This is a genomic window from Dyadobacter sp. HNCC25DJ184 (assembly GCF_056895215.1).
Window position 1 is genome coordinate 576,714 of sequence record NZ_JBXHAQ010000001.1, and the last position, 57,671, is coordinate 634,384.

Annotated in this window: 47 protein-coding genes (2 of these 47 cut by a window edge); 14 read left to right on the top strand and 33 right to left on the bottom strand. The window is 42.9% G+C overall.

All coding sequences use genetic code 11. The features are described from left to right. Positions 1-536: the 3' portion of a hypothetical protein gene (locus tag AC1XUD_RS02225; protein ID WP_483359310.1), read on the top strand. It extends 25 nt beyond the left edge of the window; the window shows 536 of its 561 coding nt (coding positions 26-561); the start codon falls outside the window, past its left edge; it ends in the stop codon at positions 534-536. A gap of 89 nt (positions 537-625) precedes the next feature. On the opposite strand, the gene AC1XUD_RS02230 is transcribed toward AC1XUD_RS02225, so the two are convergent. Both AC1XUD_RS02230 and AC1XUD_RS02235 read right to left on the bottom strand, forming a co-directional pair. Then, the gene (locus AC1XUD_RS02230; protein WP_483359311.1) at positions 626-2,761 is read right to left on the bottom strand and encodes a hypothetical protein; all 2,136 of its coding nucleotides are present in this window, start codon (positions 2,759-2,761) and stop codon (positions 626-628) included. A 490-nt stretch (positions 2,762-3,251) separates the two neighbouring features. Continuing rightward, positions 3,252-3,866, bottom strand: a complete 615-nt coding sequence (locus AC1XUD_RS02235) for an NAD(P)H-dependent oxidoreductase (RefSeq protein WP_483359312.1) — start codon at positions 3,864-3,866, stop codon at positions 3,252-3,254. A gap of 104 nt (positions 3,867-3,970) precedes the next feature. On the opposite strand from AC1XUD_RS02235, the gene AC1XUD_RS02240 reads away from it, so the two are divergent. Further along, positions 3,971-4,867 carry a LysR family transcriptional regulator gene (locus tag AC1XUD_RS02240; protein WP_483359313.1) on the top strand — a complete coding sequence of 299 codons (897 nt, stop codon included), beginning with the start codon at positions 3,971-3,973 and terminating at the stop codon, positions 4,865-4,867. A 111-nt stretch (positions 4,868-4,978) separates the two neighbouring features. Next, entirely contained in the window at positions 4,979-5,635 is a 657-nt protein-coding gene (locus tag AC1XUD_RS02245; RefSeq protein ID WP_483359314.1) for an START domain-containing protein, read from the top strand. 18 nt (positions 5,636-5,653) lie between these two features. On the opposite strand, the gene AC1XUD_RS02250 is transcribed toward AC1XUD_RS02245, so the two are convergent. The 3 genes from AC1XUD_RS02250 to AC1XUD_RS02260 all read right to left on the bottom strand — a co-directional run bounded on the left by AC1XUD_RS02250 (position 5,654) and on the right by AC1XUD_RS02260 (position 8,827). Next, entirely contained in the window at positions 5,654-6,667 is a 1,014-nt protein-coding gene (locus AC1XUD_RS02250) for an SMP-30/gluconolactonase/LRE family protein (protein ID WP_483359315.1), read from the bottom strand. A gap of 78 nt (positions 6,668-6,745) precedes the next feature. Beyond that, positions 6,746-8,236, bottom strand: coding sequence for an alpha-amylase family glycosyl hydrolase (locus AC1XUD_RS02255; protein ID WP_483359316.1), 1,491 nt, complete (start codon positions 8,234-8,236; stop codon positions 6,746-6,748). Positions 8,237-8,251: 15 nt separating this feature from the next. Beyond that, a complete protein-coding gene (locus AC1XUD_RS02260) occupies positions 8,252-8,827 on the bottom strand; it encodes a Maf family protein (protein ID WP_483359317.1) in 576 nt (191 codons plus the stop codon). Positions 8,828-8,993: 166 nt separating this feature from the next. On the opposite strand from AC1XUD_RS02260, the gene AC1XUD_RS02265 reads away from it, so the two are divergent. Together AC1XUD_RS02265 and AC1XUD_RS02270 are read left to right on the top strand one after the other, a co-directional pair. Then, complete coding sequence (locus AC1XUD_RS02265; protein WP_483359318.1) at positions 8,994-9,449, top strand: MarR family winged helix-turn-helix transcriptional regulator; 456 nt, start codon at positions 8,994-8,996, stop codon at positions 9,447-9,449. Between the two features lie 45 nt (positions 9,450-9,494). After that, positions 9,495-10,106: a YceI family protein gene (locus tag AC1XUD_RS02270; RefSeq protein WP_483359319.1), complete on the top strand. Its 612-nt coding sequence runs from the start codon at positions 9,495-9,497 to the stop codon at positions 10,104-10,106. Positions 10,107-10,175: 69 nt separating this feature from the next. Here the strand turns inward: AC1XUD_RS02270 and AC1XUD_RS02275 are convergent, their stop codons facing one another. Then, positions 10,176-10,631 carry a type I restriction enzyme HsdR N-terminal domain-containing protein gene (locus AC1XUD_RS02275; protein WP_483359320.1) on the bottom strand — a complete coding sequence of 152 codons (456 nt, stop codon included), beginning with the start codon at positions 10,629-10,631 and terminating at the stop codon, positions 10,176-10,178. Between the two features lie 47 nt (positions 10,632-10,678). Here AC1XUD_RS02275 and AC1XUD_RS02280 point away from each other — a divergent pair, with 47 nt between their 5' ends. Then, positions 10,679-11,452 (top strand): AMP nucleosidase, encoded by a 774-nt coding sequence (locus AC1XUD_RS02280; RefSeq protein ID WP_483359321.1) that lies wholly within the window; start codon positions 10,679-10,681, stop codon positions 11,450-11,452. A gap of 6 nt (positions 11,453-11,458) precedes the next feature. On the opposite strand, the gene AC1XUD_RS02285 is transcribed toward AC1XUD_RS02280, so the two are convergent. Beyond that, positions 11,459-12,835 (bottom strand): glycoside hydrolase family 140 protein, encoded by a 1,377-nt coding sequence (locus AC1XUD_RS02285; RefSeq protein WP_483359322.1) that lies wholly within the window; start codon positions 12,833-12,835, stop codon positions 11,459-11,461. 166 nt (positions 12,836-13,001) lie between these two features. Between AC1XUD_RS02285 and AC1XUD_RS02290 the strand changes: the two genes are divergently transcribed. Together AC1XUD_RS02290 and AC1XUD_RS02295 are read left to right on the top strand one after the other, a co-directional pair. Then, positions 13,002-13,379, top strand: coding sequence for a globin domain-containing protein (locus AC1XUD_RS02290; RefSeq protein WP_483359323.1), 378 nt, complete (start codon positions 13,002-13,004; stop codon positions 13,377-13,379). Positions 13,380-13,838: 459 nt separating this feature from the next. Beyond that, positions 13,839-15,254, top strand: coding sequence for a CCA tRNA nucleotidyltransferase (locus tag AC1XUD_RS02295; protein WP_483359324.1), 1,416 nt, complete (start codon positions 13,839-13,841; stop codon positions 15,252-15,254). A 367-nt stretch (positions 15,255-15,621) separates the two neighbouring features. On the opposite strand, the gene AC1XUD_RS02300 is transcribed toward AC1XUD_RS02295, so the two are convergent. Further along, positions 15,622-16,905, bottom strand: a complete 1,284-nt coding sequence (locus AC1XUD_RS02300) for a DUF2851 family protein (RefSeq protein ID WP_483359325.1) — start codon at positions 16,903-16,905, stop codon at positions 15,622-15,624. A 131-nt stretch (positions 16,906-17,036) separates the two neighbouring features. Between AC1XUD_RS02300 and mtgA the strand changes: the two genes are divergently transcribed. Then, complete coding sequence (gene mtgA, locus AC1XUD_RS02305) at positions 17,037-17,723, top strand: monofunctional biosynthetic peptidoglycan transglycosylase (protein ID WP_483359326.1); 687 nt, start codon at positions 17,037-17,039, stop codon at positions 17,721-17,723. Between the two features lie 233 nt (positions 17,724-17,956). Here the strand turns inward: mtgA and AC1XUD_RS02310 are convergent, their stop codons facing one another. From AC1XUD_RS02310 to AC1XUD_RS02360, 11 genes are all read right to left on the bottom strand, one after another. Continuing rightward, on the bottom strand, positions 17,957-18,805 hold the full coding sequence (locus AC1XUD_RS02310; RefSeq protein ID WP_483359327.1) for an endonuclease/exonuclease/phosphatase family protein: 849 nt from the start codon (positions 18,803-18,805) through the stop codon (positions 17,957-17,959). Between the two features lie 109 nt (positions 18,806-18,914). Continuing rightward, a complete protein-coding gene (locus tag AC1XUD_RS02315) occupies positions 18,915-20,690 on the bottom strand; it encodes a RagB/SusD family nutrient uptake outer membrane protein (RefSeq protein ID WP_483359328.1) in 1,776 nt (591 codons plus the stop codon). A 134-nt stretch (positions 20,691-20,824) separates the two neighbouring features. Further along, entirely contained in the window at positions 20,825-24,175 is a 3,351-nt protein-coding gene (locus AC1XUD_RS02320) for a SusC/RagA family TonB-linked outer membrane protein (protein ID WP_483359329.1), read from the bottom strand. 305 nt (positions 24,176-24,480) lie between these two features. Then, complete coding sequence (locus AC1XUD_RS02325) at positions 24,481-25,683, bottom strand: metallophosphoesterase family protein (RefSeq protein WP_483359330.1); 1,203 nt, start codon at positions 25,681-25,683, stop codon at positions 24,481-24,483. A 141-nt stretch (positions 25,684-25,824) separates the two neighbouring features. After that, positions 25,825-27,570: a RagB/SusD family nutrient uptake outer membrane protein gene (locus AC1XUD_RS02330; protein WP_483359331.1), complete on the bottom strand. Its 1,746-nt coding sequence runs from the start codon at positions 27,568-27,570 to the stop codon at positions 25,825-25,827. A gap of 2 nt (positions 27,571-27,572) precedes the next feature. Then, positions 27,573-31,169 (bottom strand): SusC/RagA family TonB-linked outer membrane protein, encoded by a 3,597-nt coding sequence (locus AC1XUD_RS02335; protein WP_483359332.1) that lies wholly within the window; start codon positions 31,167-31,169, stop codon positions 27,573-27,575. A gap of 168 nt (positions 31,170-31,337) precedes the next feature. After that, on the bottom strand, positions 31,338-32,357 hold the full coding sequence (locus AC1XUD_RS02340; protein ID WP_483359333.1) for a FecR family protein: 1,020 nt from the start codon (positions 32,355-32,357) through the stop codon (positions 31,338-31,340). Between the two features lie 71 nt (positions 32,358-32,428). Next, positions 32,429-33,013, bottom strand: coding sequence for an RNA polymerase sigma-70 factor (locus AC1XUD_RS02345; protein WP_483359334.1), 585 nt, complete (start codon positions 33,011-33,013; stop codon positions 32,429-32,431). 577 nt (positions 33,014-33,590) lie between these two features. Further along, on the bottom strand, positions 33,591-36,209 hold the full coding sequence (locus AC1XUD_RS02350; RefSeq protein WP_483359335.1) for an ABC transporter permease: 2,619 nt from the start codon (positions 36,207-36,209) through the stop codon (positions 33,591-33,593). Further along, positions 36,206-36,541, bottom strand: a complete 336-nt coding sequence (locus AC1XUD_RS02355) for a PadR family transcriptional regulator (protein ID WP_483359336.1) — start codon at positions 36,539-36,541, stop codon at positions 36,206-36,208. The genes AC1XUD_RS02350 and AC1XUD_RS02355 overlap by 4 nt, the downstream gene beginning before the upstream one ends. A 311-nt stretch (positions 36,542-36,852) precedes the next feature. After that, entirely contained in the window at positions 36,853-37,041 is a 189-nt protein-coding gene (locus tag AC1XUD_RS02360; RefSeq protein ID WP_483359337.1) for a hypothetical protein, read from the bottom strand. Positions 37,042-37,380: 339 nt separating this feature from the next. Here AC1XUD_RS02360 and AC1XUD_RS02365 point away from each other — a divergent pair, with 339 nt between their 5' ends. Next, the gene (locus AC1XUD_RS02365; RefSeq protein WP_483359338.1) at positions 37,381-37,893 is read left to right on the top strand and encodes a hypothetical protein; all 513 of its coding nucleotides are present in this window, start codon (positions 37,381-37,383) and stop codon (positions 37,891-37,893) included. Positions 37,894-37,922: 29 nt separating this feature from the next. On the opposite strand, the gene arr is transcribed toward AC1XUD_RS02365, so the two are convergent. The 6 genes from arr to AC1XUD_RS02395 form a co-directional block, all read right to left on the bottom strand. Then, the gene (gene arr / locus AC1XUD_RS02370; protein ID WP_483359339.1) at positions 37,923-38,375 is read right to left on the bottom strand and encodes an NAD(+)--rifampin ADP-ribosyltransferase; all 453 of its coding nucleotides are present in this window, start codon (positions 38,373-38,375) and stop codon (positions 37,923-37,925) included. Positions 38,376-38,642: 267 nt separating this feature from the next. Further along, positions 38,643-40,241: a RagB/SusD family nutrient uptake outer membrane protein gene (locus AC1XUD_RS02375; protein WP_483359340.1), complete on the bottom strand. Its 1,599-nt coding sequence runs from the start codon at positions 40,239-40,241 to the stop codon at positions 38,643-38,645. Between the two features lie 18 nt (positions 40,242-40,259). Further along, the gene (locus AC1XUD_RS02380; protein WP_483359341.1) at positions 40,260-43,673 is read right to left on the bottom strand and encodes a SusC/RagA family TonB-linked outer membrane protein; all 3,414 of its coding nucleotides are present in this window, start codon (positions 43,671-43,673) and stop codon (positions 40,260-40,262) included. A gap of 204 nt (positions 43,674-43,877) precedes the next feature. Continuing rightward, on the bottom strand, positions 43,878-44,891 hold the full coding sequence (locus tag AC1XUD_RS02385) for a FecR family protein (RefSeq protein WP_483359342.1): 1,014 nt from the start codon (positions 44,889-44,891) through the stop codon (positions 43,878-43,880). Between the two features lie 385 nt (positions 44,892-45,276). Continuing rightward, entirely contained in the window at positions 45,277-47,115 is a 1,839-nt protein-coding gene (locus tag AC1XUD_RS02390) for an alkaline phosphatase (protein WP_483359343.1), read from the bottom strand. A 55-nt stretch (positions 47,116-47,170) separates the two neighbouring features. Next, positions 47,171-47,761, bottom strand: coding sequence for an RNA polymerase sigma-70 factor (locus AC1XUD_RS02395; protein ID WP_483359344.1), 591 nt, complete (start codon positions 47,759-47,761; stop codon positions 47,171-47,173). A 197-nt stretch (positions 47,762-47,958) separates the two neighbouring features. Between AC1XUD_RS02395 and AC1XUD_RS02400 the strand changes: the two genes are divergently transcribed. Beyond that, positions 47,959-48,663 carry an NUDIX hydrolase gene (locus tag AC1XUD_RS02400; RefSeq protein WP_483359345.1) on the top strand — a complete coding sequence of 235 codons (705 nt, stop codon included), beginning with the start codon at positions 47,959-47,961 and terminating at the stop codon, positions 48,661-48,663. A 92-nt stretch (positions 48,664-48,755) separates the two neighbouring features. Here AC1XUD_RS02400 and AC1XUD_RS02405 read toward each other — a convergent pair whose 3' ends face one another. The 7 genes from AC1XUD_RS02405 to AC1XUD_RS02435 all read right to left on the bottom strand — a co-directional run bounded on the left by AC1XUD_RS02405 (position 48,756) and on the right by AC1XUD_RS02435 (position 56,037). Beyond that, on the bottom strand, positions 48,756-48,896 hold the full coding sequence (locus AC1XUD_RS02405; protein ID WP_483359346.1) for a hypothetical protein: 141 nt from the start codon (positions 48,894-48,896) through the stop codon (positions 48,756-48,758). A 104-nt stretch (positions 48,897-49,000) separates the two neighbouring features. After that, entirely contained in the window at positions 49,001-49,195 is a 195-nt protein-coding gene (locus AC1XUD_RS02410; RefSeq protein ID WP_483359347.1) for a hypothetical protein, read from the bottom strand. Positions 49,196-49,490: 295 nt separating this feature from the next. Continuing rightward, a complete protein-coding gene (locus AC1XUD_RS02415; RefSeq protein ID WP_483359348.1) occupies positions 49,491-49,877 on the bottom strand; it encodes a response regulator in 387 nt (128 codons plus the stop codon). Positions 49,878-49,880: 3 nt separating this feature from the next. Then, positions 49,881-50,972 (bottom strand): hybrid sensor histidine kinase/response regulator, encoded by a 1,092-nt coding sequence (locus AC1XUD_RS02420; RefSeq protein WP_483359349.1) that lies wholly within the window; start codon positions 50,970-50,972, stop codon positions 49,881-49,883. After that, on the bottom strand, positions 50,965-53,136 hold the full coding sequence (locus AC1XUD_RS02425) for a sensor histidine kinase (protein WP_483359350.1): 2,172 nt from the start codon (positions 53,134-53,136) through the stop codon (positions 50,965-50,967). Before AC1XUD_RS02425 ends, AC1XUD_RS02420 begins: the two co-directional genes overlap by 8 nt. Position 53,137: 1 nt before the next feature. Further along, on the bottom strand, positions 53,138-53,830 hold the full coding sequence (locus AC1XUD_RS02430) for a hypothetical protein (RefSeq protein ID WP_483359351.1): 693 nt from the start codon (positions 53,828-53,830) through the stop codon (positions 53,138-53,140). Between the two features lie 8 nt (positions 53,831-53,838). After that, positions 53,839-56,037, bottom strand: coding sequence for an Rv1355c family protein (locus AC1XUD_RS02435; RefSeq protein ID WP_483359352.1), 2,199 nt, complete (start codon positions 56,035-56,037; stop codon positions 53,839-53,841). 300 nt (positions 56,038-56,337) lie between these two features. Here AC1XUD_RS02435 and AC1XUD_RS02440 point away from each other — a divergent pair, with 300 nt between their 5' ends. Beyond that, a complete protein-coding gene (locus AC1XUD_RS02440; protein WP_483359353.1) occupies positions 56,338-56,805 on the top strand; it encodes a response regulator in 468 nt (155 codons plus the stop codon). 20 nt (positions 56,806-56,825) lie between these two features. Here AC1XUD_RS02440 and AC1XUD_RS02445 read toward each other — a convergent pair whose 3' ends face one another. Further along, complete coding sequence (locus tag AC1XUD_RS02445; RefSeq protein WP_483359354.1) at positions 56,826-57,059, bottom strand: hypothetical protein; 234 nt, start codon at positions 57,057-57,059, stop codon at positions 56,826-56,828. Between the two features lie 181 nt (positions 57,060-57,240). On the opposite strand from AC1XUD_RS02445, the gene AC1XUD_RS02450 reads away from it, so the two are divergent. Both AC1XUD_RS02450 and AC1XUD_RS02455 read left to right on the top strand, forming a co-directional pair. Further along, the gene (locus AC1XUD_RS02450; RefSeq protein ID WP_483359355.1) at positions 57,241-57,552 is read left to right on the top strand and encodes a MerR family transcriptional regulator; all 312 of its coding nucleotides are present in this window, start codon (positions 57,241-57,243) and stop codon (positions 57,550-57,552) included. Between the two features lie 21 nt (positions 57,553-57,573). Then, positions 57,574-57,671, top strand: partial view of a M20/M25/M40 family metallo-hydrolase gene (locus AC1XUD_RS02455; RefSeq protein WP_483359356.1) — the 5' end (the start) only. It continues 1,126 nt past the right edge of the window; only the first 98 of its 1,224 coding nucleotides appear in the window; the start codon lies at positions 57,574-57,576; its stop codon lies off the right edge, out of view.

Sequence of the window (57,671 nt, forward strand, 5' to 3'; positions counted from 1 at the left end):
CGGTTTTTTTGTTTTGTCTGGCCTTTTTGGCCAGCTGCCAAAATATTAAGTCTTCACTTGTAAAAACAGATTCCTCGGCTAAGTCTGGTCTTGATAAAACAGGCAAATCGGTAGACGCTAATTCAGCTGTGACGGAAAAAGTAAAACGAGACTCGTTGTCAAAGTCGTTAAGTTTGCTCCCTGATTCAGCCGGTAAAAGCGCATCCTCAAACATATTACAAGGTGCTTATACTGCTTCGCCAGTGGTCGATGATCCTCAAAAAATACTGGACCAGTATGTCGATATGGATCGGTTGGGTAACGCCGTGCTATTTGAGATTGATCTTGCAGAAAAGAAATGGGCGGCTATACGCAAGCAATATCTCCAAGCCAGCTCGTTGGAACAAGAAAAGCTGAAAGTCCAACTTGAAAAAGCGGATTCTGACCGATTGATATTATATCGTGCCTATACCAGGATTTATCGGGATGGAAGAACAGACTGGCCGACAGTTCAGCGAGATGTAGAGCGTATTTTAAATAGTTTGAAAGGTAAGTGACGTTATCTTTGAGTTATTTAATGTACTGATCAACCGTCAAAGGGGTAGATGGGTCTTCCCCATTGGCCACTTTGACGGTTTTTTATAGATTATCTCCTTCTTCCACCTCCTCTGGAGCCTCCACCGCCTCCTGATGGCGCAGGCCGGCTTCTATTCAAACTCGGATTGGAGTTAAAGCGATCCTGAGATCTGTTTCGGTTTGAAGATTCGCGTTGCAGTTGTTGATTTCTTTGATTATCAGTACGTTGCCAGCTTTGGTTTTGTCTTTTGTTGAACTGTCCATCGGCTCCTCTTCGGTAGACATCGCCGTTTCTGTCGCTATATACATTGTTTGGCCTGGTTCTGGCAGTGCCCGCCGTCGGACGATTCACTGGATTCCTGCTATTGTTACCATTTACCCGCCCATTATTGGCCACTCGATCCCTGCTGACAATCCCGCCGCGGTTATTGTAGATATTGTTTGCTGTATGACGACCCGGACGGTTGTAGTATCCACCACCTGGTCTTCGTGGCCCATATATTGGTCCTCTTGGGTATGGACGATAGGGAGGATGGTACATGGGAGGGCCAAACCATCCGCCATAACCCCCATACCGGGCCCCCATTCCAAACCAACCGACGCTTACGCCGTAGCCCACACTCCATCCCGTCCAGGGATTATAACTCATGCGGAAGCCCCAGGTAACGGGACGTGGATAATAGTGAGGACCATACCAGGGATTGTAATAGAAGCCAGTTCCGTACACGATAGTGGGCCCATATATGTAGCTGCCCATATATCCGGGTGTATAACCCATGTATACATATTGTGGCGTGGATGAATAGACATATACATATTTGGTATTATAAGCCTTGTTGTTAGCCGGAATCTTTTCTACCTCACCTGGTCTTTCGGTTGCAACCTGCCATGGCCCCGTAGCTGTGGAACTTTCAAACCAAACGCCATTTTCAACACAGAAATATTTGCTTCCCGATTGCAAAACAGTTGATGACGTGTTCATGGCAACGGACATTGAAGTACCCTCAATGGGGTCAAATTTTGGAGTACCGTCGTATTTGACTGTGCAGGTTGCTTTTTGTCGATCGACTTTGGCGGTTTGAGGAATCTGGGCATCCACGACTGCTTCCCTGGCTGCATCTGTACCCGCAACACTGATCAATACCTCATCCTTCTCACTTCCTTCTGGTATTTTGGCAAAATCTGAGGGGAGTTTTTCTGCTGCAATATACTCCCAGCCGCTGACAAGAGCTTTACTTCTATACCATCTTCCGGATAGCAACAAATAGTAATCCTGGCTCGCAACGTCCATAAAAATGTTGTTGCTGGTATTGGACATATACAGCAATCCGGTCCCGGCAATGGTGGCAAAATCCGCTTTGCCTTCAGATTGAATCAATTCAGCCGGAACCGTTGAGATGATAATTGCTGTTGGTTTACGCCCCTGCTCGGCAGCGGAAACGTAGCTTGAATCGTTTTTTTGCTGCTCTCTGATATTTTTATCAAGGTCTTTTACTTTACCCTTAAGAAGCGTAGTATTCACCCAGCCATTTTCTAATTTATCGGAGCTATACCAGAAATCTCCATCAAAAAGATAAAGCTTTTTGTCATCATTTTTTATAATTAGATAAGGCGTATTAATTACCTTTTCAAGCCCTATATCCGTATCCATATTCCATTTTGGCTCACCGTCGATAAGAATCAGCGTCGAAGATTCCGTCCTGTAAATGATTTTTGGTGGTGTATTATCAAAATTCTCGTTTGCCGTTTTGGATTCGTTTTCGAGCGAAGTGGTGATATCGTCGATAGAAACGCGGTAGTCCCATTTAGGTACTTCCTGTTCAACCAGATATTTCAAATTGCTGAGTTGCTGTTCCTGCATCTCATCCGGAAATTTGATATTCGTTATTTTAGTGGATTCCAAAGAAGCCATCCGGGAATCGCGATCGGTTTGTAGCGTGGCATCGACCCATATGACGCCAAAAACGGGGTCCGAATTCGCACTTCTATATACAGCAATGGCAGCACGGGCTTTTAATAAATTGCCCACCAGACTTTCAGCCTGAGGTTGGTAAATTACAATTTTCTCTTTTTTGGCTGTCGTTATTTCCTTTGGCCAGCTGGATTGCCCAAGGGACTGAAAAACAGTAGATTGTAAGGCGATGAGAACGATCAAGAGGGTCATCCATCTAACGAGAGGCCCTTTAACTGTGAGTTGAAGCAACATTTGACAAAATCAGTTAATATGAAAATTTGGCAAACAAGTCGAAGCGGATATTCGCTATGTGCAATTGCGCATATTAAGAAAATCGCTATGAATATAGGATATGATTGAAGTTACATAGGTTTTTTGATTTTCTGAAGAAAAAATTGCAGAGGTACCGAAAGAAATATCAAGTTTTTTTGTCTCACTTTATTTGGTTTGGGGTAATGCTCGTTATGCTAAACTTTGTGATTATCAAACGTTTGAATAACCATTTTACTTAGTCGTGTTCGAGTATAGTTTACAGATCACTGAACAGGTTAGTTACACCTTTCAAGTGGATATCGAATTGTCACTCCGAAGTTGGCCGCAGGGTTTGATGCCAGGTCTTGATTTGATTATTGTTGAAAATAACCGGGATGTCGGAAAGCAAGGTCTTGAAGGGAAATCCTCTATCTGTTCATGAATTTTGGAACAGACTGGTCAAAGATACTTTGACTTCTAATGTATATGCTCATGCAGCTTGTTGGTTGATATTGAAAGTTTCTACTAAATGCGCCTCGTAGCGTTTCAGGTCTTCGGGGATATTCGCGTTTTTCTCAACATCATGGAAATGAATACTTTCCAAAGGTTTAAGTCCGATGAAGGCGTTCATGCGGTGGAATCCAAAGAGTGCACCGTCATCCACACTCGTTTCATTGAAAAATTCGCCAGGCAGAGTGAACGCGGTAGCAGGTGCGTTCCACGAACTGGTTACCATATAGGTTTTTCCGTGCAACATCCCGCCCGTTCCGTAGTTGATCGCCGGATTAGCTGAATTTCTACCATCGCTTCGGTAAATACCCGTCTGATGGCCGGCTGTGAATACCTCGTCAATATATTTTTTAAGGCCATGAGGTACCTGAAACCACCAAATAGGCGTGTGGTAAATGATTACGTCTGCCCAAACATAATTTTCGACTTCGCGGGCGGGGTCATATGCATCATTAATATCCGTGTGGCGCACTTCGAAGCCTTGATGGGTCTCGAAAAATGAGATGGTTTTATCAAAGATCGTTTTGTTAAAACGCCCGCCCGAATGACCAAAGATCTGGCCGCCATTGATTATAAATATTCTTTTCGTTTCCATACCAATATTGATGTTTGCTTTCTGAAACAAAAGTAATGGCGCATTTATTATTATAAAAATAAGTTAAATCATACATTTGTATCATAATTATAATAGATAAGAAAATGGTAAATCTGGAGTGGTTCAGAACCTTCAAGGCGATATATGAGACCGGAACGCTGACAGGCGCAGCGGAAAGTTTATACATATCGCAGCCAGGCGTAAGTCTGCATTTGAGTTCGTTGGAAGCGCATGTGGGCTATAAACTTTTTGACCGAACAGCGCGAAAAATGGTGTCAACTGAGCGTGGGAAAATTCTTTACAACTATCTTCTGGAGCCTTTGACAAAGCTTGAAGAAGCAGAAAGACATTTCCACAAGAGCAATGAAAAAGAAAAAGCGACGATCAGTATCGGAATGTGCCTGGAAACCTTTCAGTTTACCTTGGAGCAGTTTCTGCCGACTTTGCCGTTTAACGTAATTATCAAATTTGGCGAATACCCTGAAATGCTCAAAGATCTTGACCATGGAATTCTGGATCTGATCATCACCCCTCAGAAAGGCGATTATAAAACCCTGGAATACAAAGCTTTCTCCAAGGAGCGTATTGTTGTTGTCGGAGGGTCAGAAACAGATACCTCGGAGTTTGATATATTATTGAAAAACAATGATTTAACTGGTGTAGAAAGTTGGCTCAAAGCACAAACCTGGTACGGAACAACAGGGGATATGGAGCATTTGCGCCGGTTTTGGTTCCTGAATTTCACCAAACGTCCTGACTTCAAGCCTAACTACATTGTACCTAACATGTGTTCTATTATTAGATGTCTAAGTGGTGGAAAAGGGATTGCAGTCGTTCCGGATTTCCTCTCGAAAAAAGAACTCGATGCCGGAACGATTAAGGTGGTATGGGAGGGGTATAAAATCATCGAAAATACCCTGTACTTCGGTACACGAAAACGGACAAACTACTCAAAGGAAATAGGCCAGATCCAGGAAATATTTCAAATGGAGATGGTTTGATCCATCTGCAATGGTCTTGATCTCAGTTGATCGCCACTAATATTGTCTCGGCCTTCAACTTTTTTGTCCTCATTTCAGTTCACTGAACAGAACGGATTTCAATTGGTGATAATGAAGAATTGTTTTAGTTTTTGGAGCTTGATAGTACTAATATGGACGCAGCCGATGCATTCGTTCGGGCAGGTCGACTGGAAATTGGTGGCAAAGGATCAAGGTATTGAAGTTTATTCAAAATCGGTTGCAGATTCGAAGATAAAAGCGATTCGTGTGGTTTGTGAGTTGGAAGCAACTGGCAGCCAGTTGGTGGCGCTGTTGCTGGATATTGAGTCTGCAAAACGGTGGGTCTATCACACCAAATCCTGCCAGACGCTGCGGCAGGTTTCCCCTCTTGAATTATATTATTATTCAGAAATAAGCCTTCCGTGGCCGCTGGATAACCGCGATTTTGTTGCGCATGTGAAGGTGACGCAGGATAAAAATTCAGGTTTGATTACCGTCAATGCGCCGGCTATTCCTGGTTTTGTAAAAGCCAGGAAGGGAATAGTTCGGGTTAACAATTCAAAAGGATATTGGTTAATCACACCTTTGGCTGAAAAAAAAGTCAGGATCGAATATACATTACAAACCGATCCGGGTGGTTTGCTTCCGGCATGGGTCGTCAATATGTTTTCAGCGCAGGGCCCGTTGGAAACCTTCAAACTAATGCGCGAATTTGTCGCTCAACCGAAATATGAAAATGCCAGTTTCGAACTTATATCAGAAAGGTAAGCATTGATCGGGCGACGCTTACCAGCCAGCTCCTTTTGTTTTGGTTTGCACCCTGCAAAGGTATCCGTCGACCGTTAAATACAATACCGAACCGTCATTTCCCCAAGCACAATTAGAAGTCAGCTCGCCCATTTCGATTCTTCCGAGCAATTTGCCTGCTGGTGTCAATATCAATATCCCACCCGGCCCGGAAGACCATAGATTGCCATCTTTGTCAATTTTCAGGCCATCGGGCAGCCCATTTAACTTGTTGATTTTCAGTAAAGGCGCCGCGTCATAAAGTAACTTTCCCGTTCCGATATTCCCATCAGCTTTTACAGGATATGCCATGATAAAAGCTTTTTCCGGGTCTGATTGCGCGACATACAATATCTTGCCGTCCGGAGAAAATGCGAGTCCGTTCGGGCGGGTCAGGTCACCAATCTGCAAAGTCGTTTTACCATCTGCTGATATTCTGTAAACTCCAAAATGAGGTTGTTCGCGAGATGGATCATCTGCCTTTTTGCCTAACCCATATGGTGGATCCGTAAAGTAAAAAGTTCCGTCCGCCGCCTGAACAACATCATTTGGACTGTTCAAACGTTTTCCTTCAAAATTATCTGAAAGTGTTTTTTTGCCTCCAACGGGCAGTTGCATTGCAGAAATGCGCCGGTCGCCATGTTCACAAGAAATCAGCCGACCATCACGATCCAGGATAAGTCCGTTGCTGCCGGGTTCGTCACTATAAACTCCTAAGCCAGTATATCCGGATGGTTTCAGAAAAACCGAGAGGCCGTTTTGTTCATCCCATTTATAAACCGTGTTTTTTGGGACATCGGAAAAAAGAAGGTGTTTTTCTTTTTTGTTCCAGACCGGCCCCTCCGACCAGTCAAATCCGGAGGCGAGAACTTCAATGCGGGCATCGCTGGCTATCAGGTTTTTCAATTGCGGATCTTCAACGATAATCCTTCCCAGAGTTGGATAAACTTTTTGAGCCATGGAAGAACTACTTTGAAGTGCTAAAAGCGTCAAGGCCAGATATATGTATCTCATAGTATTTCGTACGTTTTTTGATTAGTATTAAAAATCAGGAAACGCACTGTCCTACTGTAATTTGTGGCTTATACCTTTTTATGATTTATCAGATAAAATCACAGAGCCGTATTCTGAAAGATAATATTCGTCAATATTGGATGAAGCAACGCTCTCAAATACAATATTTTGAAACCTGGTATCTGATAGATTCAGCTTTTTAGGCGTGGGAGTCAAATTGTGAACGATCAGCAATTCTTCTTTTTCACTGGTCCGGATATAGGACAGCAATTCATCATCATCAAAAGAGTAATGAGCCAGATTTGAACCCGTAATATTGCTCAGTATCGAGTTCGATTTTTTTAAAGCGACGAGCTTTTTGTAGTGATTAAAAAGTGAATTGCTGTCTGCTTTTTGTATCGATAAAGGTGTAACGTTTTTCGATATCGAGTATTTGGCTGTAGTCCAGCGAGTTCGCTCGTTGTCTTCAGTATCCTCCGACCAAAGAAAAGGCTCCCGGATATCGTGATCTGGTTTGCGGCCAAGCATTCCGATTTCCTCACCATAATATATATAAGACTGCCCCGGTAACGTGTGAAGAATAGACGCGGCAAGTTTCTTTTTTAGGATATTGTTATCAACCAAGCTTCCGATCCGCACCTGATCGTGGTTGGTTAGCATAATCGCGTCCAAAAAATCAGGATTGTATTGACTGAATAAAGCATGGCTGGCCATAAGTTTTGGTATCAGGTTTTCATCCCGCTCACCAACCAAAATCCTTTGCAAAGCAAAACTCAGATCAAAATTGAACGATGCGGTGAGGTATTCAAAATAAGGAGCAACTTCGTCAGTTTCGGCCCAAACCTCACCAACGGTAAAAGCCCCGGGATTAATTTGCTTGATAGTTTCATGGAAAAATTTCCAGAAAGGCAGGTTTTTGCTTTTCTCCCAATCTGGAAATATATGTCGTGCAGCATCCAGCCGGAAGCCATCCACACCGATATCATTCAACCAGAAACCAATAATTTTGGAAACAGCTTTCCGAAGATCCGGGGAGTTATAGTTCAAGTCGGGCATGCCTTTGTAAAACATTCCATAATACTTTTCCGAATCATTTTCGTTTTCATGCCATGGATATACTTCCTGCGAGTCGTCGGTGGTTTGTCGTTTTGCAATCCCTAGTTTTTCAATTTCTTCCTGCGTTTTCCACCAATAAAAGTTACGCCAAAAATTGGAGTGTGACTTTCTGGCTTTAACAAACCACGGATGCTCGATGCTGGTGTGGTTGATGATCAGGTCAAGATAAATGGAGATACCTTTTTCATGCGCTTTTTTGACCAACTTGCGAAAGTCGGACAGTGTTCCAAATTCAGGATCGATATCATAATAATCGCGGACGTCGTATTTGTGATAACTGGGAGAAGGATGAACGGGAGTCAGCCAAATGGCCTCGACGCCTAGGTCCTGAAGGTAATCGAGTTTGGAAATAATACCTTTTATATCGCCTATGCCATCGCCATTTGAATCGCAGAATGAGCGGACAAAAATTTCGTAACAGATGCGTGGTATAGTGTGTTGATGTGGCGCCATGAAAATTTTTGATGTTTACTCCAGTGTATATCGCCTGAGTTCCCGGTATACGATATGAATGGGCAGCCCCATAATTGTATAAAAAGAGCCCTCTATTTTATCGATTGCAATCATGCCCAACCATTCCTGAATTCCATATGCACCCGCTTTGTCGAAAGGTTTATATTGGTCAACATAATATATGATCTCATTCATATCCAGCTCTTTAAGCCAAACCAACGCGATATCTGAATAAGTTGAAATCTCCCCTCCATCAAGGATACTGATCGCCGTAATCACCTCATGGCTTTTGCCAGATAACATCGTCAGCATATCAATCGCTTCCTGTCGGTCTGTCGGTTTGCCCAAAATCTGACCTTCGGCGGCTACAACTGTATCTGCTGTCAGCACCAGGCTGTCGTTTACAATTCCGAACTGTTTCGCTTTCTTGGTCGAAATATATCCTGCCACTTCTCTCAATGGTATTTCAGGCGAAAAAGATTCATCGATGGGAATTACCTGAACAGTAAATTCAAAGCCGGCATTGGTTAACAATTCCTTTCGGCGAGGGGAATTGGAGGCAAGTATTAATGGTTTGGAAAGTTTAAGCATGCTACTTCGAAATGTGCAAGATACTGTTTTGTAGATTGTTACGGGGCTGGAACGAACTTTTTATTAAAAATTTTAATTTTTTTTGCAATCAATGGAACTTCCGGCTCAAGAATACATGTTGTTACATTAAATGTTGATACATTTTATTATTAAATAAGTTAAAGTTATGTCAATCGAGAATGATATAAAACAAATAAAATTTCGGAGCCCGTATCAAAAACTGGTTTTGAATATGATTTACACAAGTAACTGGTTGGTATACAAGCAGCTTGATGTATTCAGAAGTTATGATATCACGATGCAGCAATACAACGTATTGCGAATTTTACGAGGGCAGAAGCTTAATCCGATTAAAGTGAGCGACATCGCTGACAGAATGTTGGATAAGAATTCAAACACGTCACGTCTGGTTGACAAACTTCTTTTAAAAGGTTGGGCTGAACGTAAGTCCTGTCCAAGCGATAGAAGAGCTGTCGACGTAATTATCACGCAACCAGGTCTGGATATTCTGGCAGAGATTGATCCTATCGTTGAAGAATGGGAACAAAGTCTGAATGTGCTAACCGAGGAGGAAGCAGAACAAATCAGTACGTTGCTTGATAAACTCAGGCAATCCAAATAAAAATCTTATTAACACAATCAATTTAACAATCAATTCAATTTAAGTATGAAATCGTTTAAAACTCTTGTTGCCTCTCTTGCTGTTGCATTATTTATTGGTGGAAGCGCTTCTGCAACTGATGGTGGGAAGAAAGCAGTTAATTTTAAAGTTAACCCATCGAAAAGTGAACTTACCTGGTTAGGTAAAAAAGTTACTGGCGAGCACACAGGTAACATCGCGTTGAAAGAAGGATATATCGCTTTGGATGGCGCGAAATTAGTTGGCGGTAAATTTGTTGCGGATCTTACGTCAATTACTTGTACTGACCTTACCGACAAATCGTACAACGAAAAACTGATCGGCCATTTAAAATCTGAGGATTTCTTCGGAGTTGAGAAAAACCCGAATGCAACATTTGTTGTAACGAAAGTTGCTCCTAAAACTGCGGGTGTATACGACGTAACCGGCGATTTGACTATCAAGGGAATTACAAAACCAGCTACTTTCCCGGTAACAGTTAAGACTACAGCAACTGGTGCTGAGGCAACTGGCAAATTGGTAGTTGACCGTTCAAAATATGATATCAAATACAACTCTAAGTCGTTTTTTGATAACCTGGGTGACAAAGTAATTTATGACGATTTCACGATCGACGTGAAAATCGTTGCAGCGAAATAAGAAATATTTAAATCCCTCATCAGTTGATATCAGCCTGTCGGTTCGCCGACGGGCTTTTATTTTATAAGATTAATCGAATTTGCGCGCAACCGAATAATGGGGAAAGTCGTCCAGAAAGCTGATCTGACCGTTGACGGCCTGAAAGCAATAGTGATTCGTCCCATTGGTTACCGCCATAAATTCGGGTCGGATCGTGAAATTATACCTGCTTATCTGCGCAAAAGTGGCATTATTAACAGTCACAAATGGTGCTTTACATTCCACCAACAAAAATGGGGTGCCTTCGGGAGATAATATGATAATATCTGTTCGCTTAGCCATTGAATTGTATTTCATCCCTGTCTCAACCGCGAAAAGTGCTTTGGGATAACCGTAATGACTTACTAACAAATTAATAAAATGCTGGCGAACCCATTCTTCGGGAGTAAGTGTTATAAATTTTTTTCGTATAATGTCAAAAATGAGCGGTTTCCCATTAACCTGCTTCACTTTGTGATCGTAGGTGGGAAGATTTAAAGTTTCCATTGAGCTAAGTTACGAAACTCATCAATTAAGCCAATAAACAAACTAATATGAACACAAAAGAGCAAATTGTAGAAAACTGGCTTCCTAGATATACGGGCACACCTATTAGCGAATTCGGGAATTATATCCTGCTGACAAACTTCGCGAATTACGTAAGCATGTTTGCAGCCAAGTTTGGAGTTGAAGTTAGAGGTCGCGACCGTGCGATGCAAACTGCTACAGCCAACGATATCACCATTATCAATTTTGGAATGGGAAGTCCGATGGCAGCAACTGTAATGGACTTGTTATCAGCTATTAGTCCCAAAGCGGTGCTTTTCCTGGGAAAATGCGGCGGTTTGAAAAAAACGCAGGTAGGTGACCTGATCCTTCCGATTGCGGCCATCAGGGGAGAGGGGACAAGCGATGATTATATGCCTGCCGAAATCCCGGCTTTGCCTTCTTTCCGTCTACAAAGTACAGTTTCGGCCAGTATTGCAAAATACGGAATGGACTACTGGACCGGAACGGTATATACCACTAACCGCAGGATTTGGGAGCACGACGACCATTTTAAAGAATACCTTAAGGAAATTCGCGCCATGGCAATTGATATGGAAACGGCGACGATTTTCATTGTCGGCTTTGCTAATGCAATTCCACACGGAGCCCTGCTTTTGGTATCGGATAATCCCCTTGTTCCTGAGGGAGTTAAAACGGAAGAGAGCGATAAAAAAGTAACGACAAACTACGTCCAGAAACACCTGGATATCGGTATAGAATCGTTGAGCGAGCTGGCATGCTCGGGAGATTCTGTGAAACATTTGAGATTTGAAAAATAGCCGAATTTATAAGCCATATCCGGCCCACTTTTTGGTTTGATCGTCGATTACAAGAATCCAGTCTGTGCCGGGGCCTTGTGCATAGGGCTTAAATTCCTGCTCGCTCTTGTTGGTAAAGTTGCCGATTTTAAAAGTGGTATTATCTCTAGGATTGAACCAGTAAGCAACCAACGCATCTGCTTCCAGTAAAGCAAGATTAATTCTCAGAGTTCGACCATATGGAGTGTATGCCATTAAGAAATCCTTTTTCGACGAAATGGCTGCGATCTGATATCCTGCGTCTTCCGGATTTTCGTTCTTAATTAAATCTTTGCTCGGAGTAAGCTCCCACCACGGATGGGAGTTCATGAGATTTTTCATATATCCCATTTGAACTGCTCCCGGTAGATGAATGGCAACTTTCCAGTTCGTTCTTGCGAAAGCAATTGGCGGATTGTTAGCGATATCAAACATTTGCCAAACATCCTGGCATCCGTAAGTATGTCCGCATGCTCCTGAAAACACCGACCAATATGCAGCCTGCCGAACATCGAAATCATTGAAATATCCTAATTCCGACTTCCAGTTGATAGGGTGGTCTTCGTAGCGTGGCTCTCCATCAAGGGTGGGTTTGACGGGCATTTTGTTATAGTCGTTTTGAAGCATCTCGTAGTTCTTTCGATCCTTCTTGTCATGTCCACTCTGGAACATGTTCATATTCAGCCACTCAGAATCGTGAAAGAATTTGGACGAAAAACTGACTCCTTGAGGATGATACGTAATGATCTGAGTTTGACCAACCAGCTGCCTGATACCAGCCGCCATCGCATTGATAATTGCAACCTGTTTATCCGTTTCGGGGTTTCTGTCCCCGCCTAGTATCCAGATCACATTTTTACCTTTATACCTTCCTGCCAACCATTTGCCATACGCGAAAGCATTTTCGGTAGTAAATATTTCCGGACCGACTCCCCATTTTTTATTGAACTTGTCTCCCCAGGTCGGCAGCAGGCCGATATACAATCCTAATTTTTCCGCTTCGGCGATGACGCGGTCGACATGCTGAAAGTATTTCTCATTAGGTTTGGTGGGATCGTTGTCTTTTAATGGCCGGTCTCCATTCCGATTGGGTTGATTAAGGCCATCAAATTCGGCAAGTGCCACTGCCTGGATAACATTATATCCTTGTTTAGCCCTGACAGCCAGATAGGTTTGGGCTTCTTCAAAAGTTAGCCGATGGAACAATTCCCAGGCGGTGTCTCCAAGCCAGAAAAAAGGGAGGTTGTCGTCCCGGGATATATATCGTTTGCCTTTGTCGACTTTCAGGCCCGGCAATTTTACCTGTGCATATAATGAAAGATGGCAGATAAAAGTCAAAAACAGAACTTTGAAAACTTTTTTCATAATCCGAGGCGGTTTGATTTGGACTGCTGAGCGATACTTTTTAAAGAGTGAAATTCTTCAGGAATACTGATTCCAAAGCTAATCTAATTGGTTCCTATGGTGCGGGTTTGTCGGAAACCAGATATTGGTCATGCTCTCACCAACAATAAATTTGTAATTTTACTATATGGACGAACGATCACTATATGAAAGAATTGGTGGGGAAGGTGCAATTCGGCAACTAACCGATCATTTTTACGACCTTGTTTTTGAGCATCCTATTATTGCAAGATTGTTCAAAAACGACAAAGAAATCATTAAGGAAAAGCAACGATTATTTTTAACACAATTTTTGGGAGGACCACAGCTTTATAACGACAAGTACGGGCATCCAATGATGCGTGCGAGGCATATGCCGCATCCGATCAGCGAGGACGACGCCGTCGCGTGGCTGCAGTGTATGGCATCCGCAGTAGGTTCGCTGAACATTGATAACGACCTCAAAGACGAGCTTTTTGACAGATTTCCGAGAACCGCCTTTTTTATGGTAAACCAGGAAGAATAATGAAATTGTATTTTTCTGATTATGAGATAATTATTTAAAATTTTCTTTGGCACATTAATTTTTACATGGTATCTTTATATTTGTAATAGATATGTTACAACCAAATAAGTACTATTTCTGATATTTATTAATCATCCGGACGGGCACGAACTCCTATTTTTCGGATTTTTGATGACTTAATTCGATAAAAATGGAGAGAATCCTTTCGTTTATTTTGACTGTGGTGGTTGGTGTTTTTTGGATTTTCGCCCTGATCATAGCTTCTGCTATCACCTTGGTTATGCAAGTTTGTTTCTTGATCTACCAAGCTATTGTTTATCGTCATCCGGTTCGTCTGATGGCATATAATAAACTCATGTAATTCCGTTTCTTCACTTTTCTAATGTTGCCTCCGAAAGTTTTCTGAGTAAAGGTCCTTATGCATATGCATTCGTTGCGAGTATACATTACCTTTGCGGCATGAATTTTAAAGAGCAGTTAAATCAATTTCCGATACTTAACAAAGTAGTAACAGCCTCAGAAAAGCTGGGAGTTGAAGTATATATTATTGGTGGTTTTGTACGAGATCTCATTTTAAACCGCCCTTCGAAGGATATCGACATCGTGTCGGTAGGTAGTGGAATAGAACTTGCAGAAGAGGTGGCTTCCCAATTAGGTTCCGACGTTCATGTCAGCATTTTCAAGAATTTTGGTACGGCCCAAATCAGACAGGGCGATTTGGAAGTCGAATTTGTCGGCGCAAGAAAAGAGTCTTACCGATCCGAATCTCGCAAGCCGGCAGTGGAAGACGGTACATTGCAGGATGATCAAAATCGGAGAGATTTCACAATCAATGCACTGGGGTTGAGCCTGAACCGAGAAACTTATGGTGATCTGATTGATCCTTTCGATGGCATCCGAGACCTCCGAAAAAAAATCATCAAAACTCCGCTGGAACCCGGTATTACTTTCTCCGACGATCCGCTCCGCATGATGCGGGCGATCCGTTTTGCTTCTCAGCTTAACTTTGATATTGAGCCGGATACTTTTGACGCAATCGTCGCGATGAAAGACAGGATCACGATTGTTTCAATGGAAAGAGTATCGGATGAATTGAATAAAATCATCCTCTCAAAAACCCCTTCTTACGGATTTAAATTACTATATCATTCCGGTCTTCTGCACTACATTTTCCCGGAAATGGTTGAATTGCAGGGTGTTGAGAATATTGAGGGGAAGGGTCACAAAGATAACTTTTACCATACCCTACAAGTTCTGGACAATGTCGCAGAACATACCGACGATCTTTGGCTTCGCTGGGCGGCGATATTGCATGATATAGCCAAACCTGCTACTAAGAAATTTGACAAGAAAGTTGGCTGGTCATTTCATAACCATGAGGAGGTTGGAGCGCGTATGGTGCCTGTTATTTTCAGGAGAATGAAGCTTCCGTTGAATGAGAAAATGCGGTTTGTGAAAAAGCTTGTTCGACTTCATTTGCGACCTATTGTGTTGTCTAAGAGCGATATAACGGACTCCGCGATGCGACGACTATTGGTTGAAGCAGGAGAAGATATTGAAGACCTGATGGCTTTGTGTCGAGCGGATATCACTTCGAAAAACCCGGAAAAGGTTAAGAAATACCTGCATAATTTTGATCTGGTTGAGCAGAAACTGAAGGATCTGGAAGAGCGTGACACACTCCGGAACTTCCAACCTGTAATATCCGGTGAGATTATCATGAAGGCGTTTGGTCTTTCTCCTACAAAAGAGGTGGGCGTCATCAAAGAAATTGTAAGAGAGGCGATTATTGAAGGAATTATCCCGAATGAATACGAGCCCGCTTACAACTATATGATCAACGAAGGCATTAAAATGGGCCTGACGGTGCAATAACCCGATTTTGGCGTTGCGGATTGGTTCGGTTTTGATAGCTTTGCAACATATTCAACTTTTTAAGAATCCACCTTATCTTATCTTAATGGAAGGTACACGCTTTCGGCGTTTTTTCGGCGCATTATTAACACTCCTAGGTATTTCAGTCTTGTTATTCGCCTGTGTTGCATTTTTATCAGAAAAACCAGTTTTGGGGCTGACAGTTTCTAAATGGGAGTCTGTTGTTCCGTTCTTGGTAGGAACAGTATTCCTCGTAACCGGAGTGAATCTGATCAATAGGGTGTAGCGGTAATTTTATGCACCAATGAGAAATTAAGGGTCCTTAAGACTTAACTATTCTCAACTTAATGGTTCAGAAAATGTTAAGCTAAATTTTCTTTTCAGCCAGTATATTCAGACCAACCGCACACTCCAGACAACGCTTTTGGATGCAATATTGGTTGTGCAATTCGATCAGACCCTGTGAGTCGGCTGCGGTTTTGCATGCCATATCAAGGCTTTCCCAAAGTCGTGTAATTTTATTGTTTTCAGATGGAATAGCCGCTAACAGGTCGAGCGCATGTTGAGGAAATTGTTCTTCCCGTTTCCATTTGGAGTGTGCCACCAGAAGGGGTATCACTGCGTTGATTATCAACAGATTTTGTGTTGACTCTCCTATGAATGGGACTAGGCCTTTTGTTTTCTTGCCAAATATCACATGCTGCGTCCAATATTCGGATTGTTTCAAACTGAATGTTATCAAGTAGGACTTTCCGTCACGCGCGGCAATGATATCTGAGAATATGTTCCTCGTTTTTTGAAGAAAGTGAGCAAATTGCGATAGGCGAACCGTCGGAAATCCGGGCGGACGTAGTCGAAGAAATTTCCATTCATGCCCACTCATTCTTGTTTGAATATCATATTTTTGACATAGATAAGTATATTCTTTTTTTAGAATTCCAATAAATTCATCTTCCTCATCTTCAGGGATCAAACCCGCATTTCCGAAAAGCAAAGCCTCCAGTTGCAGTCGGTCCGTGTGTAATTTTCGGACCGTTTTCCATGGAGTAATCTGACAAAGCCTTAGAAATGAAGGATCGTTCAATTTGAATCCGAAATGTTGCCCAATCCATTGATATGCAGTTTCTTCCCAGTCATTTTGATTTTGTTCCAACAAATTCAACACCATCTGGGCCTTCTTATCCATGCGTTCCAGAAGCACGCGATCCAGCATCGAGAATTTGAGAATGTTGTTCACCTCCACGAACTGACTGCCGCATGGTATGGAGTCGGTTGAATTTTGAAGAAGGTCATATCTTTTCAAAATTGAATGGCGCACTTTTCCGTTTAATGACAAAGTTGGGATTTCGGTGCCATCGTTTCTGATCAGCAATTTGTCGTCATTCCAGACCACGTGAAGGACCACGCTTTCGTAGCTTTGGTCATCCATATGGCCGTGCCGATCCCAGTCGGAAGCGTTCACGTGGATTTCAATAGCTCCCGCCCAATTGATACCTTCAATTTGAATTCTGCAATTTGAAAAATCCGGACCCGAATCCGTGTTTTGAGTACCAGGATGAATTACCGAGACGATCTGGCCGGAAGAAGTTTGCAAATCGGACGAATCGAAGTATTGAAAGCGCCAGATAAAACTGAGAATATCTTCGTTCATAGCAAACAGAAAGGAAAGAATAGAAAAATTAATATAATGCCACTCGATTCTTTGTCTAAACCTGATTAGTTTCGGTACTTTGTACGTCACTTTTGTGATTTGGTTTCGATTTTGGAAGATTAAAGTTTCGTATGGTTCGTCGTTTGCTGTTTATTGGACTAAGGTTCTTCTTGTATTTTGTCGTGATTTCCTTCGTCTGGGTGGTGATACTGAAATTCGTACCAGTTTGGTTAACGCCATATATGATTTCGCGCAAGATCGAGGCGATTCGGGAAGACAAAGATTCGGAACTGCACCACGACTGGGAGCCATATGAGAATATTTCAAAAGAAGTCGCGCTGGCGGTAGTGGCGTCGGAGGATCAGAATTTCCCAAATCACTGGGGATTTGATTTTGATGAAATTTACGATGCGATGACAGAAAAGCGAAAGCGAGCCAGAGGCGCAAGTACGATTTCTCAGCAGGTCGCTAAAAACGTTTTCTTATGGCACGGCAGAAGCTTTATCCGAAAAGGCCTTGAAGCTTATTTTACTATATTGATTGAACTCATTTGGGACAAGGAGCGCATATTGGAAGTATATCTTAACGTAGCCGAAATGGGCGAAATGACCTTCGGAGTTGAAGCCGCATCGCTTAGATACTATAAAAAATCGGCCAAAAACTTATCGAGATACGAAGCCGCAAGAATAGCTGCGGTTCTACCCAATCCAATACGTTTTTCGATCAAAAATCCGTCTGCGTATGTGAACAAGCGTACCGGCCAGATTGTAAGGCAAATGAGGTATTTGGGTGGGCAAAAGTATATTGCGGAACTTTGATAAGGGATGAAAGGGAGGAGGGGATAAAAGGGAGGAGGGGAGGAAAGGGAGGAGGGGCTGTATAGACTTGAATGGTTTTAAACCTACTCAGTCTTGCCGATAGCTGGGTTGGTCGATTTGATTGAGTCACCTATATCATAAGCAATTACCAAAAAAGCCGGCCAGAAATCGACCAGCTTTAGAGCAATTGTTCGATGGACAGGCTTTGCTAGCTAAAAGCTAAAAGCTAAAAGCTATTTCAACACCGCCCGAATCATTACCGGTTGATGGTCTGATGGATAGCGTTGTTCTTTTGCGTCTGTCAGTACACCATATTTCTTTACTTCGACGCCTTTGCTCACGAATATGTAGTCGATGCGTTTATCCATCGGTGCGTCAAATTTGAAGCTGTTGAATGTTCCCTCGGGGCCATATGGCTTCTGTTCCGTTACGTCGTGGGAGTCTTTAAGTAAACCGCTGATGGTTTTAATCTGCTCTGTTTCCGGCGTAGAATTGAAGTCTCCGGTTAAGATTGTGATGGAGTTTCCGGCTATCTCCTTGATCTTTTTAACCATCAGATATCCAGATTGGCGACGTGCTTCAACGCCCTGGTGATCGAAGTGTACATTGAAGAAATAGAATTCTTTACCAGATGTAGTATCCATAAATTTCGCCCAGGAAGCGATACGGTTGCAGCATTTTGCATCCCAACCCAAACCCGGTTTGTCAGGCGTTTCGCTTAACCAGAAATCACCGGATTCAAGGACATTGAACCTGCTTTTCTTGTAGAAAATGGCCGAGTGCTCGCCACCTTCCTTGCCATCGTCACGCCCTTTCCCGATAAATGCAAAATCTTTTAATTCAGCAACGTCATTCAATTGGCCACGAAGCGCTTCCTGTGTTCCAAAAATGTCAAAATCATGGAATTGTACCAAAGCCTTTACGTTTTCCTTGCGGTTCGGCCATGCGTTCACACCGTCGCCCTGGTTGTTATATCTAAGGTTGTATGTGGCAATAGTTAGTTCGGAGGACTTGGATTTTTGCGCGTGAGTGACACATACAAAAAGAAATAGGAATAATACGGTAACTAGGATTTTTTGCATTGGAATAGATTAAAAGGTTGTGCTGTAAAAAAAGGTAAACATAGAGTAAAGCGGTCTACTGGCCTCTAATTACTCTATGTTTTTTATTAGCTGAGCGCGAAATAGCGTATTACCAGCCCGCGTTTTGGCCCAATTTCGGATTAAACAATCTGTCAGTTTCCGGGATCGGATAGAGGTAATTTTTCTCCTCCCAGTTACGTGGCACGTTGTTCAGCCAGGTGATTTCTCCTGATGTATCGTTTTTCAGACGCTGCGGATTCGGCCCTGAGCTGGTTGTTTCCGCAACATTGATATAGGTAAGACCGGCAACAGGAGTTGTTGGCATTGTTTTTACAAAGATTACGTCCATCACGCCGTCTTCATTCAGATCCATTGGCTGGTCGAGTGCAGGAACATAGAAACCATTCCATTCCTGTTCCATTAACTCGCCTCGTTTCCAACGAATGATATCATGGAAGCGGAAGCCTTCCAGGCAAAGTTCGATGCCTCTTTCACGACGAATTTCCAACAAAGTCGCATCATTGATTGCAGGGAAATAGTTAGTCTGGAAATAAGTATCAATTTTGGTTGGTTTCGCAGAAAGGCCGCCTGTAATACCAGCCCGGCCCCGAAGCGCGCCGATCGTTTTGGCCCAGTCAGAGTCTGTAAATGTCCCGAGTTCTTGTTTAGCTTCGGCAAGATTTAGCAATATTTCGGCATATCGCATCATCGCAATCGAATTGATATTTCTCGTTCCGCCGTCATAATATGTATCATCAAGACACCATTTAATGGGTTGGTATCCAGTGTAAGTATATGAGAATACTGGCGGAGCTGCTTCTTCTTTTCCACCATTTATTCGTTTATAGCTACCCATGCGGATCGTCTGTTGCAATCTTTTGTCACGTCCTTTTACCTCGTTTGCAAAAGTCATCGTCTTGTAACCCGCATTGTCCGTGAATGGTGTTCCGTCAAGGTTCAGATAAGTATTGACAAATGTTCTGTTAAAGCTCAAACGCGCACCATATGTCGAGCTCGTCCACCACCAGTTAGCGTCATTATATACACTCACCGCAGGGTCGCAGACAAACGAGAGCATTACTTCGTTGGTGACTGGCGTATTGTTGGTGAACAGCTGGCGATATGATTTCTCGTTTCCACCGGTTTGGTTGAGAGAAAAACCTCCGTCCGATATCACCTTTTCAGATGCAGATACTGCCTCATTCAACCACTTGTCAGCAGTTCCCTGCAGGTTATAGCTTGTCTGGTATTTGCGGAATGTCCCTTCAAACAAACAAATCCTCGATTTCATACCATATGCTACCGACTTCGTGATAAGGCTTCTGGTATTGTCAGTCGTCGTACGTATGTTTTCACAGGCGTAGTTGATGTCGGCTAAAACCGAATCCATTACCATCGTTCGTGGATCGCGTGGGTTGTAGAGGGCCGGATCGTTGACTTCCAGTGGCGTATTATACCATGGCACGTCGCCAAATCTTTTCACTTTATTGAAGTAGAAAACGGCTCTAAAGAATCGCGCAAGTGCGGTATAGTGCTTGCGTGCATCAGCAGGAACAGTTTGCATGTTATTATTCACAAGGAAATAATTGATATTTCGAAGTTGCGACCAATCCCAGCCAGAGCTTTGACGTGGACCAAATGCGCCATCTCTCAAGAAATCAGGTACTTGTGAGCGTGCTCCAAAATCCGTCATTTCATCGGCACGAATAATATCGCCACCTGTCGGCAGTATATTGTAAAAGGAGGTAGAGTATAATTCGAGTCCTTTCTCACTTCCAAAAACTGCATTTTTATCAGCCGTCGACTGCGGTACCTGATCCAGATCCTGACATGCGCCTGCGAAGAGGCATATCATCAAAAGCAGGCCTATATATGTATTTTTCATTGTTGTTTTCATTTAATTTTTAATACTTCACTTGCTCCGGACGGGTGATATTTGCCACAAAGGCGCGAAGACACAAAAAGGGATTATTTATTGTTTTGAGTTCTAGCCTCCCTTGCATCTTCTTGCCAGACAAATTAAAACGTTGCGGACAAGCCAAATGTGAATCCTTTGAGGATCGGATAATTGTTGGCGTTTCCACTGTTTCCGTCTGTCACCACTCTGTCAGATGCGCCTGTATTTTCCACGTCGATATCTTTGGTCACTTTGTAAAGTGGCGAGAATGTCAGCAGGTTATCACCGGATATATATATTCTTGCGGTAGACATTTTGATCTTGCTGATCAGGGATAATGGAATGTTATATCCGACCTGAACATTCTTAAGTCGCAGATATGCAATGTTTTGCAGGTATTTGGTTTGCTCCTGTTTTAGCTCTCCTGACCCGTTTTGCGCCACATATCCTTTGTATCTTGGCAGATATGCATCCGGGTTTTCTTCCGACCATATATTGCCCATCTGCCAGGTTGGAATCTTGTTGTACGGACGGTTATATTGTCCCCAGAAGTTTGCAGCTTCCGCTCCAGGATACCAGTCCTGATGGCCAACTCCCTGTGCGAAGCCCGAAATGAAGAAGTTGTTCCAGTCAGCGCTTAGTGTAATTCCGTAAGTATATCTCGGGAGAGAGTTACCGATCACCCTTCTGTCGCCCGGATTGGTCACAGTGTTATCACCATTATTAATTTGTCCGTCCCCGTTCAAATCTGCGAACTTGATATCTCCAGGCAATAATTTTCCTGTATTGGAAGCCTTTGTTAAGATCTGTTTTGGCGAATTATTGATATCGTCTGTGGAGGTGAAATAGCCGTTATTGGTATATCCCCAGATTTCCCCGACGGTCTGTCCGGTATAATAATCGGTCAACCGAAGATCTGTGTTGTTATACTTATCGATTTTTGCTGTATAATCCGCCATCGTCAGGCGAACCGAATAATTAAACGGTTTAGCACCTGCAGTAAACTGATCGTGCCAAACCAGAGAAGCCTCCCAGCCTTTTGTTGTCATATCAGCATAGTTACCTTTTGGAACGTCAGTTCCGAAAACAGCTGGCTGAGTCATACCCACCGTGAACATACCTGTCGTTTTGCGCTGGTACACATCCGCGTTGAAAGTAAGTCGGTTGCTCAGCATCGAAAGGTCTATCCCCAAGTCAGCGGTGCTCGAAGTTTCCCAGGTTAATCCGTTTGGCAAAACATTAGGCTGTCCTGATTGCTGAGGACGAACGCCGTTGAGTATCCTGCCTGATTGCGATATAGAAAACTTTTCCTGGAACATATAAGAGTCGATGTTCCCGTTTCCAAGTGAACCATATGACCCGCGCAGTTTAAGCTCCGATATTGCTTTTGGCGAAACCTTCCAGAATCCTTCGTTCGATACTCTCCAGCCTGCGGATACTGACGGGAAAAAAGCATATCGCTGGTTTGAAGGGAATTTGGATGATCCATCATAACGACCGTTGAATTCGATCAGGTATCTCTCTTTGTACGAATAATTTAATCTATAAAAACCACCGAGGATAGCCCATTTATCCCAACCGCCGCCAGTCGTTATTGACTGCCCAAGGGCCAGATTCATGTCAGTTGCATCTTCATATATCAATCCGTTTCTCACCGTTTCCAATCTGCGATAAACCGACTGCTCATCGTTGAAGCCCGCCAGAACTTTGAAATAATGATCTTTGCCAATCTGTGGCTCAAATTCAGCGTAAAGGTTGGTAGCAGTATAAAGCGTGGTTCTATATAAATTCTGAAGATCGTTCGTGTTGGCGCCCACATATTCAATTACCCCGGGTTTGCGGCTGTAAGGAACCGGCACACGGCGACGATATTCATTATTGTCCGTTCCCTGAAATGTGAAATTTCCTTTAACACCAAACACGTCGTTGAAGAATTTAGACTCAAAGCTGGTCGTATTTCTGAAAACACGTTTGTCCATATCTATCCCGTTTTTGCCATACCAGAAATCGCCGACAGTATATGCAGCGGAGTAGGTCAATGTTCCGTCGGGGTTGAACATCGGTGCCATCGTATGGCCCTCGTCCGAAATATTTCTCCATATCGAGCCACCTTCACCAACATTGAGCGGGTTGTGGTATTTCATCGAAGAGAAGTCGGCGTTATTGGTAACCGTCAACCAGGGATACAGTTGAAGCGAGCCTTTTGCCCGGAAACTATACAATTTATAATCGTCGGTGTTGTATTTGAAAAGACCATCCTGGCCATAATAGCGACCCGTAATCAGGAAGTCGGCTTTTTTATTTCCGCCCGATACGGTCAGATTGTGTTCCGTGGCGCTTGTATTTTTCTTATAAAGCTCCTTGTACCAGTCCATGTTTTCATAGTACACATATTCTCCCGTAGCAGGATCCACGTCAGTTTTTGGCAAGCTCGGATCTTTCGATCTCCTTTCAAATTCTGCCAGATATGCCTGAGAGAATTTCACCGTTTTATTTACGTTCTGAGGAGTTTGCGAATAGTCGTTCCATGCGCTCCAGCCCTCGTTGAACATTTTGGCGAAAGTATATCCATCGGTTACAAAGTCGGGCACTGCGATCGGTTTTTTGATCGAATGATTAAGCGTGTAGCTCACAGTCGTTCTGTCTTTTACCGGAGTTTTGGTAGTGATCAAGACCACACCAAAAGCGCCTCTTGCGCCGTAAATAGCGGCCGATGCAGCGTCTTTCAACACCGATACACTTGCCACGTCGCTTGGGTTGATACGGCTTGGATCACCTTCAACACCGTCAATCAATACCAGGGCAGCACCTCCGTTGGAGCCAGTTCCAATTGTGGCCGCTCCCCGGATATTATAAGTAGGGGATTGGGTCGGTTTTCCGTCACCCATTGTGATGTTTAAGTTGGGGATAACACCTTGAAGACCCTGGGTTAAGTTTGGTAAAGCTCTGTTTTCCAGTACTTTGCTGGTTATCTGGTCAACGGCGCCCGTCAGGTTTGCCTTTTTCTGAGTACCATATCCAACCACCACAATCTCATTCAACGCTTTGGTATCCGCACCGAGCGTGATATTGATCGTCGACTGACTCCCGACTTTCACTTCTTTCGATTCATACCCGACGAAGCTGAAAATAAGTACAGATTCAGGCGAGGTTACGGCCAACTGAAAGTCACCATTGGCGTCTGTGGTTGTCCCGATTGACGAGCCTTTTAGCACGACACTCACTCCTGGAAGTGCACCGCTTCCGTCGGCCGCCGTTACATTTCCTTTTACATTGATATCCTGTTTTGAAACAGAAACCGGTGAGATTTCAATTCCGTTTCCATGAAGTTTTGGTATCGGAATAGCCGTAGGCATCGCATATCCGGTCTGCGAAATCAGCGCCACCGAGAATGCATACTTGAGACTGGAGAGGGTAGATTTACCCATCGTGGCCAGTCTTGTCTGTTTGGGGAATAGCATAAGTTTAATCATATTATAAAAATTTGGGCAAATGTACTCGGACGGGGGAGAGGAGGATTACTTAAGGCCGTTAAGAATGTGCTATTAAAAAAATGATAATTTAATATTGAATTAAAATCAAAATTTTAAAGGAGAGCAGTCCCGTGGTATTATTTATTGAAGAGATATCAGGAATTGATAAGCGTTGAGGAAAATATGCCTTATAGAATGATATAAGGGGATTATCTGCTATGGGATGGCTGCATTAAGTTACAGTCAAAAGAGGAATGTGGTATGGTAATATTCCTCTTTTGATTGTCTTTTTGTTGATTGTTCTGTTATTTTTTTCTAGGAATAGTAATATTTCCAACGACCTCGCCATCGTCTCTGATCATCTTCAGACTAAGCTCTTTGGTATTGGCTTTTAGCTTCATAAGGGTCCGGTTCCCTTCCAGCGGTCCGCCACCAATGAAGATAGGGTAGTTGTGGTCTCCATCAGGTTGGTGCGTCATGTAGCGATGTGTATGCCCGGAAATCTGCAGGTCGAATCCCGCCTTATTGAGCAATGCGCCAAAGACCTGCCGGCAGTGAGTGGTTCCATGCCAATCGCCCGAATGATAGGGTGATATATGAATCAGTAGCACTCTGAATGGTGCTTTCTTGAAAGCCTCTGACTGAATTTCTTTTTCGAGCCATTTGGCCTGTTTCTCGCGATAACGGTCAAAGGCAGAAAGCCCGCCATATTCAACGCTGTCGTCGGTTTTGTCTTCTCCCGAGTCGAGTACCAGAAAATGGATCGGACCGCGCCGAAATGAGAAATAGTATTTATCATCCGGATAAGCGAAATACTCCGGGATATGCCTTGAAAAGCTCCCACGGCATTCGTGATTGCCCTGGGTTAGCAGAAGGGGAAATTCGGAAGCGAAGATGTCAATGGAAGGCTGGATCAAATGATCAATCATTTGCTGTTCATTATTGACCCAGTCAAAACAGTCACCGTTGAAGACTACAAAGTCGTAGTCACGCGTGTTTCCAGTAAATCCGTGACGGTACAGGAGTTGCGGGATAATCTGCGGCCGGTCGTGTATGTCATTGAAAATGACAACTTTGATTTCGTCCTCAACCTCAGCGGGCGTAGTAAACGAAAGCAACGGACTTGATATCGTTTCGCCAAAAATAACTTTGGAACCTTTATATTCCAGTATCTCCGTAGAAACGATTTTATACTTATGAGGCCGACCCGGTTTCAGGTTTTCCAACGTGATTTTATTGATTCGGTTGTTAGCCTCAATGAGCCCGTTGTTGTACCCGAACTCCCTTTTGCTGGTGTAAGTGCCTTCGCCATATTCAACCCAGGTGAAGCAGTTCTTTTTAGTAACACACATAATGGTAATTTGCTGGGGACCCATATTTTGAAGATATGGTCCCACTGCAAAATCGTGTGGTTCATCCGGTTCTGCCGCATTAGTTACGGTAGGCAGGAGACTTAGCGCGCCCAGCGCGGACATTTTTTCAAGAAACGAACGGCGATCAGAAAGCATAGTTAAGAGTTTAGGAATATTGGAACTTCTGCGGTCAACAGTAGGCTTTCAGGTATTTGCCAGGCTCACACCTGTTTGCCCAAAGCCTTTGTTATCAGTAATTTGTGCTGGCCCAACTCTCGTCGGGCCAGCGTGATATTATTACCAGTTTGGGTTTTGTTTCAGGTTTTTGTTTAGCAATAATTCCTGAGTTGGAAGCGGATACAAGTAATCGCGGTTCTCATCGAATTTCTTAGTGATATGACCATTTACGATGATATTTCCACCCTGATTTCCATTTTCCAGATTGATATCGCTGCCTAATTTCAGGATTTGTGCACCCGCTACAACCGGTTTTGTGCCCTCATAAATCACCACGTCAATCGTGCCGTTTTTGTCAAGGTCGAAGCTTCCGGTTCCGGGGAAGTACATGCCTTTGAATTGCTTGGTTAGTTTTTGGCCTTCTTTCCAGCGAACGATATCATCCCAACGGAGGAAGTTTTCCATGACAAGTTCCACTTGTCTTTCACGCCGAATCTCAAGAATTACTCCTGTATTCGAACCTGAAATTTTGGAATAAAGTCCGGCGATATATGGATCAGGATTTGCATTGGCTTTGGCCAGGTCGATATTCGGCATACCCACACGGTCGCGGATTGGCTTGATGCTCATATCAAGATCCGCCTGGGTAAGTGTACCCTTTTCCGCTTTTGCTTCTGCGTAGTTCAGGAGCACCTCTGCATATCTGAAAATAGGCATGTCGGTGATATCCTTTGAGAAAGTATCCCATTTCGGAGTAGACACAAATTTAATCAGCTGATATCCCGTTACAGTTGCTCCAAATTCGGGAACAAGCTTCGCTGTTTCACCAATACGGGTATATCCAGGGGTGCGAATAGTCTGGCTTAAACGTGGATCACGATTTTGAACTTCATCATAATATTGAAGTTTGTCGTAACCTGGTTTATCCGTAAAACGGGTTCCGTCAGCCATCAGATAGCTGTTAACTAGACTTTTCTCCAGTCCGGGACGGCCATATGAAGCTGTCATCGTATAGTAATTCAGGTTGTGATACACCTGAAGTTCGTCGCTGAAATCTCTTGCCAATATGATCTCATCAGGAATGGCATTGTCTGACGAAAATAATTTCAAATAAGCCGTTGCAGGCGTCGCAGTGTATATCCTGTACCCGCTGTTTTTAATCAAATCCTCAGACGCGCTGATCGCGGCATCCAGAAACTTGTCAGAATTCGGCAGGCTCATTTCAGGATGGTATTTACGGAATGTGCCTTCATATAGCGCAACACGCGATTTCAGTGCAAGTGCCGTCCATTTAGTGATACCATATACCTTTTTTCCAGCGTCCAGATTGGCGATTGCATTGTCGATGTCTGCCATAACAGAATCCATTACCATGGCTCTTGAATCGCGCGGATGCGTTAGCAAATCTTCGTCGGAAGTTTCGATCACACCTGAGTACCAGGGCACGTCTCCAAAACGTTTCACCATTCCAAAATAGAAGTATGCTCTGAAAAAACGCGCAAGTCCGTTGTATTTTGCCACTGCAGGCTTATCCGGACATTTGCCGGAATTCGCAAGGAAGTAGTTAATATTTCGAAGAGTTCCCCAATCCCAGCCGCCACCTGATGTCGGCACTACGCGGGTTCCCTGCAGTTCATCCCGTAAAGCAGTTTTTACAACATTATCGACATCCTCATTATAAACATCTTCCGCAGAAGGCATGGCGTTATAAAATGAGTTTGTATAAAGGATCAGATCATTTTGTGTATTGAAGAAAACGTCAGGGGAAATCGCGTCTAATGGAGTCCTGTTAAGGTCGCACGAGATGATCCCCAATGATATAAACAGTATGATATATAGCCGTTTCATAATAGTATTGCTCATCATGATTAGAAATTAAGATTGAGACCCGCTGAAATGGTTTTTGAAAGCGGGTAAGTTCTACCATTGGTAGCATCGCCATCAAATTGCTCAGGATCAATATATTTGCTTCTTAACTTGGTGCCGGTCAACAGGTTTTCGCCGCTGATATAAACACGAACTTTCGAAAGTTTTACCTTACTGGTGATAGAAGCCGGGATAGTGTACCCAACCACAACATTTTTCAAGCGGATATAGCCAATGTTCTGCAGGTAGCGATCATTGTATACATTCAGTTCGCCGCCACCATTAAGTGCCTCATAACCACGCAGCAATGGGAAATAAGCATCCGGATTTTCAGGTGTCCATACATCTTTCTGAAAGTCTTTTGGGATGAAAGAATAATATGGACGAGAATAAGGCCCCCAGAATTTGTCGGCATTATTTCCCGGGTACCAGTTTCTTTTCAGAATTCCCTGCACAAATACGGACAGATCAAAACCTGACCAGTTGGCGCCCATATTAAATCCAAAGCGATAACGTGGATTAGCATTTCCAATCACTTTGATATCACCGTGATCGGATAGCGTATTCGCTCCCTGGTCAATTTTTCCATCGCCGTTTACGTCAATGAATTTCATATCTCCAGCCTGCAAACGAGCCCAGTCGCCGGGAGCTTTCAAACGCTGGGTATTGACCAGCTTCTGATCGACTTTATAATCAGCTGCTTCCTGATCCGTTTTGAACAATCCTGCTACGGAATAGCCCCAGATTTCACCCATTCTTTGACCCACATAACGGCTGGTCAGCAGGTTATTAGGGTTGTCAAATTTGGTGATATACGACTTGTAATCAGACAGCATCGCCGTTACATTATATGAGAATGGTTTTCCAGCCAGCTTAAACTGGTCGTTCCATCCCAATGTGAGCTCGAAACCTTTTGTTTCCAAATCCCCGGCATTTTGGGTAGGAACGGTTGCTCCGAATACAGCAGGAAGTACCTGTCCGGGAATGAGCATATCCTTCGTCTGACGTTTGTAAAGGTCCAGCGTCATGCTCAGTTTGTTTTTGAAAAAATTAGCATCAACGCCGAAGTTTGCGGTAGTCGCTTTTTCCCAGGTGAGGTTGGGTGATATTGGTCTTGGATTGCTCACATATTGTAATTTCTGTCCGCCGTCGATCCAGCTTGAAAGACTCGTTGGCATCATCGGTATATATGGATAGAAACTTGCGGATGCTGTATTGGACGGCAACTGATTTCCAAGCGTTCCGTATGAAGCCCTGAATTTCAAATTGTTAATGATATTTTTTGCTCCCGAAAAGAATTTTTCTTCGCTCACACGCCATCCGGCAGAGAATGATGGAAAAAAGCCATATCGCGATCCTTCACCGAAACGGGAAGTACCGTCGTAGCGCCCATTCACTTCCAAGAGGTATTTTCCCTCGTAATCATAATTCACTCTGAAGAAAGCACCAAATAGTGCATATTCATACGAACCGCCCTCAGTCAATTGCTCTCCTGTTCCAAGATTAAGATCATTCAGGCTTTCGGAGAGGAGGTTTTTTCTTGAACCATATAATCTCTGATGTTTCATCTGCTCCGAATTCACACCGGCCATTAAGCCAAAATAATGCTTCCCAAACGTATGATTATAAGACGAATAAGCGTTGAAAACACTTGTTGGGTCGAACCAGAATGTTTTCTTGAGCTGGTCCACATTGTAATTAGGTACAGGGGCCAATATCCCCGGTTGAACGGAGTATTGCGCCACAGCAGACCTATACCAGTCGTCCGCTATATAAAAAGAGTACGAGTGGTTAGCAACGAAATTCCAGTTTTTGGTGAAATCAATTGTCACGGCATTGATCGTACGGAATTCATGAACTTTCTTGGCGCCGCCTGCTGTACCGTCCAGCAAATTGGCAAACAGACCGTCTCCGATGGAGTAGTTGTTTTTCAGCGTATTGTAGGTGGCTGTTCCATCGGGGTTGCGGGGAGCGTAGGCAGGTAATGCATGTACAGTGATAGCGACAAAGTTGCTGTTTGCACCGCCTTCGAGACCGGGGTAAGTGTAGACGTTGTCGTAGTACTGGGTATTGTTGCTCACCTTTAGCCACGGAGTCAGGTTGGCGTTAATCTTCGTTCTCAGCGTGTATGAGGTGAATTTGTCTTTGTTGATGCGCATAATCCCATCCTGCTCAAACACAGAACCGGATATGAAATAATCAACTTTGTTATTGCCACCGGAGATATTCAGGTTGTGCTGACGCTTGGGCATCGACATATCGAATATCGTGTTCCACCAGTCGTAGTTTCCATAGTAGTTATAGATATCCTTACCGTTGACGTTCTTCACAACAACCCATGGTCTTTCAGGATTCTCTGTTTTATCATTCTTACGTGCTTCCAGTTCCGCATAATCTTCGTCCGAATAGCGGGTATAAGTGTTTCCAGTAGCTCTCCGGAAAGCTTCGTCATTCAGCATCGTGCTTTCATATCCGTTGGTCATGAAGTCGGTGCTGACGGTTGGTTTGGACCATCCAAAATTGTTGGAATAATTAACCGTTGTCTTTCCGTTTTTTGCTGATTTTGTGGTGATCAGAATCACACCGAAAGCCCCGCGAGCACCATATATAGCAGACGCCGCAGCATCTTTCAAAACAGAAACTGACTCGACATCCGCTGGGTTGATACGGTTGATATCGCCGGGAACACCATCGATCATCACGAGTGGGCCACCGCCGTTGATCGACGTTTCTCCTCTGATATTCAGGTTTCCGCCCGAGCCAGGCTGTCCCGTTCCGAAGGTGATATTAAGGTTTGGAACCATCCCCTGCAATATTTGTGACATATTGTTGAGTGGGCGGTCTTCCAGCTCTTTGGCCTGAATTTGAGTCACAGCGCCTGTCAGGTTTACTCTTTTTTGAGTACCATATCCAACAACCACAAGTTCTTCAAGGGCTTTATTATCTGTTTGAAGTGTAATATCCAGCGTAGTTTGGTTTCCGACTTCCACCTCCTGGCTCAGATAACCGACAAAACTAAATACCAGTTTAGCTTGCGGATTGGGTACGTTTATCGAATATTCACCCTTGCTGTCGGTTACGGCCCCGGTTGATGTTCCCTTTAAAACGATACTTACGCCCGGCAACGGAGTCTGATCGTCGCTCGATATTACTTTTCCTTTGACATTTAATTCACTGATCGGCAAAGGTTTTACTGTAATATTAGGCAACAACTCGCTGGTCGGTTTCTCTATAGTTTTAATGCGGGTCAGCATAATTTGCTGATTTACAACCGTGTAATTGATGCCATTTGGTACCAATATTTTGTTCAATACCACGGACAGTTTCTGGTCAGTAACTTTTAAGTTAATATGCTGATTTAAAGGTACTTTACTGCTATATATGAACTTGATTTCAGTCTGACTCTGGATCTGGTTCAACGCCTTTTCGAGGGAGGCGTCGTTTAGATTGAGTGTAACTTCTTTGTTCAGTATCGTTTGCGCGGAACCTTCACGCGCGTATGATACCGTTACGAGCACTGCCATTAAAATTGATTGGAGCAAACTTATTCGCATGAGAAGTCGCCGGGTATCAGGCTTGATACGTATTAATTTTTGCATAATTTTGGTTGCTAATAGTTTCGATCTGTTAGAAATGATCTGGAAGTCGGTGGAACGACGAACCAGAGAAATTTGGATGCCGGTTGTGGTGGAACACTTCCGGCATTTTTTGTACTGACTAGCGCTGGTGTTTAATCATATAAGTTCAGGTTTAGAATGGTCGACTCGTTACTGGCAGGGCTCGCCGGATATGGTGATGAGCCCGTTTTTGATCGAATAATCTGCTTCAAGTGATTTGCAAAGGATATCCAGAATGACCGGAAGCGACTCGTTTTCAAAGTTGCCATTGAAATGGCATTTCGCAATCCGTGGATCGGATAACCCTATTTTGATATTGAAGCGGTTTTCTAGTTGATTTATAACATGGCTAATAGATGCTTGTGTGAAGTTGATGCTCAAAGGCTGGTATATCTCCTTTTTGGCAAGGACAGGAAGCATCTGCGCACTCAGCTTGCGCGTCTTTATCTCAAATAATGCTTCTTCGTTTGGTTTCAGGATTACTTGTTGAGCGTTTGAATTAACGTCAGGTGCCGAAACTTCGACTTTTCCGGTCACCACGGATATCCTGAATTGTGCAGTTTCCGACTCCGCCTTTACATTGAAGCTCGTCCCCAAAACTCTTACGGTCATTTCGCCACTATGGATGAAGAATGGTCGGGTTTTGTCCTTTTGAATGTCAAAAAAAGCTTCACCTGAGAAATGCACACTTCTGTTATCAGGTTCAAATTTTTCGGGATACTTAATTTCAGCGTTTTTATGCATCCAGACCGTACTTCCGTCGGGCAAGGTATATGCGATTATTTTGGCAGCCGTATTTTTAAAGGTCAACAGGCCCGAAGATGGAACTTCGATTTTGTGAGATGCAACAACCTCCGGGTTCTTTGAAAATTGAACCTGAAAAAAAAGAAAGCCCAACACTGCCACAACCGAAGCTGCCACGCCCACAATCCAGCCCCAGTTAATCGTTGGTCTTCTGTCCGCAACTTCATCATTATCAATTTGATTGTTAATGTTCTGCAACGTGCTAACCATCAGTATGTCATCATCAAACGCCCGCGTATTTTCCGACTGCTCAGGATTTTTCCGGAGACTTTCGTACCATTCTTCTACCATTTTTCTTTCCTCTTCGGTGCAGCCGTCGAGGAGGTATTTCTGAAGCAATTCGGGGGTAATTTTAGCTGAGTTCATTCCTTAATAATCGTTGCGTATTATTAAGTCGGAGCCGCCGGGCAAACACCCTAGTGCAGACAGGAAAAAATTTAAAAAAGTTGAAGAATAATCAATGTATACACAAGGTGTTCGCGCAGATGAACGCGTAAAGTTTTCAGAGCCTTGGAGATATGCTGTTCCACATTTTTTTCAGAGATTGCCAGCTGGGACGCGACTTCGCGGTTGGTATATCCCTTACGGCTAAGTACAAAGACCTCACGGCATTTCGGAGTTAAAATATCCAATCCATCTTCATACCGACTTTCGAGATTTGCCGCGAGGGTATGCTCAAGCGTCGAGTTCGCTTCTTTTGCTCTGGATGTTTCCCACTCTATATTTTGTCTTTGACGAACCAACTCCTTACGGTAGTGGTTGATAATCAAATTTTTGGAAACAGAAAAGAGGTATTGTTTGCAATTGTTGATATCTGCAGTATGTCGTTTTTGCCACAGACTTACGAAGAGCTCCTGAAGAATATCCTGAGCTATATACCGATCGTTGACTTTGGGTGAAATGTAGTTGTACAAGATCTTGAAGTAACGGAAATACAGCTCCTCAAAAGCTTTGCGGTCATCTTCGGCGCGCAATATGGCCAGAATCTGTTCGTCTGAGTGAGTTGAATACTTTGTTATCATAATCTTATCGTAAAACCAATTTCATCAAAGATGCCAATTAGTGATGCAAAATTCGGTGAATATCATTAAAGAATTTCATATCCAATTTTAAGGAATTCTTTCCTTTTATATACTTTCTTAACATAAAAATAATAAGTGACCGAATGTTAATTTGAGGTATCCTTGTGATTAATATTTGGTTGATTGTCAGGGAGATGCGTGTGATGTATAAGGATGAAATTTGTTTAGGAAAGATGATTTGAGAGGAAGTTTGCATGTTGTTCTTGAAGAAATGATAATAATCAGCGTTTGTCAATCTCGATCTTTGGATGGTTTGATGAGTTTTGACTATCGTATTATTCGGAAATTTCAGGTTTCCAGGTACTTAACTTTTCTTGATGCCCAAATGGTGAAAAAGTAGGAGTAAAACCATTTGGAAATTTAGAATTTTAAGATTCAGAAGTTTAATTGTTGTTATTAGCTTGTGAATTTCAATAGGCTTAAAAACAAATTAACTGTTATTCAGGTTGTAGCCTCAACAACAGTTAATCATTATTCCAACCTATTTTGAAGTCACTAAAAACACCGCATCACGATTTTACTCACTCTTCAAGACCTTAGCCGGATTATTCCGCGCTGCCTTAATAGTTTGAGATCCGATTAAAAAGAACGCGAATAACATCACTAACAGCGAGCCACTCAACATTTCAGTAATGCTTATTGACTGATGATAAGGGAATTTTGTCAGAACAACTTTATCGAAAAACAGATAGGTCGTCGGGAGCGCGATCAGCGTTGAAATGACCAGTAGTATCAGAAATCCTTTGCAAAGCAGATATACCAATCCCGTTTCGCTTGCGCCTAGTACTTTTCGAATACTGATTTCTTTCAGCTTGGTTTCTGTTGTAAAAACGACCATACCAAATAGACCTAACGAGGCAATGCAAATGGCAAGGAAGGCGATAAAACCGATGACTTTAATAATCAGAGAAAACTGTGCATATGCTTCTTCTATTTGTTCGTCATAGAACTTTGCATCCAATTCATGTACTTTATCCACTTTCTTCCAGGCGTTTTTTATGCTCGCCATAGTTCCGGGAAGGTTTTTCGAAATGATTTTGACGTTCAGATAGTTACCCGGTTCAGCCGAATAACGGAACATTACCGGCTCGATTTTGTTATCGAGCGTACCGTAATGAAAATCTTTGATTACACCCACAATCGTCAGTTTTTGTCCATCCACCGTGACGATGGTTCCGATTGCTTTCTCAGGTTTTTGTTTGGCTATATTGAAGCGTTTTAACACTTGCTGATTGACGATGATCTCAATTTCCTTTCCCTTTTCTGGTCTCAACTGAAAATTTTTCCCAGCCAAAAGTTTATGCTGATGCAACGTCAAATAATGCTCATCCACCATATTGAGCCAGACCATACTGGAATCCATCGCATAGGTCAGGTTTGTTCCGTGAATGCTCCCAAGACTGGTGATCATCATCGATTTTGAAATACCCTTTACAGCCGGGATTTGGGATAATTCTTTTTCCAGTACCTGACTTTTGTTGCCTTGTAGCCTGATATTGATGATGTTATCCGTTTTGAAACCCAGATCGAATGAGAGGAGACTTTTATATTGGTTATAGCCGATCAGTGTGGCTGCAATGAAAATGAGCGACAGCGTGAACTGAATCACAATCAGTACTTTCCGTATGCCGACACGACGAAAAATCTTCATATTGGACGCATCTTTCATCACATTCAACGCATTCATTTTGGAGAAAAACAGGGCCGGCATGAAACCTGCTGCCAAGCCTGTTGCGATCGCCAGCAAGATGAAATAGATCACGTTTTGAAAAGAGATATCCAATGCGAAAATATCTGAAACATGACTATCGAGTCCAAGGAATTGCTTTCGCAATACCAAAAACAAGACAAATGAAAAAGTTAGTGCTAATAGGGCAATAATGACCGCTTCTGCCATAAATTGGCCTAAAACATGACTTTTCTGTGCGCCTATAATCTTCCTGATTCCGACCTCCTTTGATCTTCGCATTGATCGGGCGACCGAAAGGTTGGTATAGTTAAAACACGCAGAAAGGATGATTACAAAAGCAAGGCCGCATAGTGTCCACATAACCGGAGGCGCAAAGCCCGGGCCCATATTGTTGGAAAGCGGACCTCCCAGTACGATATCTTTCAATGGCTGAAGCGATACCCAGATTTTCCGGTTCGTCAGTGTTTTGTTTTCACGCTTGCTCAATCGATCGAGCGCCGCCTGCTGTTTTTTAGGGTCAATCTTTTTAGAGAAAGTGACATATACATAGTTCGACCAGATATTATCCCAGCTGTGAAAGTTTTCGCCCGAATGGCCCGCATATAGTGAAGGCAGCGATACGAGTGCTTCAAAAGTAAGGTGGGAAAGTTTCGGTATATCCTGTACTACACCTGTTACGGTATAATTTGTCGAGTCGAACTGAACGGTTTTGCCTAATGGATCAGAACTGCCAAATAACTTTTCGGCGGTTTTCTCGGTCAAAACCAGGGAGTAAGGTTCTCTAAGTGCCGTTGCAGAATCTCCTTTGATCAGACGAAAGGAAAAGACTTTTAGGAAAGAATTGTCGGCCCAGAGCGCGCCCATTGGAAAAGCAGCTTCGCCAACTTTTGCATCACCCCAAAATCCCTGGCGGATTATGGAAACGTCCTCGATGGCGGGCACTGCCTCCTTTATCTTTTCGCCGACCGCAATGGAAGTAGAAGCCAGATTCATTTGGGAAGACGGCCCGTTGTCCGAAGTTTTGGTGATCACGCGGTAAGTCCTGTCTTTCTTTTCCTGAAAATCATCATAAGAATATAGATCTGAGACAATAGATATCACCAATAGCCCGACCGACATACTTACGGCAAGCCCGACGATATTGATCAGAGAAAATAATTTGTTGCGGACGAGGCTTCGCTGAGAAGTTTTGAAATAGCTGCCGATCATGATCCAGTGAATAAAAAGCGTAAGAAATTCTATTTTTCGAATGGTATAGGGCCGCATGAATTTGATCACGTCGACGGCATAGATCAGCCTGGCTTTGCTGATACCTTTTTTCTGCACATTGCGATCAAAATATTCGTTCAGATCACCCTCGAGGTCTTCCAAAAGGCGCGGACGGCAGTACCAGTGTAAAAAACGGGTAGCCCAGGCGGGCGGTTTGGCTTCTGCTTTTTGTCTCATATCGAACCTTCCAGATTAAAGCCGGGTATATTGCGCCAGATGTTTTCACGTACTTCTTTAGCTTTCATTAGCGCTACTTTACCCGCATGACTCACTTCATAAAACCTTTTCCGTTTTCCACCCCGGGTGCTAGTTGCTTCGCCCAGGCGGCTTTTGGCAAGCCCTTTTTCCTCCAAACGATTCAGTACAGAATGCACCACTCCAAGCTTGGCGGAGCGTCCTGTATGTTTTTCCAGTTCATCGCATATCGCGACACTGTATGCTTCACTCGTAAGCGCGGCGATTGTCAGTAAAACAAGCTCCTCAAATTCACCCAAGTTTGCTCCTTTCATATGGATATGATGATATTATATTCAAATGTATGTAAAACTGAGATATTAATTTGTGTTTTGTATGTAAAATAAAATTTACTTAACTTTTTGATTTATAAATTATTGATTTATAGGAGATTATTTCAGCCGCCTCAATGACCCTTCATTCCTTAATGGTAAAAAAACAAGCGTATTTGAAAACGTTAGTGCATGAAAGTCTGTCCCAAACTCGTTGAAGCGGGAATGAAAATGGTAAAATTGACCTAGTATAAAAGGGGAGATACCTGTACCGCTTACGAAATTTGGTTGTGGATTATGAATTAGGGGCTTCTCTAAGCCAATTCACAACTATTCTCACTAAAAAACTTCACCTGACCTGTAACGGTATTGCGGCATTTTACTTTGCCGGTTACTTTGGTGGTAGCCCCTTTCCTGATCGTTTCATGTTCCAGGATTATCCAGATATCCCGATCGTTTTTAACCCTTACTTTTACACGATCGTTGAATTTTTGAACAGGCATATCTAATGTTGGGCTGGAGTTTTTTTAAAAGGAAAGATGCAAAAGTATGAAAACTGGGGGATAATGCTGCTGATTTTGTGATACAACAAGTTGCAAGGACGACGTTATAACCTTATAAATCTTAAACCATAATAACTCTGGTCGTTGACGATACTCAGGTGTTTTCGTCGATATGCGAGGTTCTGATCATAAAGGATGCCGACACAAGTGTTAAGTCTGAATTATAAGCAGGATATTAATTTTAATCTTAGTTTCTTCGTGGCAAAATAAACTGAACAAACAAGTAAAACACGAACGGATTTTTATATTACAAGCCAGGAAAATAACGTAATAGTCGATATGTCGAAAAAACTAAAAATTGCCTTGTTCTTTTTGGGGTTCCTGGTTTTGACCAACTGCGTGGATGATCCGGTCTATAATGATATACCAGAAATTGATTACAGCGGCATTAAGCATACTTGGCTGGTCGATTCTACAGGCAAAAAATCTGATAATATATCCATCAATTTCATTTTCAAGGATGGAGATGGCGATTTGGGAGAGGATGTCGATGCTCGGGATACGCTCAGATATGGAGAGTGGGGAAGCTGTGAATTGACCACTGTTCGCCTTAATAAGGACGGTTCGTGGACGGAAGCAGTTTTACCAAAAGACAAATATATATGGTTACCTATGCTTAAGGCCAACAGCTTACCCGAGCCTATTACCGGAATTCAAAGCGTGGGCACCCGGTTTTTATATGATAGTTCCTACGCTCCGGTCACTGTTAAATTCAAAATACGAATTCGGGATCGTGCGTTGCACGTCAGTAACACGATTGAAACTGATACGGTTTCTGTTCCGGGTTATTAACTTGTCGCACACTTGGCAGTATTGATCGATCAATCTTCAATTGCCTCGATCCCTTGCTCTTTCAATTTTGTTAGAGCTTCTTTCATGGCCTTCACTTGTTCCGCGGAATGACCTTGCCAAACGGTGATCTCTCCGACCACCTTAAACGGATCTTTTGAGCGGTAAGACTTTGTCGGATTACCCGGAAATTTTTTGTCGGTTAAGTTAGGATCATCCTCAATGGGGCCGGTCGGTTCGACCAGATATATCCGTTCACGTCCTTCGCCCAAAGCAAGTTCTGCGCCCCAGACAGAAGCATCCAGCGTTGCCGAGAGATAGATATATTTTGCTTTATTCTGCTGCCCATAATTCGAGTTGACCCCGATTTCAATCAGATCGCCGATTTTAAGATCGGCCTTTGTACCATGGAAGAAAGTCTGGATAAATGGGCTTGGAGCTGGTTGGCTTGATTTATTTTCTGGGTTTGCGGATTCGTTTGCCATATTTTAGTGTTGATTTTGATGGATTTTGGGTAGTGAATGTGCTCTCCAAAAATAATAGATATCATGATATTTCCTTTCGCTACACCTATTCTAGGGACAACGGAGTTTGTTTGTCAAGACTAAAAATAGATTGAGGATTTGAAAAACAGTATGCAAACAAATAATACGAGATTAGACGACGGTAAAGCTAGAATAACAAAACCCACCATTTAAAAAAGGAGACCAAGCCAAAGCCCGATCTCCTCCTAATATTCTCAAACCATCAAATCACCAACCCGGAGTCTGCTTATATGCTCCATTGCTTTTGGCAAGTTCGTTTGGAGCGATGGGCCAGGCCATGTGTTTGGCTGGGTCGAAATGGCGTGCTGGCCATACTTGTTGAACCGTATATGCAGATGCTGGATCTGTTTTGTTTGCGTGGATACGGCCATGTAGCGGAGCGTTGATGGTCGCTACATCGCCCCAACGTTTCAGGTCAGCGAGGCGGTCGGTCCATTCGCAGGCTAGCTCTACGCGTCTTTCATGTTTCAAATCTGCCATGGTAGGTGCTGCAATCGGTGCAAGACCAACGCGGGCTCTAACCTCATTTAACGGAGCGGCTGCTTCGCTGCTTTTACCTTGTTTGATCAACGCCTCGGCTTTGAAAAGAAGGATTTCAGCATATCTCATCAATGGCAAATTCAACGTTGTGGTTGGGTAGTCACCGCTCTGGTTGATCTTCGAATTCGTGCCCGGATCCTGATCCGTGCCGTAGCTATAAGGATCCATATACTTGTTGATCTGGAAACCCGACAGGCTGTTAGTCGAGAAATACGTGCGCTCCACTCCGAAGAAGGTAAATTTATCACCAAACTTCAGAATCGTCACTTCACGACGAGGATCGTTCGCTTCATACTCGTCATAAAGTTCTTCCGTTGGCTGGAAATACCCCCAGCCGTTATATATACCCCAGCCTTTGTTTTCCAAAATAACACCCGGAAACTCCGAACCACCCTGAACACCAGAGTTTACCGACCAGATATATTCCGAAGTCCAGTTGTTTGCTTCTGTAAATACGCCACGGTAATTCGCTTTTGGACTACCTAACCCGGTAACCAGTGAGCGAGCACCTTCTGTTTTGATCTTTTCACAAAGCGCCGGAATTAATGACCATTTTGACTCATCGTACTGTGCCCAGTATGCATATGCCTTTACCATATAACCCCACGCCGCGGCTTTGTGTGCACGACCATAATCGTTAGCGCCGTAAGTTTGGAACAATGGAAGCATATCAGCAGCTTTTTCCAAATCACTGATTACCTGTGCATAATTGTCTGTAACAGAAGCCAATTGCGGTGGAATACGATTACCGAATTCTGCATTTTCCACGCCATCGTATGGCACACCCTGATCCTTATGTCCCCACAGATAAGCGATCCAGAAATGAGAAAAGGCTCTTACGAAATATGCCTCGCCAAGCGATCGTTTCCGCAGATCTTCGCTGATATTGGTGGCAGTTTGCACACCGGCTATGGCCTGATTTGCCTTATTCAACATAAAATAAAGATCATTCCAGCCGCTGGACATATACCCTTCATTACCAGAAGGAATAAAGTTTTTGATGTTTTCACCGTCTGCTTTCGATCGGCCCACGATCAGATCATCGCTCGCATTCTGCATCCAGAACAAATCACGACCCCAGGTGGACTCGTAGCGCATCGGGATATATAGGGCTGCAATTCCTTTGATCACATCATCTTCGCTGTCCCAGAAATAGGCTGTGGTTGACGCCCCGTTTGGTTTTGTGTCGACCCAGTCGTTACATGAGCCGAGGCTTAATGTCAAACCAAGGGCTGCCAGAATCGGATATTTGATATATAATTTCATCTGTTTAATGTCTATTGGTTAGAATTTCAACTTCAAGCCTGCTGAATACACACGGGAAACAGGGAATTGCCCACCGTCCATACCGATACCACCTACCTCAGGATCCATTCCTGAATATTTAGTGAAAGTGAGCAGGTTGTCGCCGCTCAGGTATACTCTCAAATTCGCTCCTTTCGCAAACTTCGGCAGGGTATAACCGATCACGAGGCTTTTCAGACGTACATAATTTCCGTTTTCAAGATAAAAATCAGATGCAGTCTGGAAGTTTTTGTTGGCGTCGCTGGCCGATATTCGTGGTATATCTGATCCCGTATTGGTGGGTGACCAAGCGTCCAGAATTTTATCCCATCGGTTATAGCCCTGCTCCGAGGCGTTCAAAGTTGATTCTTTGAAAGCGTGGAAAAGTTTAACGCCACCCACACCTTGCACAAACAAACTCATGTCAAAAGACTTCCAGTTCAGGTTGGTAGTGAATCCGTAAGTGATTTTCGGGAATGCGTTACCCATATACTCACGGTCGCCGTCGTCGATTTTTCCGTCATTGTTTTTGTCAATGAATTTCAAATCACCGGCTTTTGCGTTTGGCTGAATTTTGTTGCCGTTCAAAGTATATGCGTTCGCAGCTTCATCCGACTGGAAAATACCTGCTGTTTTGATCAACCAATATGAATAATAAGGTTGGCCGACAGTCGAGCGATAAGGCGTAATGGTTCCTCTCCATGCATCGCCATGCACCCAAACTGAATTCGGATCTTCGTCGATATAGGTTACACGGTTTTTCAAAGTGGCGATGTTTCCTGAAAATTCATATCCAAGATCACCAGCGCGGTCACGCCACGTTGCGACCACTTCCCATCCTTTGTTGCTGATTTCTCCCTGATTGATATATGGTGCACCAAAACCGTTTGTATTCGTCCAGCCAGTATCTTGTTGTTTGATCAGATTGTAGGTTTTCTTGTCAAAATAATCAACAGAAACCGTCAGTTTTTCTTTTAAGAAGCTCATATCCAAACCAATATCTGTTTGCTGAGAAGTTTCCCAGGTCAATTTCGGGTTTTGGAGGTTGTTCAAATAAAGTGCTGTCGTGAAAGGAGCACCTTGTCCGATTTGGTAAGTATTGTTCGAAGTCAAAACAGAATAACCGTAATATCTTCCAACTGAACCAATGTTACCGATACGTCCCCAGCTCGCGCGAACTTTGAACAAATCCACTGCCGGAATATTAAAGAATGGCTCCGAACTGATCTTCCATGCAGCTGTTGCCGCAGGGAAGCCTTTGCCTCTATATCCGTCAGCCAAACGTCCCGCGATATCATACCGATAGCTTCCTGTTACAAAATAGCGGTCAGCCCAGCTATATGAAAGTCTTCCCACGTACGACAAGTTGCGGTCTTTCCAGTCGTAATCCGTTGGGCGGTCGGAAGTAAATGTTGCTGCGTTTATGAAAAACTGAGCCCAGTTTTCTTCGTCCTGAAAGTCACGTGCGGCTGCGGTAAATCCCTTTGCCCCGTTTTCCTGTGCAGTTGTCGAAACCATCGCACCAACATTATGCTTTCCGAACACGCGTGAATAGTTGGCTGTGTTTTCCCAAATCCAGTTATATCCTCTGTTGGTCGAATAGTAAAGCGAGTTTTGGTTATTCGGTTTCCCAGGCTCGGTGCGTTTTGGCGTAAAGCTCTTGTATAGAGACGACTGCTGGCGATATGAGAATCTTGTCAGGAATGACAGACCGGGGATAATATTGGAATATGAAAACTCCGAAACCGACTGTAAATCATTGCCTTTGTTATAGGGTCTGTTTCTCAACAAAGTCCCAACCGGGTTGATCACATCTCCGTGAATACCAAGATACTGGGAGTCACGTGGGCCTACTCCGCCAAAGCTTCCGTCGTCGTAATATGGCGTTGCCGAACTTGGCATATATATGGCTGACAAGATCGTACCGCTATATCCGCTTGCAGTTTCCGTTCCGCGGTTATCGCTGTTGTTCCAGAATAGCTCCTGACGGAATTTTAGTTTGTCGGTAAACTTGTAAGACGAGTTGAAACGAAGCGACATATTCTGGCTGTAGGTATTCAGCAAAGTCCCTTCATTTTTTTCATAACGTCCCTGAAAAAGCGTTGAGAATTTATCGGTCCCTGCGTTGATCGTCACATTATGACGCTGTACAATGCCTGTTCTGAAAATCTCGTTTACCCAGTTAGTTCGCGTTACCTGAGCATACGGGTTTTTGGTTGCATCCCACCCGTCAAGTGGCGTCATGCCTGCGTTGGTATATGCCAGATTGGAAACATATGCTTCCTTGTCGGCTGTCAATGCGTGCGGTAATTTCCAGGCTTGCTTGGCACCGACAAAACCTGAATATTCAATACTCGGTTTGCCAGCGGCAGCTTGTCTCGTGGTAATCAAAATTACGCCTGCCGATCCTGAAAATGCCCCGTAAATGGCGGCCGATGCAGCATCTTTTAGTACAGTAATTGATTCAATATCAGATGGGTTATATGGTGCGTTTGGAACACCATCCACCACATATAATACACTTTCGCTGCCTCTGGAACCTGTACCACGAATGGTGATACTAGGTGTTTGGTCCGGGTGGCCACCATTGCTTACCGCCGTTACGCCAGGTACTTTACCCTGAATCATATTACCAACATCAAGCACTGGCCGGTTTTTGATTTTGTCCATATCGGGAACAGTAGCTACCGCAGCCGAAAGGTCACTTTTCTTTACCGTACCATATCCGATCACGACTACCTCCTGTAACGATTTGGTATCGGCGCCTAAAGAAACGTTGATAACTGATTGTGAACCAACTATTTCCTCTTTGGCGATATAACCAACAAAGCTAAAGATCAGCGTTGCTTGTGGATTTGGAACACGGATCTCGTATTCTCCGTCGCCATTTGTGGTAGTTCCCTGCTGAGTGCCTTTTACAACAATACTCACACCAGGAAGAACCTCCTTATTATCAGCGGAAGTTACTTTCCCCTTTACCACGATATCGGCCGGGTTGGCGGCCATGAGAAGTCTTTCCTGAATTTCAGGAAGAAAAATTTCCGATGTTTTTTTCGAAGGAGCCAGTACAATCTGCTCGTTATAAACCCGATAGCTGATTCCTCTAGGCTCTAAAAGAATATCCAAAACTTTGGAAAGCTTCTGTTTTTCAACATGAAGATTGATCTTTTCCTTCAATGATATACGCGTGCTGTAAACAAATTTAATCTCCGTTTTTTCCTGAATCTGACCGAGTGCTTCTTTCAGGCTGACATTGGTAAAACTTAATGTCATATCCCGGGCCAGAATCGACTGGGCTGAACTCTCGCGGGCATATGTGATACTTCCGAGAAGAGCTGCCAAAACACATTGAAGTAATCCGATGCGCATAATTTTTAGCCAGTTAACCGGCTTGTTCGGTATTGGTTTTTCCATAACTTTGATTGTCTGATTATTAGAACTGGTTGGACAAACTTTCCTTCTGCCGTGGTGGTACACGACATTGGGCATTCATGGGAGCCGGGAGTGGTGGTACACATCCGGCCCTTTTTTTTGGTCTGGGTTGAAATCTAAGGTTTAGTTCATAAGATGTTCAGGTTTCGTGTTTGATAGTATTTAAATGGATATTGTTCAAAAGCGCTATTCACATGCCGGGCCGTCCAGTAAAATAGTCTGACCCGATATCTTATAATTTGCATCCAGCGAAGTACAAAGCATATCCAGAATGGCCGGTAATGACTGTTCTTCAAAATCTGCTGTGATGCCACACGTGGTCATTTTTGGATTAGTTATATTGATCTGAATATCAAATCGTTGCTCCAGTTTTTCCGCTACTTGTTCCAATGAAGTACCGTCGAAGACGATCGATACAGGCTCATATATTTCCTTTCTCGTTTGGTGTATATTTTGTTTTGCAATTGTCAATCGCTCCGATTCGGTCTCGAAAAGTGCACGGTCATGTTCTTTCAAAACAACTTTATCGCCATTCTCTTTACCCGACGCAGACACGGAAACCTTACCCGTCACCACCGAAACTTCATAAATGTGATCCGTTGCAGATGCTTTTACATTGAAGCTGGTCCCCAGCACTTTTACGCCCATTTTGCCAGCTTGTATTAAAAACGGATGCGCCCTGTCGTGTGCCACCTCAAAGTAACCTTCACCCGAAAACGTAACTCTGCGGTCTATACTCCCAAACTGTCTGGGATAAGTGATACTGGCTTTTTCATGCATCCATACGACTGTGCCGTCGGGCAATTTGTGGCGCGTAATTTTAGTCTGAGAATTAACAAAGGTGATATAGCGTGAATCTGTTTTGGTCTGCTGACTTAGTTCACGTCCGGATGACGACAGTTTTTTACTTTGTGTAAAATACAATATGCTGATAACCAATATGCTTGCTGCGATTCCAGCCACCCATTTATACATAGGTTGAATCCGGTTTTCAGTTTTATGCTGGTCAAGTGTTTTTCTTATGAATGCATAGGTCTCACTTTTCAGTCGTTCCTGATCATGGGCAGGAATGGTATCCAGATAATTGGCAACCTTTGTAAGGTCTTCGTACCATTTTTCCACTATTACATTTTCCTGGTCGGTACATTCTCCGTCCAGGTATTTTTTAAGCAGGTGATTATCCACCAACGGTTCTTTCATTGATAACGTATTTGTAATTCGGCGTCGAAAAGGATGTCGCACGTCAGAAACCCAACCCTTAGTCGCTCCTTAAAAATTTATAAAAAATGTTCGAAAGTTTTTAATAAGGGACTATTTTCGTCATAGATTGTCACGAATGGTCATTGATTGTCAGGGTGTTGTCATTTATTGTCAGGGTGTTGTCATTGATTGTCAGGGTGTTGTCATTTATTGTCAGGAGTGGACTAGTGTAATTGAGGTTTTGATGGTAATTGCCATTGATTGTCAGGGAATGTCATCAATAGTAATGTTTACGAGAACTACAAATGAACAGCCCTGACTAAACCTGACAATCCCTTACCAGACCTGACTGCCCTTGACAAAAAATGACCAGCCCTGACCACGCCTATCGAGTGTGATACTGGCGCATAATTTTGAGTATGCGATTGAAAATTTCTGTGTTTTCGTAGATCCCGCGGAATTCCATGGAGTGTGGACCGTAGGCAAAAACGGGTACCATAACAGAGGTGTGATCATTTGTACTGAAGGCTCCGTCTACATATCCCTTTTCGAAGTTGCCATCAAGCAGGGTAAGTCCGCCGGTTTCGTGATCGGCTGTAACAATCACCAGTGTTTCGCCGTTGCTGTCTGCAAATTTAACGGCGTCGCCTATTAACTGATCAAAATCCAGCATCTCGGTAACAACATATGGAACTTGATTCGCATGGCCGCCATAATCAATCTGAGCACCTTCGGCCATCATAAAGAAACCGTTTTTGTTTTTAGATAAATCTTTGCTCAGTTTAGCGAAAGACGCAGTGAGGAAATTTCCACGGCCTTTTTGAATGGAAACCGTTTTCGAATCGTCCAGTAAAACGTAGGGTAGTTTCATGGAATTCAGATCTGACCATTTATTCGAAACCTGATATCCTTTCAGTTTCAAACTGTCAGCAATGCCATTTTTATTGAAGTATTGGTATCCGCCGCCAATCAAAGCCTGCACATTTGATTTTAAAAAATCGTGAGCAATCTGCTGTTCCATTTCTCTTAAAGGCTGATGGCCGAAGAAAGCCGCTGGGGTTGCGTCCGTGATGCTTCCCGCAGATATTAATCCGGATTGTATACCCAGTGGTGCAAGCATATCTGGCAAATTCGGTATGGGCTTCAGCGTACTATCTACGCCAATCGCCCGGTTTCGCGTCTTCTGCCCGGCTGCCATGGCAGTTCCACCAGCTGCCGAATCTGTAATATAGCTGTCGGAAGAATTGGTTTTGGAAAAACCGAGATTCAGAAATTTCGAAAGATTTAAGAGACCTCCATTGGCAGTAACGCCCGCATATATCTGCGCCAAACCCATGCCATCGCCGATCAGCAGGATGACATTTTTTACCTTGCTTAACTTGTCATTATTTTTATAGGTAGGTTGATATACAGCGTGTTTTGTCGGGTTTGTATACTCAGCATTATTGCGGTTTTTCAGATAGTTGCCCAGTTCCTCGATATGGTCCGTATTCAAATAATCGACTTTCAGATTCATCAGAGTTTTCCACGAATTGACATTGTCAGGAGTGGCCCAAAGGCGAACCTTTTTACCCATAGAATGTGCATCTGCTATCATTTTCTGGATTTTTGTCATCTCGTCTTTTACGATCAAGCCCTTTCCATTCCACTTGGTATAATTGGTGAAAGACTGACTGATCAGACCTACCCGCTTCAACTGGTCGGGAGTATATGCAATACCTGGTCGCCCATCAAAGTATAGATAATCGGCATACAAATGGAAATTTTCAGGCTTTGGAGTATTCCCACTTAAAACTACCTGTACTTTACCTTTGGGTACAAGCATATTGGCATATGGTGCAAGTTGCTTTTCCAAAGCCTTCATGGTAGGCTCGCTTTCCGTTTTCAAGTCAATCAGTAATTGGAGTGGGGCATCGCTATTTGGAAATACATTCCCCTGATGTTGTTCAATAACTAATTTGATCGGATCGAGATACAAGCTCTGAAGGGTGCGCCCAGCCGCCATCGCCTTCCGTTCGTGCGCTACATACAGGGTATCATTCCGGAGAAAAACATCTGCCTCGACCGATCCGAATTGCTGGTAATATGCTTTGTAAAACGGAATATTTTGCTCGTAATCATTGTGTGAATGTGCATTGCGAACGCTGTAGGTGTATGGAGTTTGTGCGAAAGCGACGAAATTGCTCAGAAAAATGAGCGCTGTAAAAAGTAATCTGAATGACATAAAAAGTAAAATTTGTGGAATAGTTAGCAGTACTACAGGAAACAACGGAACCAAATCAGAGAAAGAAATGGGTGAGAATTATGAAGTAGGGCAGGTGTTCACTTAAAAAGTTACGTAGAATTCGGAGTGCTTTCGTGATATGCTGCTCAACAGTCTTTTCCGAAATTGTGAGTTGTTCTGCTATCTCTTTGTTGGAGAGTCCTTTACGACTTAGAACGAATACTTCACGACACTTCGGAGGCAGGAGGTGGAGACCCTCCTCATACCTATTTTGCAGATCGGTAATAATCGCCTGCTGATCGGTGGCCAATCCTGAGATATCATCATGAAATTTTTCCCACTGATTGTAGTGATGCTGCCTGGTATATTCTTTGCGGTAAAACGAGATAATCAATTTTTTAACCGCTGCGAAGAGATAGGGACGGCAGGTCACAATTTCATTTTGAGCGCGCTTTTGCCAGACACTTACGAATAGCTCCTGAACTATTTCCTGGGCGGCAAATTCATCGTGAACTTTACTAAACGCAAAATTGAAGAGCAATCGAAAGTAACGGTCGTACAGTTCCTCGAAAGCTGCCTCGTCATCCTCAAGGCAGATCAGACTTATGATCTGTTCATCAGAATAGGAGAGGTAGCGTTGGGTCATTGGTGGGCACGTTGCTTCGAAGCGAAGTAATGAATTTTTTTACAAATTAGACGCAAAATTCCTGCTTTATTGGCCAGATCCATGTTAAGTAATATTTTTGCTTTTCCCGCTTTTATTAACAGAATGATAAACTGTACCGTTGTTTTCTTGGTAAATTGCGGTCTATTGCCTGTTTTTTTGTTACATACATTATTTTCATGATCAGTTATCCGCAGTCATCACGAATTTTCCTGGCCATCGATTGTATCATTTTTGGTTTCGATGGGAAGGATTTAAAGTTGCTTCTTATAAAAAGGAATTTTGAACCGGAAAAGGGGAAGTGGTCGCTGATGGGGGGATTTCTACAGCCTAATGAGGATCTCGAAGTGGGCGCATCCAGAATCCTGATGGATTTGACGGGATTGGAAAACATATACTTTGAACAACTCGCCGTATATGGCAAAACGGACAGAGATCCCGGGGAGCGCACCGTCTCCATCGTATTTTTTGCGTTGATCAAAATTGACGAAAACAATAGCGAATCGCTAAAAAATCATAACGCCTCATGGATCGGATTGGAAACCCGTCCTGAATTGATATTCGATCATAACCAAATGGTGTTGCAGGCTTTGGAGCACTTAAGATATAAAGCAGCGCTACATCCTATTGGGTTTGAATTATTACCGGAATTCTTTACGATTCCGCAACTTCAGAAACTATATGAGGCTATATACGCTATCCCTATTGATAGGCGCAATTTCAGTAGGAAGCTACTTTCCACAGGGCTTTTGATTGACACCGGAAAGAAGAACAGCAATTCTACCACTAAAAAGGCAACGCTATACCAATTAGACATTCCCAAGTATACTGAGCAGTTTCATTCGTTCTGGAACTTCATGCCGGATTCGATGAAAAGCATTTAGCCGTTACCAGATAGACCAGACACGATAATAAAAAGCCTTTGATTCAGATGAAAGCTGAAATCAAAGGCCAATGATGGTAAGCTTGTGATGTTTTATTTGCTCGCTTTCTTCGCGAGGTTACGCATTTGCTGTAACGCTTCCTGACGGGACATTTTGTTTTCATTGGCCTTTGCTTTTTCGATTTGCTCTTTCGAGAAGCGACCTTTGAACAGATTGAAAAGTGTAAAAAACATAACGGCTGCTATTTTGATTTTGCTCAGCGTCAAATCTAAACAAAACCATTCAAACTTCAATCGAAGCAAACTGGAATAATGGGCAGCCGCCGGACCTGCTGTAGTTATTTTAGAGCCAGTCTGTTTTTCTGGACTTTACCGCCAGGAATAAATTCTCCACGAATCCATCTCACGAAATTTAATGAGTTAATTTTGTAAATATCGGCAGACAAACGCTTCATGCCACTTATTTCAATTTCACGAACATAAAGTTCATGCAACTTAAGGATTTCAGAAAGGGTATCGTTGTCGGTTTTCATAGTTACGGGGACAGATGTTTAAACGTAACATACAACTAGTTACAATCATGCCAGTAACCGCTAAATTTGAATATTTATTGAAATGGTTATATAAATTGAGCCATTTAGGGGCCTAAATATTCAAATATTTTAATTCTCAAATGATAGGAGTAAAAAAGGAGGATTTGGACGACTGTTTAATTTTACAACACTTTGTGGTATAGCAATGATTTGAGTGGTAACACATTGGGGGAATAATCATCATGAATTTTTCTTATATAAAGAGGATATAAAGCATAATCCGCGCTTCGATACATCAGGATATTTTTTCGATCAACAAATCCACTTCAAGTGGCTTGGAGAGCAGTTCTATGATATAGGGGCTTTTCCGTACTCTCTCGATATCAGAGGAGTCGATGGTTGACGACAGCATATATATTTTGATCTTCTCCTTTACGCTGTCGTCAAGCGAATGATATGCCTCTATAAATTCAAAGCCATTCATATCAGGCATTTGTAAATCCAACAAAATTACGGTTTCCGGTAACTGCTGGCCTTCAACGGAAAGCCATGAGAGCGCAGCCCGGGCAGAATGGTATTTATTTATGCTTCCCGTAATTCCACTTTTGACAAGAAGCCGCTCATAAACAAACAGGTCAAACGTGCTATCGTCGATCAAAATAAAATTTAAGGGCTTCTGCATAATTTATTTTTTTACGGATGGAATCACAACTCTGAATGTACTTCCTTTTCCCACCTGCGAAGTTGCTGCTATGGCTCCTTCCAGTTTGTTTACCGCCTCCTGAACAATGTATAGACCAATGCCCGATCCACTTTTCAGCGCATCTGCCCGATAGAACATTTTGAATATTTTATCCAAGTCATCATCCTTAATGCCGGTTCCGTTATCCTCAATGATTATGACGGCTTCTTCATTATTTGTCGTGATCGTTAAATTGACAAATCTGTTGGTCTTGCTACTATCCTGGAACTTGATTGCGTTGTTAATCAGGTTGTTAAAGATAATTCTTAATTTCATAACATCAGAAAAAAAAGGTTTTTCCTGAGTGATATTTATGGATAAATTTAATCCTTCGAATTCAGGAAGAAACTGGATCGTGGAGATAACTTCCTGCACCAATTCCTGAAAATTGATATTTGTAATGATCGGCAGGCCGCGCGCATTTTTATAGTAATCGATAATGTTGATAACAAAAGTATCCAACCTTTTTACCGACTGTCTGATGAGATCAAAATAGTGGAGATGTGCATTGGGGTCTTCTTCAAGGACCGCGAGGTTTACAATGCCTAAAATGGACATGAGCGGTGCTCTCAGGTCATGAGACGCACTATATACAAATTTGTCTAACTCTTCATTGGCCTTCTGGAGCTCTATATTCCGCTCGCGAAGATCTTCACGGGTCTTAAATATATCATAAGCGTGGTCAATGGCATTTTCAACATAATCAAAATCCCATGGCTTATGAATAAATCGGAACACCTCCCCCTTATTGATCGCGTCAATCGCTGCGCTAATGTCGGTGTGACCCGTTATCAAGATCCTGATTACATCGGGGAATTTTTCACGGATTTTTTCAAAAAACTGAACGCCCGTCATAATGGGCATACGCTGATCCGCCAGAACGATATTAAAGGAATTGTTTTCCATTAATTGTTCTGCTTCTGTTACTGATACAGTTGTGGTAATGTCATATTGCCTTCTGAATGCTGCTTTAAATGAGTGCAGGTTATGCTCCTCATCGTCAACGTACAGAATCCGAATGTTTTGTTTACTCATTTAGTTCGGGTATTGGCCTTTTTTTCTTTATGATCGGTAATGTTATAATAAATTCAGTTCCTTCTCCTTCCTCTGATATCACATCGATCGTTCCGTCGTGAACTTCTATAATTTTAAACACGATCGATAATCCGAGGCCTGTTCCTTCTCCCACCTGTTTTGTGGTAAAGAATGGGTCGAATATTTTAGTTTTTAATTCTGTCGGTATGCCGATTCCATTGTCTTTAATTGATATACTTACGTTTTTATCGTCCTTTAGTTTCGTGGTTACCCAAATTGTTGGCGTCCAGTTTTCCTTCGGATGCTGTTTCAGTGCATAAATGGCGTTGGTCAGTATATTCATAAATACCTGGTTGATCTTGCCGGGATAACATTCCACACTCGGCAAGCTGCCCAAATTCTTGACAAGCCTGATTTCACTACCCAGCTGATAGTTCAGAATAACCAGCGTTGAATCCATTCCCTCGTTAATATTGACAAGATTTAAATCCGCCTCGTCGATTCTGGAGAAAATTTTCAAACCTTTCACGATTTCTACTGTCCTCTTCGCACCGTCTTCCATCCCGTTGAGGAGGGTGTCAAGTTCGTCCTTAATATAGTTAATATCCAGTTCTTCTTTCAATCTGTTTACTTCCTCAAATCCTCTACCGATACTTTCAATGCTAGTTTCCTCTGCCACAGACTCATAAGCTGTCAGTACTGCCATGACATCTTCAATATCCCTGCGTAGTGGTCGGACATTGGAGCTCACAAAATTGATCGGATTATTGATCTCATGTGCAATTCCCGCCGTAAGTTGCCCTAAAGAAACCATTTTTTCAGATTCTATCAACTGAGTCTGCGCATCTTTTAGCTGAGTAAGCGCCTCATTTAGTTTTTCATTCTTATTGCTAAGCTCAACAGTCCGCTCGTTTACTTTATTTTCGAGTGATACGTTTTGTTCGCGGATGATCTTTTCATTTTCTTTAGATACTCTAAGTGCCTCTTCCTGAGATGCTTCTCGTTCTTTCTTAAGAATATTAATCTTGTCGGCCAAGGCAAAGGATAGTAAAATTACTTCCAGGATGCTACCCGTCTGCATGGTGTAGCTGGTCAAAAGATTATATGGAAGAATGTTAATATTTCTTAGTACAAAAAGAATAAGTCCGATCAGGAACATGCTCCATGCAATCAGAAAAAACTTAGCAGGGCGGTAGTTGGCCCTCGACAATCTCACGGCGACCAAGATCGTGGCGATTGTTCCATAGGCACCTGAGATATCCATGGCTCGGTAACTAAGACTTTCAAATCCGAGTAAATTTAAAAGTGCACCTATGGTATATAGGACGATGATGATATTAAGAAGCAGTTCACCTTTGGGCCATTTTTCCCTAATGGATAGAAAATGCTTGATAAAAAAGACCGCGAAAATGCCGGAGAGCGCCGAAAATAATATGGCTGCCTGCGAATTGAAATGTGGGGCACCCGGCCAGAGGTATTTATACGCATATCCTGTTAAAGTGGTCTGCGCCAGTCCGATACACAAAATGTAGAGGACGTAAAACAGATAACTTCTGTCTTTGGTGGAAAAAAAGATAAACAGGTTATAAAGAATCATTACGATAATGATCCCTGAAAAAATGCCGTTAATGGTTTCACCAACCAGAGAGGACTGAAAGAAATTCGGCTCATCCCTGATCATCAGCGGCAATACTACCTGATTGAAACCAGATATCTTGAGATAGAAACTTGCTGTTGTGCCTTGTTTGATTGTGACGGGGAAGACTAGATTCTGATGAGCAATATCCCTAGTTTCAAAATCGTCGTTTTCGGTGTATACCCGAAGTGATGTTTTCCCGTCTTTGGAGGTATATAGCTCGCACGCGTGAATCAGCGGATATGCCAGCTCTAGATAAAGATTCGGCTTGCGGGTCGTATTATGGATAGAGAATTTCAGCCAGTATGAAGAATTGCTCAGGCCTTCGTTAGGCACATCTACCTCGCTTGCTTTGAAGTCTTTTACATTGAGAATCGTCTTAAAATCTAGCTTACTATCCTTGTCCTCGTATATATCGAGGTTTTTACCAATAATTTGAGACCCGCCCTTAAAATATATTACCTCCCCCTGCACGGAAAATGCGAGTAAAAAAAGGAAGCATAAGAAAACTGTAAACTTTTTTATCATCCTATAGGATTATTTTGGTTTCATAAATAATCGCCATTTCTCCTTTCGGCCCTGTTTCGATTGCAAACTGCTCCGGATTGTTTCGGAGGTCCATGATACGCTCTTTTTCTTCCGATTTTGCATTCGGCAATCCTTCCAGGTCTTTAATAATCAAAGCGGTGGCAATTAGTCCTTCTTTAGGGTAATAATAAGTTCCATTATCTCCCAAATCGCGTATAATTTCAAATCCTACACGAGCGCAGTTCCGCAAAGTCGCCGGCGAACATAAAGCCAGCAGGTAATCCACTCCAATTTGCGAAGATATGGCAACGCCGATTCTACCCAAAAAAATACTACCAATTCCATAACCCGCTACCTCTTTGGAGTTGAACAGTCCACAAAACTCGGCCAATTGATAGTCGCCCAGATTATCCATATACTGGTAAATACTGGAGTCAATTTTGGCGATTGCGTCCTCCATCGGAAGTTTAATCTTCTCTGTTCTCATCTGAATCCGTCCACCTCCATATATCCTTTCACCGTCCTCAGACTCCACAATAACAACATACGTATCAGGGTCATGCAGCCAGGTGATGTTGGCGGATGTAACCTGTTTTACTCCATATGATTCCAAAACTTTCCTGTGTCCATCAACATATCTCAAGCTAGTTTCAACGTCGTCAGGAGCCTTATAAGCTCTAATTCTGGCTTTCATTACCTTTGTTAATGTGCTATATACAAAATGTCGTTCAAATGGCGTCTTTGCTGAGATAAATTAATCGAAGCTTCCAGAGGCAGGATTTTAAAGAACAGGATTCGATCCAGTCCTTCTTCAGGATTCAACAGGCTAAGTAACTCATGTTTTATATTTTTAAGTGCCGAAATTTCCTCGTTGTCCAACATTTCGCCACTTTCGAGATGTCCGAATAACGCAGTTGGTGACATGATAGGTTCAAGGGTTAATCCCTGCGCCAGAAGCATACCAGATATCCTCTGAAAGGCTCTGCCTGCTGCCAGTTTATCACCGGTCAGTCGCAAATATCCGATAGAATTACTCTTGAACAAGGTTTCCTCAAATGTATTGTGGAGCAATTTATTGCCGCCGATTACCTTCATCGCGTGAGCAACTTTTGGGTTTCTCAGCATCATGAATGCAGTTTTTTGTACAGGATTATAAGGAAGTGACAGAAAATCAATTCCGTAAGAGGCTTGCCCGATTTTGTTGTCGGGCCATTTCATATACCTGGCGAAAATGTCTTCATGGCCGTCTTTATTTAGCATTACCATTACCTCCAATTGGCTCAAAAGTGATATTACCTTCTTTTTGATTTCCGGATCTTCTATGATAGTTGCTTGAGGTTCGGCGTCAAAGTACCTGGAAATCATGTCCACACCATCGATAAGCGGGTTTTTATCGGAATTGCTTTTTTCCAGATTTTCTTCTTTTCGCTCAATTTCTCCCGTCAAGACAATACTCGCAAACAGTGGGAGGGAAGCAGAGTCTGCTATGATCACCTCAGCTTTCAAACCCAGATCATTCAACTGCGACAACATATATTCTGTCGCCGATGCAAGACTGATGTCGGAAGCAATGTGATTGTAATTTGTAAATGACTCAGCATCAGATGTATTGAGGAATAGATGAAAATGACCATTGTGATATAACCATTTCCACGGCTGATTGTTATATTCTGAGAAAACACTTGCTGACGATGTGATGATACGTTCTATATCCGAAACCGGAAGCTGCACACCTGCGTCTTTCAGTTCAGTTGCTTCAGCAATTTTAATAGCGTTCAGAAAATCAAACTCGATGCGCTCTCTGACAGATGTGTTTGAAGTTTTATTGGAGATAATACCCTCCAAGTCTACATAATATCTGCCCGAGTCCGTAAAATGGCCGAGTAGCATACGGCGGCAAACGTCTGTAACCACGCCACCGCCCAGGGTAACTGCGCTTGCAAGTTGCGGCCAGGTCGTAATCGTTTGTCCAAGTTCCAACAGAGAAGCCTGTGCACGTGCCGAACTTTTAAACGCGTCAACAATTTTCATAACGATTGGCAAGCGCTGCTCCGGCCCTATATTTTCTAGGACCTGAGCCGGGATGTCGGCAAGCATTCCGTGAAAGATCATCAGCCCGCGATCGAGGTCAAACCTTTCAACGTCTAGCATACCACGGTCACTCGTTTCCATCACCACGGGAATGTTAAGTTGTTTGGCTTTTTGCCTGCACAGAATTTTAACTCCAATATCGTCGCACTCGTCAATGAGAATATCCAACTTGCCACCGCCCGTTAAGAATTCATCGATATTGTTGGCGGTGATACCGTCCGTAAAGCACTCAATGTCTATAAACGGATCAATTTCGGCTATTTCGCGAGCTGTGATGATACATTTATTAAGCCCGATATTATGCAGCCCTGTCCGGATTCGATTGAGGTTGCTGAGCTCTAATGTGTCAAAATCGGCCAGTTTCATGCTACTGCAAACCCGCTCTGTTGCCAGGGTTAACGCAACGGCATGTCCTACCGAAAGGCCGATAATACCAAGTTTTTTTGTGAGCAGAGTCTGCTGTTCTTCGGTCGTAATCTTATGCTTGTTCCTGCTGGTGCGAAGTTCGATGAATTCATCTTTTTCCAATAAATGGATCAAGCGCTTCGACCAGGGGTAGTATACCCAAACGCCTTCGCGGGATACATCCAGAGACGATGACCAACTCGTAAAGAGCTGATCCAATTCCTGATCCGACAGACGAGACGCAGGATTTCTTACTTTGAATAGTTCCTTTTTCTGTCCTTCGTAGTGATCCAATAAGCTGAGGTTGATAGACTCATCAATTAGTTTGACAAAATTCGCGTCTTCTGTTTGGTCTTTTCGATTAAAAAAAAATGGACGGAAGTCAGAAATATTTATAGAACACATTTTTTAATTTGTAAAGGGTATTTACGAACAGCAAGACTAGCTATTCATTGCATTTATGTATCTTGGCATTCGATTTGATGGACAGAGTTGAACAAACTATTTCGTCAGCTCATACTTAGGGAATTAGCCAATCCAGTCTTCGATAATATTGTAGTTGTTATTGTACATTAGAGAGATGTAAATTGTCTAGTGTTTAATAATTTTCGAATTTAACATTATATTCTGTGAAACGGATTTTTGTTTGGGAATTAGTTTGTAAAATTTAATAGATATCAATTTTTTAGTCGGATTTTATACTCAATGAGCATTTCTGAAAAAATTAGTGTACTATACGTAGACGACGAGCATAACAACCTAAACTCCTTCAAAGCGGCTCTACGGCGTGAGTTTATTGTCTTTACAGCCGCTTCGGGCCAGGAAGGCCTGGAGATACTAGAGAAAAACAATGTGCACGTCATTATCACCGATCAGCGGATGCCGGGTATGACGGGGGTAGATTTTTTGATAGAAGTTCTCAAGAAATTCCCTGACCCGATTCGTATTTTATTAACTGGGTATACAGATATTAATGCGGTAATTGATGCAGTCAATAAGGGACACATTTATTACTATATCAATAAGCCTTGGGACGAGGATCAGATGAAAATTGTGATCCGAAATGCGCATGAGATTTTTAGCCTTCGGGAGAAAAACAGAGAATTAATTGATAAACTTGTAGAAGTAAATGGGCAGTTGGAATTCTTGCTTCGTCAAAAATTAATCTCTTGATTATCAATAATTTGCTTTGATTATAGTCGTGGCCTTCTTTTGAGCTGAAGTTTACCCTGGCGTAAGTGGGATAAGCCTGTTTTTAGTAAAAAAGTAAGAATCGCATACGTCCCGGCAAAGCCAATAGCGACAACTACTATTGTGGCAAAAGCTATATTCAGTAGTATCTTTATAAATATGATCAGGTCCATTGCGAAATCCGGTTGCTCTATTTTCGCTCTGTTGTAAATATCGTGCCAGCTTGGCGAAGTCATTGATCCGAAGTATGGGCTACACTTCTGATCAGTGACTTTTTTATTCTCCCTCTATTATTTTTCTTTGTCAGTGAATGCCGATCTTCGGTCTTACTCAACACGAGAATGACAGTCTGCACGTTTATTTAGAATTGTTATAATTAAAAAATCCCATTTATATTTGTCTAAATGTCTTTGTCCCATGGAAGCAGGAAGTAAGCTATATTACGATACGGAAGAGGTCGCCAAAATGTTCGATTGTAATGAATCGAAGCTCAGATATTGGGAAAAGAAATTTCCTCAGCTAAGCCCTAAACGTGATTCACGCAATAGGCGAAGGTATACTGATCGGGATATTGAGGTGATCAGGAAGATCATACATCAGAAAGAAAAACAGGGGAGAACGACTAAGGGCACTCGCGAACAATTAAGAAAAAAAGAAGAGTCTCAGTTGATAACCCAGCGATTGATAAGGGTCAGAAGTTTTTTACAGGAGCTCAGAGATGCGCTATAGATTGAAATCAAAGGACACGAAATGAAATATGTTTTTTTAGCAGGTCTGGCACTTTTGACTGCCGCTTCGAATGCCCAGAGTTTTAGAGTGTCGGATATAAAGGAACATATTTCCTTTTT

Coding starts and splice junctions, on each gene's coding strand:
- AC1XUD_RS02310 (WP_483359327.1), bottom strand. CDS start 18,805: ATGCAAAAAATCCTAGTTACCGTATTATTCCTATTTCTTTTTGTATGT.
- AC1XUD_RS02340 (WP_483359333.1), bottom strand. CDS start 32,357: ATGAACTCAGCTAAAATTACCCCCGAATTGCTTCAGAAATACCTCCTC.
- AC1XUD_RS02290 (WP_483359323.1), top strand. CDS start 13,002: ATGGACGAACGATCACTATATGAAAGAATTGGTGGGGAAGGTGCAATT.
- AC1XUD_RS02355 (WP_483359336.1), bottom strand. CDS start 36,541: ATGAAAGGAGCAAACTTGGGTGAATTTGAGGAGCTTGTTTTACTGACA.
- AC1XUD_RS02440 (WP_483359353.1), top strand. CDS start 56,338: ATGAGCATTTCTGAAAAAATTAGTGTACTATACGTAGACGACGAGCAT.
- AC1XUD_RS02390 (WP_483359343.1), bottom strand. CDS start 47,115: ATGTCATTCAGATTACTTTTTACAGCGCTCATTTTTCTGAGCAATTTC.
- AC1XUD_RS02430 (WP_483359351.1), bottom strand. CDS start 53,830: ATGAAAGCCAGAATTAGAGCTTATAAGGCTCCTGACGACGTTGAAACT.
- AC1XUD_RS02275 (WP_483359320.1), bottom strand. CDS start 10,631: ATGGAAACTTTAAATCTTCCCACCTACGATCACAAAGTGAAGCAGGTT.
- AC1XUD_RS02410 (WP_483359347.1), bottom strand. CDS start 49,195: ATGAAAACCGACAACGATACCCTTTCTGAAATCCTTAAGTTGCATGAA.
- AC1XUD_RS02375 (WP_483359340.1), bottom strand. CDS start 40,241: ATGAAATTATATATCAAATATCCGATTCTGGCAGCCCTTGGTTTGACA.
- AC1XUD_RS02265 (WP_483359318.1), top strand. CDS start 8,994: ATGTCAATCGAGAATGATATAAAACAAATAAAATTTCGGAGCCCGTAT.
- AC1XUD_RS02270 (WP_483359319.1), top strand. CDS start 9,495: ATGAAATCGTTTAAAACTCTTGTTGCCTCTCTTGCTGTTGCATTATTT.
- AC1XUD_RS02295 (WP_483359324.1), top strand. CDS start 13,839: ATGAATTTTAAAGAGCAGTTAAATCAATTTCCGATACTTAACAAAGTA.
- AC1XUD_RS02235 (WP_483359312.1), bottom strand. CDS start 3,866: ATGGAAACGAAAAGAATATTTATAATCAATGGCGGCCAGATCTTTGGT.
- AC1XUD_RS02425 (WP_483359350.1), bottom strand. CDS start 53,136: ATGATAAAAAAGTTTACAGTTTTCTTATGCTTCCTTTTTTTACTCGCA.
- AC1XUD_RS02405 (WP_483359346.1), bottom strand. CDS start 48,896: ATGTTTTTTACACTTTTCAATCTGTTCAAAGGTCGCTTCTCGAAAGAG.
- AC1XUD_RS02400 (WP_483359345.1), top strand. CDS start 47,959: ATGATCAGTTATCCGCAGTCATCACGAATTTTCCTGGCCATCGATTGT.
- AC1XUD_RS02285 (WP_483359322.1), bottom strand. CDS start 12,835: ATGAAAAAAGTTTTCAAAGTTCTGTTTTTGACTTTTATCTGCCATCTT.
- AC1XUD_RS02320 (WP_483359329.1), bottom strand. CDS start 24,175: ATGATTAAACTTATGCTATTCCCCAAACAGACAAGACTGGCCACGATG.
- AC1XUD_RS02360 (WP_483359337.1), bottom strand. CDS start 37,041: ATGCCTGTTCAAAAATTCAACGATCGTGTAAAAGTAAGGGTTAAAAAC.
- AC1XUD_RS02395 (WP_483359344.1), bottom strand. CDS start 47,761: ATGACCCAACGCTACCTCTCCTATTCTGATGAACAGATCATAAGTCTG.
- AC1XUD_RS02280 (WP_483359321.1), top strand. CDS start 10,679: ATGAACACAAAAGAGCAAATTGTAGAAAACTGGCTTCCTAGATATACG.
- AC1XUD_RS02385 (WP_483359342.1), bottom strand. CDS start 44,891: ATGAAAGAACCGTTGGTGGATAATCACCTGCTTAAAAAATACCTGGAC.
- AC1XUD_RS02450 (WP_483359355.1), top strand. CDS start 57,241: ATGGAAGCAGGAAGTAAGCTATATTACGATACGGAAGAGGTCGCCAAA.
- AC1XUD_RS02435 (WP_483359352.1), bottom strand. CDS start 56,037: ATGTGTTCTATAAATATTTCTGACTTCCGTCCATTTTTTTTTAATCGA.
- AC1XUD_RS02415 (WP_483359348.1), bottom strand. CDS start 49,877: ATGCAGAAGCCCTTAAATTTTATTTTGATCGACGATAGCACGTTTGAC.
- AC1XUD_RS02325 (WP_483359330.1), bottom strand. CDS start 25,683: ATGCTTTCTGATCGCCGTTCGTTTCTTGAAAAAATGTCCGCGCTGGGC.
- AC1XUD_RS02260 (WP_483359317.1), bottom strand. CDS start 8,827: ATGCTTAAACTTTCCAAACCATTAATACTTGCCTCCAATTCCCCTCGC.
- arr (WP_483359339.1), bottom strand. CDS start 38,375: ATGGCAAACGAATCCGCAAACCCAGAAAATAAATCAAGCCAACCAGCT.
- AC1XUD_RS02350 (WP_483359335.1), bottom strand. CDS start 36,209: ATGAGACAAAAAGCAGAAGCCAAACCGCCCGCCTGGGCTACCCGTTTT.
- AC1XUD_RS02300 (WP_483359325.1), bottom strand. CDS start 16,905: ATGAACGAAGATATTCTCAGTTTTATCTGGCGCTTTCAATACTTCGAT.
- AC1XUD_RS02240 (WP_483359313.1), top strand. CDS start 3,971: ATGGTAAATCTGGAGTGGTTCAGAACCTTCAAGGCGATATATGAGACC.
- AC1XUD_RS02250 (WP_483359315.1), bottom strand. CDS start 6,667: ATGAGATACATATATCTGGCCTTGACGCTTTTAGCACTTCAAAGTAGT.
- AC1XUD_RS02335 (WP_483359332.1), bottom strand. CDS start 31,169: ATGCAAAAATTAATACGTATCAAGCCTGATACCCGGCGACTTCTCATG.
- AC1XUD_RS02315 (WP_483359328.1), bottom strand. CDS start 20,690: ATGAAAAATACATATATAGGCCTGCTTTTGATGATATGCCTCTTCGCA.
- AC1XUD_RS02345 (WP_483359334.1), bottom strand. CDS start 33,013: ATGATAACAAAGTATTCAACTCACTCAGACGAACAGATTCTGGCCATA.
- AC1XUD_RS02230 (WP_483359311.1), bottom strand. CDS start 2,761: ATGTTGCTTCAACTCACAGTTAAAGGGCCTCTCGTTAGATGGATGACC.
- AC1XUD_RS02380 (WP_483359341.1), bottom strand. CDS start 43,673: ATGGAAAAACCAATACCGAACAAGCCGGTTAACTGGCTAAAAATTATG.
- AC1XUD_RS02365 (WP_483359338.1), top strand. CDS start 37,381: ATGTCGAAAAAACTAAAAATTGCCTTGTTCTTTTTGGGGTTCCTGGTT.
- AC1XUD_RS02445 (WP_483359354.1), bottom strand. CDS start 57,059: ATGACTTCGCCAAGCTGGCACGATATTTACAACAGAGCGAAAATAGAG.
- AC1XUD_RS02330 (WP_483359331.1), bottom strand. CDS start 27,570: ATGATGAGCAATACTATTATGAAACGGCTATATATCATACTGTTTATA.
- AC1XUD_RS02245 (WP_483359314.1), top strand. CDS start 4,979: ATGAAGAATTGTTTTAGTTTTTGGAGCTTGATAGTACTAATATGGACG.
- AC1XUD_RS02255 (WP_483359316.1), bottom strand. CDS start 8,236: ATGGCGCCACATCAACACACTATACCACGCATCTGTTACGAAATTTTT.
- mtgA (WP_483359326.1), top strand. CDS start 17,037: ATGGTTCGTCGTTTGCTGTTTATTGGACTAAGGTTCTTCTTGTATTTT.
- AC1XUD_RS02420 (WP_483359349.1), bottom strand. CDS start 50,972: ATGAGTAAACAAAACATTCGGATTCTGTACGTTGACGATGAGGAGCAT.